The organism is Cypionkella sinensis, from assembly GCF_042646385.1.
GTDB classification, from domain to species: domain Bacteria; phylum Pseudomonadota; class Alphaproteobacteria; order Rhodobacterales; family Rhodobacteraceae; genus Cypionkella; species Cypionkella sinensis.
This window is the reverse complement of the sequence record NZ_JBHRTO010000001.1, coordinates 1,179,315-1,235,384: the sequence shown is the minus strand read 5'-3', so window position 1 is coordinate 1,235,384 and position 56,070 is coordinate 1,179,315. Positions and strand designations below refer to the sequence as shown.

Sequence of the window (56,070 nt, the reverse complement as noted above, 5' to 3'; positions counted from 1 at the left end):
GCTTCAATCCGCCGAACAGCTCATACAGCGGCTTGCCCGCGACCTTGCCGCGAATATCCCACAACGCCATGTCGATGCCCGAGATCGCGAGTGAGGCAATCCCGCCCTCGCCATACCACCAGACATGGCGGCGCATCTTGATCCAAAGCGCATCAATATCAATGGCTTCGCCCAGCAGGATCGGCGTCAGTCCTTCGCGGATCACCAGCGCGGTGGCGCGGCAAGCCTCTGGCCACATCGCGATGCTTTCGCCCCAGCCCACCACGCCATCATTGGTTTCCACCCGCACCAGCACCGTGCGCCGGATCGTGCCGAAATCATTCGGGTCGGGGTATTCAATCGGGATCGGCTCAATCCGCGCGATTTTCGTCATCTTCTCCCCCCAAACCCGCGTTTGACTTTTGCCGTCAGTTCGCGATACTTCGATAATTGGTAAGGCCAATTAACAACGCTTAGAAAGCAGAGGTCAAGAAAAATGTTCAACCTAGCCCCTGTTCCCGTGCCAGATCTGACCGGTCGCACCGTTCTTGTGACCGGGGCGGGCAAGGGCATTGGTGCCGAATTGGTCAGGATTCTGGTGGCAAACGGCGCGCGCACCTATGCGGGCGTGTTCGCCGGCGAAGCTGCCGAGGCGTTGCCTGATGCCGCCACGGTGCTGGCGCTAGATGTAACCAAACAAGCCGATGTCGATGCCGCCATCGCGCGGATCACGGACGAATCGGGGCGGTTGGATGTGCTGGTGAACAACGCGGGCATGATCACGCCGATCGGGCCGCTGGCGGAACTGGCGTCGGATGCGCTGGCCCCGGCCTTTGCCGTTAACGTCATCGGCGTGCATCGCATGGCGCTTGCGGCGCTGCCACTGCTGCGCGCGGCCAAGGGCGTGATCGTCAATGCGGGGACGGGGGCCGCGACGACGCCAATGGAGGGTTGGACGGTTTATTGTTCCACCAAAGCTGCGATGCGGATGCTGACGCAGATGATGGCGATGGAACTGGCGCCAGATGTGAAATGCTTTTTCGTCGGCATCCCGCCCACCGACACCGCAATGCAGGGCGAGATCCGCGCGGCGGGCTTCAACCCGATCAGCAAGATCCCGCAGGAAAAACTGGTGCGCCCCGAGGTTCCGGCCAGCGTCATGGCTTGGATGTGCGGGCCGCAGGCGCGCGATGTGGCCGAGGTTTTGCTCGACGTGCGGCAAGAAATCTTTACCAATTTGATGGACCTGCCCGCGTAACCGGGGCATGTTCTCGCCAAATCAGGAGGGTTTGATGGGCAGACTTCAAGGCAAACGCGCGCTGATCACGGCGGCGGGGCAGGGCATCGGGCGGGCCTCGGCGCTGATGATGGCACGCGAGGGTGCGCAGGTGCTGGCGACGGACGTGAACGCAGCAACGCTGGCGGAACTGGCGGCAGAGGGCATCGAGACGCGGGTGCTGAACGTGCGTGACCCGGCGGCGATTGCCGAAGCCGCCGCTTTGGGGCCGTTTGATGTGCTGTTCAACTGCGCAGGCTTTGTCGCCGCAGGCACGATACTGGACTGTGACGAAGACCAGTGGGCGTTCAGCCTTGATTTGAACATGACGGCTATGTATCGGATGTGTAGGGCCTTTCTGCCCGGTATGATCGCCAACGGCGGCGGCTCGATCATCAACATGGCCTCGGTCGCCTCAAGCGTCATCGCAGCGCCCAACCGCTTTGTCTATGGCGCGACCAAAGCGGGGGTGATTGGTCTCACAAAATCCATCGCGGTGGACTTCATCTCCAAAGGCATCCGCTGCAACGCGATCTGCCCCGGTACGGTTGAAAGCCCCAGCCTTGAACAACGCCTGCGCGACACTGGCGATTACGAGGCCGCACGCGCCGCCTTCATCGCCCGCCAACCGATTGGCCGTATCGGCAAGCCCGAGGAAATCGCGGCGCTTGTCACCTATCTTGCTTCCGACGAATCCACCTACACCACCGGCGTCGCACATGTGATCGACGGCGGCTGGGCCAACGCATAAGGAATTTTACGATGAAACTGCTTCGTCATGGGCCTGTGGGCGCTGAGAAACCGGGGATTTTGCACAGCGACGGCACCGTGCGCGACCTGTCCGCCATCGTCTCGGACATCGGCGGTGATGTGTTGTCGGATGCAGGCTTGGCGAAAATCCGCGCCGCCGATCCGGCCCGACTGCCCATCGTGCAGGGCGGGCGTCTGGGGCCTTGCGTTGCGGGCACCGGCAAATTCATCTGCATTGGCCTGAACTATTCCGACCATGCTGCCGAGACCGGCGCGACCGTGCCGCCCGAGCCGATCATCTTCATGAAAGCCACCTCGGCCATCTGCGGCCCGAATGATCCGATCATCATTCCACGCACCTCGGAAAAGACCGATTGGGAGGTGGAACTGGCGGTGATCATCGGCAAAAAGGCGAAATACGTCAGCGAATCCGAAGCGATGGACTACGTGGCAGGCTATGCCGTGACCAATGACGTCTCCGAGCGCGCCTTTCAGACCGAGCGTTCGGGCCAGTGGACCAAGGGCAAATCCTGCGACAACTTCGGCCAGATCGGCCCTTGGCTGGTGACGCGGGATGAGGTCGCCGATCCGCAAAACCTGTCGATGTGGCTGACGGTGAACGGCACCAAGATGCAGAACGGCAGCACAAAGACCATGGTTTACGGTGTGAAATATCTGGTCAGCTACCTCAGCCAGTTCATGACGCTGCATCCAGGCGATGTGATTTCCACAGGCACGCCTCCGGGTGTGGGGTTGGGAATGAAGCCACCGAAATATCTGAAGGCGGGCGATGTGGTGGAACTGGGCATCGAAGGTCTGGGCCAGCAGCGCCAAGATGTGATCGCAGATTAAGACAAAGGCCCGGTGGCAGCACCGGGCCTTCCGCTTTCGGAGGGGCACATGGATCTGATCGACACCCATCAACACCTGATCTTGCGTGATCATCTGGGCTATGCCTGGACCGATACGCTGCCCGCCTTGCAAGGCGATTTCACCCCCGCCGACTACGCCCGCCTGTCACACGGCAAGGGCGTGATCGGCACGGTGTTCATGGAAACCGGCGTCGATGATGCCGATTATCAGGCCGAGGCACGGCTGATCGCGGGGCTGGTCGGCAAGGGCGGCATGCTGGGCCAGATCGCCTCGTGCCGCCCCGAGCTGGACGCGGGTTTTGACGATTGGCTGGCCGAATGTAAAATCTTGTCGGTGGCAGGCTTCCGCCGCTTGCTGCATGTGGTGCCGGATGAGATGAGCCAGCCCGAAGGCTTTCGCCGCAACATCCGCAAGATCGGCGCGGCGGGCTATACCTATGACATGGTGTTTCACGCCCGCCAACTGGGCTTAGCCGAGGCACTGGCGCGCGCCTGCCCGGATCAGCCGCTGGTGCTGGATCATTGCGGCAACCCCGATGTAGCGGGGCAGGGTTTCGACGCCTGGTATCGCGGCATGCAGGCGATGGCGGCGCTGCCGCATGTCTGGCTGAAGTTTTCCGGCATCACGGTGAACTGCGCGCCTGGCACCGCCTCGGTCGCGCTGCTGCAACCCTATGCCGATGCGATGCTGGCGCTGTTCGGGCCAGAGCGGATGATCTGGGGTGGCGATTGGCCGGTGGTCAATCTGGGCGTCGGCCTGCCGGACTGGATCGACATGAGCCGCGCCCTGCTGGCAGGCCTTTCGGCGGATGAGCAGGCTTTGATCGGCCATCAGAACGCCCGCAAGGTCTATCGGCTGCCTGCGTAGGGGGGCTTCGCGCCCCCCACGGCCTTGGCTGGCGCCAAAGCCTCCCCCCGTGGGATATTTGTGCACAGAGGATGACCAAAAGCGTTGCCAGCGTCAGCGCGGCATTGCAAAAGGGATTTGAAAACGCTTTGGGACGCCAATAGCAGGGGGGCGATTTGGAATATCTGGAGCAAAGCCTGAGCGATCTGTTCACAGACCTGCATATGTCGGGACTTTGGCCGGATGAAAAGGCAATCTCCGATTCCATCCTGCTGTTTCCCGCTGCTGATATCCTGAGCGCTTACCATACAGCCAAGGTGCGCGGCCCGGTGGATTTGAAAGCGTTTTATGCCGCTCATTTTCGCCCGGTGGCAGCACATGAAACCGCCTATCACACCAATCCCGACCACAGCCCGAAACAGCATCTTGCGGCGATCTGGCCGCATCTGATCCGCCCCGCCGATGATCCCGCCGAACGCTCCAGCCGGTTCGCGCTGCCGCATCCCTATGTGGTGGTCGGCGGGCGGTTTCAGGAGGCGTATTATTGGGACAGCTATTTCACCCAACTCGGCCTGCTGAAATCCGGGCAAATCGCGCAGGTGCGCGACATGCTGGAGAATTTCGCCTATGCGATCCGCGAGATCGGCCATATCCCCAACGGCTTTCGCAGCTATTTCCTGACCCGCGCACAGCCGCCGTTCTTCGCGCAGATGGTGCAGGATTATGGCCGCACTACGGGCGATCTGGCCGGGGCTTACGCGCGCTATCTGCCGGAAATGCAGCGCGAATACCGCTATTTCATCGACACGCCGCACAACCACAATGGCCTCGCGCGCTATTGGGATGCCGCCAGCGGCCCGCGCATTGAGATGTATGGCACCGATCTCGAGGCTGCGCATAAAGGCGTGCCCGACGGCTATTTCCGCCACCTGCGCGCCGCCTGCGAAAGCGGATGGGATTTCTCGGCGCGTTGGCTGACCGATCCGATGGATCTGACGACGATCCGCACCTGTGATCTGTGGGCGGTGGATCTGAACTGCCTGCTGTTGCGCTATGAGGAGATTCTGGCCGAAGCCTCGGGCGACCCCAGCTATAGCGCGGCAGCAAGCCAGCGCCGCGCGGCGATCTCGCATCGGTTTTACAGCACTGAGACCGGGTATTTCCACGATGTTCTGATCGCGGATGGCAAGCCCAATCTGCTGACCACCGCCGCAGGCATGTTCCCGCTTTTCGCAGGGGCGGCGACGCAGGCGCAAGCCGAAACCGCCGCTCGCTGGATGGAAAAGCATCTGCTGGCCTCCGGCGGTTTGCTGACCACCGACATCACCTCGGGTCAGCAATGGGATAGCCCGAACGGCTGGGCCCCGTTGCAATGGATCGCGGTGCAGGGCCTGAGGCGCTATGGCCTGCACGATCTGGCCGAAACCCTGCGCCTGCGCTGGCTGGCCACCTGTGATGCGGTGTTCGCGGCCTCGGGCAAGTTTGTCGAGAAATACAACGTCCTCAATCCGCTTGCCCCCAGTTCTGGCGGCGAATACGCGCTGCAAGATGGCTTTGGCTGGTCAAACGGCGTCTATCTCGACCTCGCCGACTAAGCGCCTAAGCCGACCGAAATGCCTTCATCTTGGCGAAAATACTCCACAGGGGTCCGGGGGTGTGAAACCCCCGGCTTGGCCGATGCAGCAAAGCTGCGCCACATCACTGCCCCCGGATCAGCGCCGAGAAATCCTGCCCCGGAGCCCAAGTCTGCGCCTTTGCACTGATCGCGGCCAGTTTGCGGCGTTGATCCATCGGCATATCGCCCGGCAATCCGCCCAGTTCGTCGATGTATTCCGGCAGCATCCCAGAGAACAACAGCCGGTAATCCAGCGGCATGTCGGGTTTGATCACTTGCACCAGATGATAGACGGTCGAGGCGCAATTCGCCGTCACTGTGTTGTAAAACTGCGGGGTTGCGGCCAGTTCATTGCCAAACGCGATATAGCGCAGGAACAGCGCCCGGCGCTGTGCGGCATCCAGCTTGACGGGGAACAGATGCACATCCTCGCCGCGGAAATTGGTGCGCACCTTGACGATGTCGGCCTCATCCGCCGCGATCAGCGACAGTTCAAACTGCCGGAAAAAGCCGCCGATCGAGGAAAAACTCTCGCCCTTTTCCTTGCGGATCTCGACCGAGAACGCCACATGGTCGCCGCCCTGAAAGCCAAAGCTGACGATCAGATGCGCGATGTTCGGATCACCCCAGGTCGAGGTGAACATATCGACGGTGTCCAGTTTGGTCAGATCATAGCTGCGGATTTCCCAATGCGGGATACCTTCAAGGTCGCTGGTCCAGTCGAAATTGCGCACATTGTTCAGCGTCACCTGATCGCCCGCGACGCTGCCCGTCACGCCATGCGCCACATCCGGCGCCCAATCGCGGTCTTGGCGCGGGTGGATGGTGCTATACCAGCCCGCGACCGCGAGGGCGACAACAGCAAGGCCAAGCCAGCCCAAGCGGCGTTTGCCAAAGCGCAGGATCAACACGGCCAGCAAGGCAAAACCCAGGCCGACCCATGCGGCGATCTGCACCCAACCGTGCAACTGGAACGCCATGGCTGTCGCCGTCCATGCGGCACCCAGCGCCAGCACGATCAGAAAGGCTGCATGGCCAAGCGCGCGGCCAAAGCGGCGCAGGGGGGAAGCGGGGGGAAGGGGCATTCTCGTCTCCGACTTTGCGCCGGATCGCACGCGGCGACCCGGCAAAATCACGTTTGATCTTGAACGCCCAGCCTTAACCGCGGGGCGTGTTGACTTCCATCAGCAAACGCTCGGTGCGGGCTTCGTCGATCTTGTTGTGCAGGCGCTGCGATTCCTCGGCGTCGCGGATGGATTTGGTGATCGCGGCTGTCGAGCTGACCAGCATCAGCGCGGCCATCGCGTAAAAGCCCTTGGCGGCAAAGGTGGCCTCCATAAAGAAGATACCTCCCCCCATCATCACCGCAGCGACGACGAAGTTCAGATAGGTGAACATGGTCCAGGCGGACGAGGGTTTGGCGGCGAGAAGATCGTTCATATCGGTGTTCCTTTGATGGGTTTGGTGGATTGGGATACGGGGAAAGCGGCGCGGTGACGCGGCAGGATTTTTTGGCCTGCTGTTTCCCAGATGGGAATGACTTGTGTTCTCGGGCTGTCGTGGCGGCAAAAAACACAATATGTTGTGGTTTTTCGCGCCCGGTCGGAAAACTGCTTACGCGGCGCGGGCCTTCAGGCGTTGCAACACCGAGGCCGCATCGGGGCGCAGGGGGGCGCCGCAACCCAGCGCGGCTAGCCTGTTCTGCATCGCTTCGGCATTGGTCGAGGCGGACAGTTCCAGCATCGCGGCGCGGGTCGCATCGAGGTTGGATTGCCGGGTTTGCAGGCGGGCAAGGGTGGCTTCGGCCTCGTCCAGCGTGGCGACGGTTGCCGCACCATGCAGCCGCTGGCTGTGATCGGTGGCGATGGCAAGGCGTTGGCCGCGTTGCAGATCGCGCAGGCGGGTTTCGGCATCCGACAGCACGCTGCGCAGATGTGCGATTTCGGCGTCATAGGTGGCAAGGGCGCTGGCGGTGGTGGCGGCTTCGGCCTCTAGCTGCGCAATCGCGCCGGCGGCTTCGGTTGCCAGATCTTCGCGGCCTTGGGCCAAGGCGGCCAGTGCGCGGGTTTCCAGATCGGCCAGTTGCGCGCTGATCCGGGCGCTCGCTTTGCGTTCGCGCTCGGCATAGGTCATCACCATGGCGACAGCGCGGCGAGCGGTTTCGACCCCGGCGGCGCAATCGCGCAACTGCTGGCGCAGGATCGGCAGCGCCGCAGCATCGGTCAGGCTTTCCGCGGCATCGGCGTTGCGACCACGCAGCAGGGTGACAAACAGTTTGAACATTTCAATCTCCCTTGTTATGAACGGTGTTCATGAAGATTGTATGACAGAGGTGTGAACGTCGTTCAAGAAAATAATGAACGCTGTTCAGGAAATAATCGAGGGCGAAATGCGTAACAATCGCGAAGAGCAGCGCGAGGGGCTGAAGATGCGGCTGATCGACGCCGCCGAAGCGCGAATCGCGGCGGGTGGCCTGAACGGGCTGAAGGCGCGCGATGTGACGGCGGATGCGGGCTGTGCTTTGGGCGCGCTCTATACCGCGTTTGAAGATCTGGATCGGCTGATCCTGCATGTCAACTCGCGCACCTTAGCGCGGCTGGGGGCGGCGTTGCAGGCGGCGGTGGTGCCGGGGCAGGGGCCAAAGGCGGTGATGGCGGCACTGGCGCAGGGCTATGTCGGCTTTGCGCTGGCGAATTTCCGGCTGTGGGCGGCGTTGTTCACCCATCGTCTGCCCGAGGGGATTGAGGCCCCGGATTGGCACCGCGCCGAACATGCCGTCTTGATCGCGCAGATTATCACTCCGTTGGGAAAGCTGCGCCCCGAGTTGGCGGGTGATGCTTTGCGTCAGCGCGCGCTGACCGTATTTGCCGCCGTGCATGGCGTGGTGATGCTGGCGCTGACGGCGCGGTTTGTGGCCACGCCGCGCGATCAGGTGTCGGGTGAGGTTGCGGCCTTGGTCACGGCCCTGACGCGGGGGCTGGCGGAGTGATTGGTGTGGCAGGTGCTTTGCATCTGCCAAGGGCGACATCTCGGCTGAACCCCCCGGAGGCCCAAAGCCTCCGGGCAGCGCCTGCCCTGCCCATGGCAGGCGCTTCTCGCCCGCCAGGTCAGGCGCTGCCCTCTGCCATCGCTGCTTGAAGCGGTTTACCGATACGTTCCCAAATGACCGGGGCAAACTCTCTCCCAGAGAGTTTGCTAGTCCCGGCCAATTTGACCGTTCTACCCGCGCAGCATCTGCCGCGCGGTGCGGATCGCCAAAGCCGCCACCGTCAAAGACGGGTTCGCCGCAGCCGAGGTCGGCAGCACCGAGGCATCGCAGATGTAGAGGTTCTCGATATCATGGCTGCGGCAATCCGGGTTCACTACACTCGTCGCCGGGTCCAGTCCCATCCGTGCCGTGCCGCATTGATGGCTGGGCGTGCGCTTTTCAAACGTCTTGGTCAGCACCAGCGGCCAGCCCGCCTTTTTCAGCGTGGCCTTCAGCTTGGCATTCAGCGCGTCATGCGCCTCCCAGTTCGAGCGATGCCATTGCAGCACGATCTGGCCATCGCGCAAGGTGACACGGCTTTCCGGGTTCGGCAGGTCTTCCGACATCGTCATCAGATGCACCGAATGATCCGCCAGCCAGCGCGATACGAACAGCGGCAAGCCCGATTCCGCCGCCATGATCTCACCCGTGATCCGCCCCAGCATCTGCACATTGCCCAAAGGCTCGCCATTCGGCCCACCCGTTAGATACCAGTCATTCATCTGGATGGTCTTTTCATAAACCGAGCGGTTGCGGCGGAACGGGCTGACGCCCAGAACGGCGGTGATGTTGTGGTTCATGAAGTTGCGGCCGACCTGATCGGAGCGGTTCGCAAGGCCCGTGGGGTTCGCTGCATCGGCGGAGGCCAGCAGCAGGCAGGCCGATTTCACCGCCCCCGCGCAAAGGCAGACCGTGCCCGCTGAAATCTGCTTGGGCTGGCCATCGTGTTCGTATTCCACCGCCGTGATGCGGCCCGCGTCGGCCACCAAGCGCGTGACCTTGGCCTTGGTGATCAGGGTGACATTCGGATGTTTCAGCGCGGCGGCAAGGCCGATGGTTTCGGCATCACTTTTGCCGCCACGGGTGTTCGGGAAGCCGTCAAAGGTCAGTGGGCCGCCTTTCAGCCACAGATCAATATCCACGCCAAGCGGCAGCGCGCCGGGGTGCAGGCCCTGTGCCTTCAGCCGGTTGCACAGATCGACCATATCCGGCTCGTGTGGCACCGGCGGGAAGGGGTAGGGGCGCGAGTGGTGCGGCTCGGTCGGGTCTTCGCCCAAAGCGCCGCGCACCTGATACATCTCCTCGGCGGCCTGATAATCCGGCTCGAATTCATCGTAAGACATCGGCCAGCCGGGGGCAGTGCCACCCATATGCTTGAGCGGGCGAAAATCTTCGGCCCGATAGCGCATTAGCACCGCGCCATAGAATTTCGAATTGCCGCCGGGGTGATAGTAGTTGTTCGGCGTGAAGGTGCCACCTGCCGCGTCATACCAGGTCTCACCGGGGCTGAAATGCCCGCCGAACACCGCCGCCGGATCGCGCGCCGCAACACTGTCGCGCAACCAATCGCCACGCTCCAGTATGACGATGGTTTTCCCCGAAGGCGCCAAAGCCGCCGCCAACGTTGCCCCACCCATGCCAGAGCCGATGATGAGAATATCAGGAGTCGTCATGCGCGCGGCCTTTGTGAAAGCATCAGGAAAAGGGATCGTCCGGAATTTGGCAGAGCAGCGCCAAGCCGTCACCCCTTAAACCGCGCAGATCACGCGAAAATCGGCAGTTTTCACCGGAAAACGCACGATGTTAACGCAAACAATGGGCATTTTCAGTGGAATTTGGGCGATTTGTAACAGCGGTCATTTTGGCATTGGCGTCGGGTGCAAGGCTGTGCCGCGCGAATGCACAAATATCCCCCGAAAGGGCTAAACTTTTGCCATATCAATCGCTTGGGAAAGATTGGCTCCGGCGGTAGGGCGTGGAGCCAAATTCGGTCATTCTGCAAGTTATTGATTTGTAATGAAAATTACTGCGGCGAAGGTCGTCTGTGATACAGTCATGTGCTACAGTTGTCACACAGGCTTAAAAGTAGCGCTTGGTGCCGTAGGCTGCAAGATACAGTCTATATGTTTTGTGCTGTGAACGCGTCACTGGCGCCCTTAACCGTGGCACCGTGGGGTCTATTGTCGGCCGAGATCAAAGAACACCGTGGCCCTTCACGCCGTATGTCTGATGCGGACAACAAGAGGTGATGCGATAAAATCAAGATCGCGATCCGTATTTGTGCTACCTGACCGACATGCCAGAGACCAGGTTTGCAAGATTAGTCCCGGCTTGGATTTTACCATCGCGAGTGTATCCGGGCCCATCTGGATGCACCAAGCCTGACGGCAAACTTGGGACGATCAGACATTGACGTCGCTTCAAGCCTCTTTGGCAGCCGAGCGTGGCGATCATAGCCTCTTGATCGCAGCCAGCACTGCCTGTGGCGTGATCGGGATGTGTGTGACCCGCGCGCCTGTTGCGCTGAAGATTGCGTTGGCGATGGCGGGGGCGATGACGGTGGTCGCAGGCTCGCCCAGGCCGACGGGCACTTCGGTGCTGGCGACAAAGCTGATGTCCAGCGCAGACATGTCGCTGATGCGCAGCGGCGTGTAGGTGTTCAGGTTGGTATCGCGCACCTGGCCCACCACAAATTCGGTGCCCTCGTAAAGCGCCATGCTGAGGCCCCAAAGGGCCGCGCCTTGGGTTTGGGCAAGGGCTGAATCGGGGTCGATGATGGTGCCTGCGTCGGTGACAATCGTCAGTTTTTGCACCCGAACCGCACCGGTGGTTTTGTCCACCGTCACGTCGGCCACGCAAGCGACCCATGTGGGCATGCCGCGTTCTTGGCCAAAGCTGGTGGCGATGCCGCGGCCTGCGCCTGCGGGCAGGGCCGTGCCCCATCCGGCCTTGCTGGCCGCCTGTTGCAACACCGCCGCCTGCCGCAGCGCGCCGCCTTTGTCGCTGGGCGTGATGCCTGCGTTGCGACCCGCACCTGTCAGCAGGCTAAGCCGGAAGGCAAGCGGATCAGTCTTCACATGGGCTGCCGCCTGATCCATGAAGCTTTCCAGCGCCCAGTTTGTCCAGCCCGGCCCGACAGATCGCAGCCAGCCGGGGCGGAAGGTGGCGAGTGCCAAATCGTTTGAAAGGGCGCGGACTTTCAGGGCACCGACCTCATACCAATGGTCCGCGCCAGAAATCGCAAACGGATCGTAGGGCTGGTTGTTGGTGCCCATCGGCATAAAGAACGCGGCCATCGCCTGAGTGGGCCAGCCTGCGGCGGCGTGGTGTTCCATGCCGATGACAGTGCCCTTGGTATCGAACGCCATGCGCAAGGTCTGCACCGAAGGCGACCGGGGGGAGTCGAAGCGCGCGTCGTCTTCACGGGTCAGAATCATCTTGACCGGGCGTTTCAGCGCTTGCGCGGCCAAGGCGGCGGGGATCGCGTAATCGCCGTTCAGCCTGCGCCCAAAGCCGCCGCCGATGGGATAGGTGCGCATCACGATCTTGCTGGCGTCGCGCCCCAAGGCTGTCGCCAGTTGCGGCAGGATCAGGCTTTGCCATTGGTTGCCGGTGTGAATTTCCATCACGCCATTTACCTCTACAGCGAGGGTATTCAGCGGTTCCATCTGAAAGTGCAGGACTGTGGCGGTGGTGAAGGTCGCCTCAACTGTCGATGTGGCGGCGGCAAAAGCCGCGTCGGTGTCGCCCCCGCCCGTGTCCAGCAGCGCGCCGCCCCTGGGATCGGCGATCAGCGCGCGGGCGCGGTCCTGGATTTGCTGTTCGCCCACGGCAGCGGTCGGCCCTGGCGTCCATGTCACCTTGACCAGGGCCGAGGCTTTCAGCGCTGCGGCATAGCTATCGGCCATGACCATCACCCAGCCGGGAACTGTGCCGGAGGGATCATTCAGGATCAGGCTGGAGACATAGCCCTTGACCACCTTGGCGGCGGAATCGTCAACTGTGGTCACAACCGAGCCGTAGCGGGTGGGCGGCAGCAGCGGGCGGGCGTACAGCATGCCATCCACCCTTGCGTCGATGCCATAAACGGTGGAGCCGTCGATTTTACAGGCGATATCAAGGGCTGAGACGGGTTTGCCAATCAGGCGGCGCTCGGCGGCGGCTTTGATCGGCATGGCGGCCAGATCGTCGGCGGTAAAGCTGCGGGTCAGGCCGTGGGCCACGATTTCGGCGTATGTTATGGATTTACCGCCGCCCGAGACGACACCCGCCGCAGCCGTGCAATCGGCTGCATTGGTGCCCATCATCGCAGCCCCGGCCTCAATCAGCGCGATGCGCCCGGCGGCACCTGCTTGCGCGTAGATCGGGAAGCTTTGCCAGACCGACCAGCTGCCGCCAGTGACCATAGTGCCCCATTTCGGATCGGTATCGACATGGGTGATGCGGACTTGGGCCCAGTCAACCTCGAGTTCATCGGCCAGAATGCGGGCGATGGCGGTGCCGATGTGCTGACCCAACTCGGCGCGGATGATGTTGACCGTGACAAGGCCTGTGGCCTCGATGGCATACCACAGGGTGGGGTCAAAGGTGGGTGCTGTTGTGGGCGCGGTCGTTACAAGAGGGCTCCATGTCGCGAGGGCGGGGGTGGTGAAGCCGCAGACAAGGCCGCTGGCGCCAGCGCAGATCAGAAAGCCGCGGCGCGTCAGGGGGAAGGCGTTCAGCTTGGTCATCTCAGGGCTCCATTTCCAGCGCGGCTTGCTTGATGGCTTCCCGAATGCGCGCATAGGTCATGCAACGGCACAAATTGCCCGCCATGATGGCGTCGATCACGGCATCCGTGGGGCTGCTGTATTGGTCGATCAGCGCCACCGCCTGCATGATCTGGCCCGACTGGCAGTAGCCGCATTGCGGGACCTGCAAAGCTAGCCATGCCTTTTGCACCGGGTGGGCGTGGGCGGGGTCCAACCCTTCAATGGTGGTGACACTTGCGCCGGCGGCATCTGCCAGCATCGTGATGCAGGACCGGATTGCCTGACCGTCGATATGCACGGTGCAGGCGCCGCACATGCCAATACCGCAGCCGAATTTGGTGCCGGTCAGCCCCAGATCGTCACGGATCGCCCACAGCAGCGGGGTGTCGGGATCGGCGGCAACTGACACAGATTTGCCGTTGAGTGTGAATTCGATCATGGTCTGCCGCTCCTGTAGGTGTGCAATGCTTCAATCTTCACGCTGGCCGCTGACGCGCATTTTGGCCACGCTGGCCGGAACGTCTGCCCAAGGCGCATCTGGTTTGGCGATGGCGCGCAGCCAGTTGGCCAGCCGGGTCACATCCGCATCGGTCAGCGCGGCGGCAAATCCGGGCATCTGGCCTTCGCCGAATTCGGGGGCCTTGCCGAACAGGATAAACTGCACCAGATCGTCCGGGCTTGCATCCGCCGCCGGGCCCCGCGTGCCGAAGGGCGTTTTGCCCTCACCCCGGTAATGGCACGCGCCACAGGCGGCGGCGAAGGTGCGCGCGGGCAGATCGGGGTGCAGCGGTGTTATGCCCGCGTCCTGCGCGAGTGCGGGCAGCGCGAGCGATAAAAGCGCGCTTGTGGCAAACATGATGCGATGGCGCACAAGACACCTCTTTAGCGTTGGGGGAATGCGTCAGGGCTGCGGTGATTGCGGCCCTGACAGGGTCATCAAGAGGCGAAGGTGTAGTTTGGCAGGGCCTTGAGCGACTCTTTGGTGGCACCGTGCAGGGTAAGTTTCTTGCCGACCAATTCCAGCGCGGATGCGGCTACGACGACATGGTGGGCATCCATGCCCAGAAAGCCGCCGACCGAGACCACGGCGTAGGGGACGGTGCCGCTGGCGGTGATGATCATGTCTTCCAGCTTGCCGATTTCGGTGCCCGCGTCGTCATAGACCGCAGCACCGATGATGGCAGTTGCGCGCCAGCCTGTGGCCAGCACAACCGGATCGACTTGGGTCAGCACGATGGTTTGCTTGGCAGCGTCTGCAAAAGCAGGGGCGACCATTGCAACACCGGCGATCAGCGCGGCGGTCGTCAGCAACTTTGTGAAGTTCTTCATTTCTGGATTTCCTTTAGGCCAAATCCGGCCATTGGTGCCAAGACAACCCTGACACCTTGGTGGTGACGGAAGACACGGGGCGGTCAGTCGTACATCGGCTCGTAGTAGTAGGGATAAAGGTAGCTGTTGTAGTAGTTGGGGCCGAAGGCGGCGTCGGTTCCGGCGGTATTCAGGCGCCGGTAGATCGTGCCGCCCAGTGGCCGCATCGCCTCGTCGAGGGTTGAAGCCCAGGTTTCCGAGACTTCTGCCACCACGGCTGACTGGCCATGTTTCAGGGTGAAGAAACCTTCATTTGCCGCAAGTTCGCGGCGGGTCTCGGTGACGGCATCTGCTGTCGCGCCGATGGCGGCACCAGCCAACGCGCCCACGACCAAGCCGGGAGGCCCGGCAAAAACACCCATCAGCGCGCCGATACCGACACCGATGGCGGTGCGCGTGCCCAGATCGCTGTTGCGGTCGGCGACGCGGATGTGGCCCATGTCATCACGGCGCACGACGGCGGCGCCGTGCACGGTCAAGGCCCCTTCATCGTCCAACTGCCAAAGTTTGCGCAAACCGGCATGGGCCTTGTCGCCCGAGGAGAAGATGACGGCGATGTAGGTATTCATGCGACCACCTTTTTCGGTTCAATGGCGTGGGCCAAGTTGGTGCGGGCGGCGGCGACGGCGGCGCTGAGGCTTTGGGCGGCCTTGTGGGCGCTGTCCAGCATCGCGGTATTGGCGTGCTTGACGCCATCCTTGGCAGCGACGGCCTTGTCCTCGACCAACCGGCCTGCGGCTTCGAGTTTGCTGATTGCGGCTTTGATGCCGGCTTTCACGTCATCGGCCTGATCGGTGCCGAGCGTCTTCATCTTGAGCCCGAGCGCGTTGATGTCGCTTTGAACGGCCTTCACATCTGCCCAGGTGGCATGTTCGGCCTTGGCCATGTTGGCGCTGATCTTCTTGTGCAGGTTCTGCGCGTCGATCCGGGTCATCTCAAGCACGGTATGTGGTTTTGTCATGGGGCACCTTTTTCAGTTGGGGAGATTTCCAGCGACGCAGCAAAAGCGACTGCGCCGTGTCAGGGTGGGTCAGTTGGCGATGGCGTCAGGGGCACCCGGCGCATCACGCAGCGCATCACGCAGGGCATCGCGGGCAAGCTGCAGTTGCTTGGGCACCGAGGTATGCGTCAGGTCGGCGACCATGACGCGTGCGATGCGGTCGTGCACGCTGGGGTGATGCTTTGCCATGTAGTCCATCAAATGCGCGCCTTCGTTGCTTTGGCCCGTGCCGTGACTGACGACGATGATGCGGGCGTCTGCCGGAACGCCTTTGGCGATGGCGTCAAAGAAGCGATGATCGGCAGGAAAGTCTTCTTCGCGGTCGGCATCGTGTTGCCTGCGCGCGATGGCATGGTGCAGGTGATGGGTTTCGTTTGGCGCGTGATGCCCCTCATCCAGCGGCAGTTCGTAAATCCGCGCTCCGGCATGGTCGATGACGATGGCAATGGCGGCTTCGGCTGCGGGTACTGCCGGGATCGGCGCAGCGTGCCACCCGGCCTGCGTTAGCAAGTGGCGCAGCGACATCACGTCATCCGCCGCCAGATCCTTGGCCTGCGCCGTTGCGAAGGTCAGATGGTGTCCGCCCAGCTTGAACACCAGATGGCCGTTATGGGCCAGTTCAACGGCGCCCACGGATTTGAACAATGCAGTGACCTCGCGCCAATGCAGATTGTGCGAGATCGGATGCTGGAAAATGCGGTCCAGCACACGCCGTTCAACGACGGTCAGGTCAGCATGGAGTGAGAGGCTAGCGGCATCAGGCGGCATGATCGGGTCTTTCGTGCAAGGCGACCGGGCCAGACATCTGGCAGGTCTCTTGCCCCTGAACCTAGACCGCAGCGCCATGCCGCGGCAGCTTCGGAAACTACTCAGACGACCACAGGCGTTGGACTGGGTAGTTTCCGAACCTGCCGCGGATGGTGCGAAGGGGCGTAGGATCAACGCGCATCCGTCCTTTGCAAGAAAGCCCAAGTGATGAGCATTGAAGAGCCGAAATTCGCCCTTGCGTTGAAGGATGGCGCGTTCGAAATCCGCGACTATGCCGCCTGCATCGTGGCCGAAGTCACCGTGACCGGCGATCAGAACGAGGCCAGCAGCACCGGGTTTCGTTTGCTGGCGGGCTATATCTTTGGCGGCAATGCAACGCGCCAAAAGATTGCGATGACGGCACCTGTGACCAAGACAGCCAGCAGCGAAAAGATTGCAATGACTGCGCCAGTGACGCTGATTGCCGGGGTCAGCGACTGGCTGGTGCGCTTTACCATGCCCGCGCGTTACACGCTGGCCGATCTGCCGGTGCCGAACAACAAGGCGGTTCGCATCATAGCCGTTCCGGCTGCGCGCTTTGCTGCCTTGCGGTTTTCCGGCCTTGCCGGTGAGGCAAAGGTCGCCGCAGAGACCGAGCGGCTGATGGCGTTCGTGGCGTCACGCAACCTTGTTGCGATGGGCCCGTGTTCCATCGCGCGCTACAATCCGCCGTGGACGCCGTGGTTCCTGCGCCGCAACGAGGTGATGTTGCCCGTCGCAGTCAGTGCGTGACGTTGATGCCGCGCGTGCAGATCGAAACGCATCTTGTTTCACGCATCGGTTGGCTGCGGGCCGGGGTGCTGGGTGCGAATGATGGGATACTTTCGACCGCCAGCCTGATTGTCGGCGTGGCCTCGGCCTCGGGGGACAAAAGCGCTGTGATGGTGGCGGGGCTTGCCGGGCTGGTGGCGGGGGCGATGTCGATGGCGGCGGGAGAGTATGTCTCGGTTAGCAGTCAGGCCGATACCGAGGCCGCCGATATCGCCAAGGAGGCCGCCGAGTTGAAAGCGGACCCGGCAGGTGAGATGCAGGAACTGGCGCGGCTTTATCAGGGGCGGGGCCTGTCCGCCGGGCTGGCGCTTCAGGTGGCGCAGGAGATGACGGCGGGCGGGGCGCTGGCCGCGCACACGCGTGATGAGTTGGGCATCACGCCCGCGCTGGCCGCAAACCCGGTGCAGGCGGGCCTGGTCTCGGCTGCGACATTTGCGTCAGGGGCAGCCTTGCCGCTGTTGGTGGCGGCCGCGGTGCCAGAGGCGCGGGTTCTGCTGGGTGTAACGATTGCGACGTTGCTGGCGTTGGTGGCCCTTGGAGCGATGGGCGCGCGGGTTGGCGGGGCAGGCATGGTGCGCGGGGCGGCAAGGGTGACGATCTGGGGCGCGCTTGCGATGCTGGCCACGGCGCTTGTCGGCTGGGCGTTTGGCACAGTGGTTTAAGATCAACGCTTGGCGGCAGACAAGCCGCGGCCAGCAGGAAAGCAACCTGACATGCCACATCTGACCAAAGCGGCGCGCGATGCCCTGCCAGACCGCGCCTTTGGCCTGCCTGAGGCCCGGTCTTATCCGATGCCCGACGCAGCCCACGCCCGCAATGCCAAGGCGCGCGCTGCCGAGGAGTTCAATCGCGGGCTGTTGTCAGCACGCGACCGCGCCCGCATTGACGCCAAAGCGGATGGCATTCTAGGCCTGCCAGTCACGTCAGCAGCCGTCGGCCATTGCCCGCCTTGAGTAGTTTCCGACCCTGCCAGCCCCAAGACAGGCGGTGGTAGTTTGGTTCGATCGCGAAGGTTCAGAACCATCAAGACCGACGCGGTTCTTAGCCATTCACCCTGAAGGAGACAGCAATGTCTGATGACAAGCAACTCAAGCAATCCGTGCTCGACGAACTGAAATGGGAGCCGAGTGTGAACGCTGCCCATATCGGTGTGACCACGAAAGACGGGGTCGTCACGCTGATGGGCTCGGTTGAAACCTATGCCGAAAAGCATGGCGCCGAAACCGCAGCGCTGCGGGTCAAGGACGTCAAGGCCGTGGCCGAAGAGATCGAGGTTAAGCTGCCGTTCAGCGTCAAGCACGGCGATTCCGAGATTGCCGAAGCGGCGGTAAACCGGCTGGCGTGGAATTCGTCGGTTCCGAAAGATGCTGTGAAAGTGGCGGTCACGAAAGGTTGGGTCACGCTGACCGGCGATGTGCATTGGCACTACCAGCACGACGCTGCCGCCGAAGCGGTGCGCACGTTGTGGGGCGTGACGGGGGTCTCGAACCAGATCGCCATCAAACCGCAAGCCAATGCTGGCGATATCAAATCTGATATCATGGTGGCGTTGAACCGTTCGTGGTTCACCCCTGAAAACATCGACGTGACGGCCTATGACGGCAAGGTCACGCTGACCGGAACCGTGGAATACTGGGACGAACGCGCGCTGGCAGGCACCACGGCGTGGGCGGCACCGGGGGTGACCTCGGTTACCAACGACATCCGCGTGCATTGATCGCAGGGCGCGCCGGGCAACCGGCGTGCCGCCTTCGCGCGCGCGCAGCGATAGCATTGCGCCAAGACACGCGGCCTGCGTTTTGTGCCACGCTATTGCTGAAAACGCTGGTTGCCGCTGCCGCTTAAAGGGGCAATGGCTGCATGGAAATGCAGCGCTGAAATTGGCGGCGCGGACATTCATCCTCTCACCAATGCAAATCGCTGTTGGCACAGGGTTTCGGTTGCCGTTGCGGGATGGGAAAGTCGGTTGCCAAAGCGCGGATGCTTGCCGCGATTTCGGTTTTCAGTTGACCTTTGCATGTTCCGATCCTGCAAGGTTTTTGCCCAAGCCACATGCACAGCGTCAAAGCGCAATCACGCTTGGAACCCAGTGCAGATCCGGAAGTTATACAACCAAGCAAGACAGCGCGCGCAGGCAAGACAGCCCCCGCGTGCCGTTTTTGATTTCGGCTACTTTTTCAGGAGGCTTTCATGCCGCAAACCCAGACTCAGAACCGCCGCTTCGTGCTGGCTGAACGCCCCAAAGGAGAGCCTACATCGGAAACGCTGCGGCTTGAGACAGCAGCTATTCCCGAACCCGGTCCGGGTCAGATGCTGTTGCGCACCGAATATCTGTCGCTTGATCCTTACATGCGGGGCCGGATGAGCGATGCGCCCTCTTATGCCGCCCCCGTCGCCGTGGATGCGGTGATGGAGGGGGGGACGGTCGCGCAAGTGGTGGCCTCACATCTGGCAGGCTTCAAGCCGGGTGATTGGGTACTTTCCTTCAACGGCTGGCAGGATTACGCGGTGTCGGATGGCGCCGGGGTTACGCTGCTGGACGCGGGTATGCCGCATCTGTCTTGGGCGCTGGGCATTCTTGGCATGCCGGGTTTCACCGCTTGGGCGGGTCTGACGCAGATTGGTGCGCCGAAACCGGGTGAGACTGTCTGCGTTGCCGCCGCCACCGGGCCCGTCGGCGCGACGGTCGGCCAGATCGCGAAGTTGATGGGGTGTCATGTAATCGGCATCGCCGGAGGTGCCGACAAATGTGCGCATGCGGTGAATGCTTTGGGGTTTGACGTCTGCCTTGATCACAAGTCGGCATCGTTCGCCAAAGACCTTCAAGCCGCTGCATCCAAAGGCATCGACGTCTATTTTGAGAATGTCGGCGGCGTGGTGTTTGATGCGGTGCTGCCAATTCTGAATACCGGCGCGCGGGTGCCCGTCTGCGGCTTGATCTCCCAATACAACGCAACAGGCGCGCCCGATGGACCAGATCGGATGTCAATGCTGATGGGCCAAATTCTGCGCAAGCGGCTGACGATGCGCGGTTTCATCATCTTTCAGGACTTTGGCCATCTTTACCCTGAGTTCGCCAAGGCGATGGGCGACTGGCTCGACTCCGGCGTGATGCAGTATCGCGAGGAAGTTATCCAAGGCCTGGAGGCGGCACCAGAGGCCTTCATTGGGCTGTTGCGCGGCGACAATTTCGGCAAGCGGGTGATCCATGTGGGTGCCGAAAAGATGATCGAAAACAAAGGAATGCAAAAATGAATGTTTTGATGGTGCTGACGTCGCATGACACGCTTGGCAAGACAGGCAAAAAGACCGGCTTCTGGCTGGAGGAATTTGCGGCGCCCTACTATGTTCTGAAAGACGCAGGCGCGGCTATCACGCTTGCTTCGCCCAAGGGCGGGCAGCCGCCTCTTGACCCCAAAAGCGATGCGCCCGACGCCCAGACAGATGACACTCGCCGCTTCAAGGGCGATGCCACGGCACGTGCAGCGCTGGCATCCACGCATAAACTTGCCGATCTCGACCTGAACAGCTTTGATGCCGTGTTTTTTCCCGGTGGTCACGGGCCGCTGTGGGATCTCGCCGAAGACGCGCAAAGCATCGCGTTGATCGAATATTTCGCAAATGGCGGCAAACCGATCGCGGCTGTGTGCCACGCTCCGGCAATCTTTCGCCATACCAAGCGCGCAGACGGCAAACCGTTGGTGTCGGGCCGCAATGTGACCGGCTTTACCAACACGGAAGAGGCCGCGCAGGGATTGACCGATGTGGTGCCGTTCCTTGTCGAGGATATGTTGGTCGCGAACGGGGCTTTCTACTCCAAGGGGGCCGACTGGTCTTCGCATGTTGTCGTGGATGGCAAGTTGGTGACAGGGCAGAACCCGGCCTCGTCCAAAGCGGCGGCCGAGGCTTTGGTCAAGCTGATCGCATAGCCCGCAGGATGCCGCCCCCCCTGTGCCAAAATCGGGCACAGGGGGGCGGCCTTCCGGATCACCCCGCTGCGCGACGCGTCAGGGCCGGTTTGCAATCGCCGCCAACATCGGCACCGATGGCGAGGCGCGCCAGCGCGGGAAGTGACGTCGCCCCGGTGCGGGCCATAATGGCGGCGCGATGGTTTTCGACGGTGCGTTGGCTGATGCCAAGATCTGCGGCGATGTTTTTGCTGGGATGACCCGCCAGCACATGACCCAGCACCTGATGCTGTCTGTGCGTCAGACCAAAGCCAAGGCCCGGATAGCCCGCCGCAAGGCCACCGTCATCGGCGGTTGTTTCCGGAGGCCGGATGACTTCCGCTGGCAGAATCGATGCCACATCAGCCGGGGCGGGATTGATCGGCGCAAACGTTAAGACCACGCCATCAACTGTCGGATCGGCCGCTTCAAAGGCCCGCAGCGGCAGCAACCTGCATAAAAGGTTTGGACCAGAAGCCAGCGGCAATAAGTGGCTTTCCGCGATGCCGTTGCCCAATACTGCCCTGATGCGATCCAACAAGAACGCGCCAATCGGAGGATGCGCCTCAAGGGCGAATATGGTGCCGATCTGTTCAGCGCAGATGCCAAGCAGACGACCCGCTGCGGTCGTGAAAAGGCGCAGTTTCAGGTCTCGGCTGACGGAAACTGTTGCCAAGCCCAAGCTGCACAAGATGCTGCGCAGGTCTGCGGCTTTTACTAGCTGCTCTGAAAGCGCCGATTGCAAAACGGCATTGCGGGCAAGCAACGCGGTGCTGCCCGAGGGCCGGTCCGTGGGCATGAACGCTTTGCAGTTAAGGTCAAACTGCGGTTTTTTCGGAAGGCCCGCGCTGTGGATTGGGGCGGCTTTTATGCGTGATAATAAATGTGTCTGACCACTCGGCATGATTGAACTCTCCATGGTTGGGTCTGGCAGGATGCGCAACCAATTTTGCTCTAAGCTGCCCTTAGAAATGCTGCGCTATCACAGATCAGCAGGCCGCGTGATATTGGGGCAAACAGCCTTGGGTTGTCCGTCGCAAGGGGTGGCTTAGGGCAACAGTTGCGCTGGCCACGCATCATCACTGGCGACACGATGGGCATTGCGCATAGACGGAATGTCGCGACAAGTGCCGATGGCGAGCGGCAGATGCTATGCTAAGGTGGGGATGTCAAAGCTGACGGTATCACGTCCATGCAAGACCGCAGGTTTGCAACTCCCCGTGTTTGTCTTGCAAACCTTCTAGCTGCATTGAATTGATCGCAGCACGCGAGGATTAGGGCCTGTCCCACTGATCCAGATCAACGCGCGCGTGTGTCGCAGCGCGGATGATGCCAGCAGGCGATTACGTCGCGTTTTGCGGGATATTCAGATGAAACAAGCGAAGTCATTGCTCGTGTGTGGGCCGCGCGCGCGCATCCTTGGCGCTGGCCTGCACTGGCCTGCGGTATTGGCACGGTCTGTGGATGGCTGAAACCAAATCACCCGATGCCCCGGCACCACACAAGCCCTCTGATCCCGAGACAGCCAACAAGGCCGCGCAGCTTCCTGTCGCGTTTCAACCAGTTGCACAAGCCAGCGTGAAATCCGCCCAACGCCGATGGATTATGTGGGCTGGATTGGGTGCATCAGTGATGATCGCGGCCGCATTATGGTTCTTTCAGCCTTGGGGAGCCAGTGGGCTGGCTGTTGCGGTCGAGACCGTAGCGCCTGCGCCGCTCGTCTTGGTTTTGGCCGTGAATGGTCGGCTGGCCCCGCAACATCTGGTCGAGGTAAAGCCGCTGGTTGGCGGCGCCGTGGTGTCGATCCTTGTCGATGAGGGCGCGGTCGTCACGCAGGGCGAGGTTTTGGCGTTGATTGATCCGTCAGGCCAGCTGGCGCAGGTGCGTCAGGCCAAAGCAGCCTTGGACGCAGGGCTTGTGACGCAGGCTCAGGCGCAGGCAAATCTGGCGCGGGCCAAGGCTTTGGGCGCGAACATCGCCCGCACGACACTGGCGGATGCACAGACCGCGCAGCAAACCGCAACACAAGAGGTGGCCCGCCTGACTGCATTGCTGGACCAAGCGCAGATCGGGCTTAAGAAATACACGATTGCGGCGCCGGTCGCGGGCACTGTTCTAAGCCGGAATGTCGAAGTGGGGCAGGTGGTTGATGTTGCTACTCCATTGTTTTCGATAGCTGATATTGCACATCTTGTGGTTGAGACCGATGTCGATGAAGGCTATGCGGCGCGCATCACGCTGGGTTTGCCCGCCATGTTGCAACTGAAGGGGGACAGTGCCAAGCGCGCGGGCAAAGTCAGCTTCGTTGCCGCTCAGGTTGATGCGGCAACTGGCGGTCTGGCGGTAAAAATCGGCTTTGACACGGCGGTCAAAGCACCAGTCGGGCTGACAGTGACGGCGAATATCATCGTGGAAAGACAAGCGGCGGCCATCGCTGTGCCTCGAGCGGCGGTGATCACGGATGCGGTCGGTGCGGCGGTGTTCGTCGCGGTGTCGGGCCACGCTGTGCGCAGGGGCGTCAGGGTGGTCGATTGGCCCGCAGACCGGGTGCAAGTGACCGCTGGGCTGTCAGCGGGTGATGTTGTTATCACCGATGCGACGGGGTTGTCGGACGGGCTGGCTATCAGCGTGCCTGTCACCGCCAAGGCCGATCCCTGATGCTTTACGCGCTGAAAATCGCCTCGCGTTATCTGCTCTCCAGCAAAGCACAGTCAGCTCTTCTGGTGCTGGGTGTGGCTTTGGGCGTGTTCATCTTTATCTTCATGAGCGCGCTTATCGGCGGATTGGCGAACTACATCCTTGCAAGCATCGCCGGTGATCTAAGCCATGTCAGCATCATTGCCGAAGTTGAAGATCCGGCACTTTTGCTGGACCAGAACTCGGGCCACATCCTGCTTGCGCAGGAAAAATCGGCGTTGCGGCAAGCGTTTCTGCGGGACGCGGCGATCTATGTGCCGATGATTGCGGCCTTGCCGGGTGTGGTTGCGGTATCACCGCAGATCACGGGCAGCGGTTTCATCACGCGGGGCGGCCAGGTGGCGCAAGTCGCGATCAACGGGGTCGAGCCGGGCAAGGAATCGGCGATCGTGCAGCTTAAAAGCTACATCGTCGCGGGCTCTGTCGGCTTGGGCACCGGACTTACCTTGATCGGGCAGACTCTGGCGGACGATCTTGATCTGAAGGTCGGCGATACGATCCGGCTGGATTCAGCCCAAGGTGTCAGTGCCTTACTGACCGTATCGGGCATCTACAAGATCGGGCAGGGCGGCTTTGACCGAGCGACGGCCTATGTCAGCCTTGATACCGCCCGCACGCTGATGGCTCTGCCGCAGGGGGTGACGCGCATAGACATCAAGCTGGCTGACCTGATGGCAGCGGATGCGGCCGCGTTGCGGGTCAGCGCAATCACCGGCTTGAAGGCCAAATCCTGGACCGAGCAAGGCGCGCAAGTGATGTCGGCGCTGGCCGCGCAGCGGCAAACCGGGCTTTTGCTGAAATCGTTTGCCATGGTGTCTATCGTGATCGGCATTGCTTCTTCGCTGTTGCTGTCCACCTATCGGCGCAAGGCCGAAATCGGCATCATGCGCGCGATGGGGGCAAGTCGGCGGTTTGTGGTGTTCGTTTTCGTCAGTCAGGGCGCGTTGGTGGGCTTGGTGGGCGGGGTGATGGGGGCAGGGCTGGGCTATCTGGTGCTGCAAGCCTTCCCGCCGCGCGATGCGGCCCATCCCTCTGTGATGCCGATTGATATTCACGAAGGCGCGTTCGGGCTGGCTATTTTGCTGACCATTACCATCGCCACTCTGGCCGCGATCCTTCCTGCCAGGTCGGCGGCGCGGGTCGATCCTGTTACGGCAATTGGCCAATGACAGATGCTTTGTTGCAGGTGAATGACCTTGTGAAAACCTTCGGATCGGGGGATGCAGAGACCCGCGTGCTGCGCGGGCTTTCGCTGCGCATGGACAAGGGCGAGTTGTCGGCGCTGCTCGGGCCATCGGGGTCGGGCAAAAGCACGCTGCTGACCATTCTGGGCACCTTGATGCAACCTACATCCGGCGGCCATGTGATGCTGGGTGTCGATCTGACCACAGCCAACGACCGCGCGTTGACCGAGTTTCGCAACCGCCACATCGGCTTTGTGTTTCAGTTTCACAACCTGCTGCCCGACTTTACCGCGCTTGAAAACGTGATCTTCCCGACTGCCGTGCGCGAGGGTCGCGAAACCGCGGCGGCGCGGGCGCGCGGGCGCGATCTGCTTGGGCGGATGGGGCTGGCTGACCGGGTGGATTTTCCGTCAACCAATCTGTCAGGTGGCCAGAAACAGCGCGTGGCCGTCGCCCGCGCGTTGATGAACAGCCCCGAACTGGTTCTGGCCGATGAGCCCACTGGCAACCTTGACCGCGCGTCGGCCATTCAGGTGATGGAGTTGATCGGCCAGATCAACCGCGATGAGGGCACGACCTTTCTGATCTCGACCCATGACGAGAAAATAGCTGCGACCTGCCGACGTCAGATCGTGGTGGGCGATGGGGTGGTGACGGGGTAGGGGTGTTGGCCTTCCACGTCGCGCGCGTGCATCAAGCTGTTTTCGCGCGCGTGGATCACGACCCAAAGCCATAGGCCAGCCGCGTCATCCTGCCGCGAAAATAGGGTTTTTCGCCCTGTGCGGTCTGCCAGATCACCTCACCCACAAACGGCACCAGCATGCCATCTTGCCTGCGATAGTCCGACATCCGGCAATCCCACGGCATCAGCACCACGGTTTTGCCCACCATGCCCCCGCGCGCGTCCGCGTGCACTTCGGCCACCAGACCATCGGGGCCGAACCGAAACAACAGGGTCAGGCAGACTGCACCATCGGTCATTGTGGCGCGGGCGGATGTGTCATCGACCGCCTGCCAGACCACGCCCTGACTGGGCAAAAGTGCAGTCGGATACCAGACGGCCTCGGCGAAATACCGCATCAACTCGCCGCGCGCGATCTCGCCTTTGCCCTGCACTTCCCCCAACGAGAACAGGCCGAGGATAGCGGGGCGCAGACGGCCCGTTTCTGCGATATAGGCATCCACCACCCGCACCGGCACGCCGGGAAACATCTGGATCACGGCATCCCAGACAAAGCCGGGGCCGGCGGTGGTGATGTGCTGCCGGGCGGTGAACGGCCTCCATTGTGCGGTGGCAAGGCTAAGGTTGAAGGTGCCGCTTTGGGTCAGATCAACCGTTCGGATGATCGGCTGGCCGTGTGTCAGTGCCTGTTTGAAATAGCGCTGCACCGGGGCGGGCAAGCCTGCAATCTCGCCCGCGTCAAAGCGCGCCGCACAGCCACCCACCTGCCCGTCGTCCAGCACTGCCACAAGGTTGCGGGTTGCGACCTTCCAGCGCCATGCGCCAACTGCGGCCAGGCCTGCGTAGATCAGAGCAAGCACGGCAAGGCATCCGGCGCACCATTTCAGCATATCCATGCGATGTTCCCTTGTTTGAAGCCAGATGGCGGCAGGCCCGTCACACCATCACCGCAGAAACCGGCCTGCGCGCGGCATAGGGCATCGCAGCCCCCCGCCCAAAGCGCATCACCAGATCGGGTCTGCGCCCCGGCAGGCCGATCAAAGACGCAAGCGCGGGCCGCAATGCGGCCACCTCGACCGGTTGGTTCAGGAAGGCATGTTTCAAACCCATCGCCGTCGCCTGCAATGCAAAGCGCTGACACGCCCGCCCGACTTTCACCCAGTGTTCGGCATCTTGCTTGGCTGCCACAAACACGGCCAGTCCGGCAGATGATGCGATTTTGGCGGCGTTGCTGGTGTTCTCGGACTTCGACGTATAGGCCCAATCCAGCATCATCTGCCCCAGCCAGTCTGGCATCACCGGGTTGCCTGTCGTGGCGCTGAACAACCCGTCGCCCGCGTTGATTGCATCGCGCGGATTGAACCGCATCCAGTGTTTCAACTCGGCCATGAAGGCGGGGTCGGCGATCTGTGCCGTGTTTGCCGCAGCGATCAGATCGGCGAGTTTGGCCATCTGGCCGTGGTCTGTCATCAGGATCAGATCGACGCCCGGCAGGCGGGCGGCCATTGCCAGACGGTCAAGCTCGGCGGATGTCAGTGTTGATCCGTCATACATCCCGCGCGTTGATTGCCGCAGCGCGATCACATCCGACAAGTCGGTATCAACTGCGGCACCATCCGCGTAGGAAAAGCGCACAACACCGCCACCCCGGGCATAAAACTGCAAGCGGCCCGGCAGCCCGCGTGACGCAGCAGCGATGGACAGGTTCTCCGCCGCGCAGCCCAGACTGACGAACAGGTGGTGATCGTCAGGGTCCACCACCGGCGTTGCGCGGGTTCGGTCTGGTGCAAGCGTGATGCTGCGGGCTTCGGCGTGGAACGTCCACGCTTGGGTGTTGTGGCTGTTGGCGGCCAGAGTGGCAAAGCGGATCAGATCTGCCGCTTTGGGACGTGCGGGAAGTGCCGCGCGCAAAGCGGTCACGGCGGCGGTATAATCCTGCATCGACCCCATGTCGCGCAGACCCAACCATGTTGCAGCCGCCCCGGCCAGCAGCAGCCCGCCGCCACCGATCATCAGATTGCGCCGCGTTCGCATGGACGAGACTCCTATTGTGTTATGCGGGCACGCCGATCAGCCTGAACTGACGTCTGGGCGATCTGTGCAGGTGCCCCGACAGACAAACGCCTGATTGGCGCTTTGGCCGCCATCAGGTGACCGGGTGTTGCGCTAAATCAGACGTGGCGCTGTGCTGTGTATCGCCGGGCGGCAGCAGCAAACGCCAGATTGGTTTCAAGACCTCCAGGATCACCAACACCGCTACGCCGGCCCCAAGTGGGATCACCAGCCAATGCGGTGCCAGCGTGCCAAAGCCGAACAAATCGCGGGCAGGGGCCCAGAATACCGTTACCGCCAGCAATACGGACACGATGGGCAAAGCCACCGCCAGTGCACGGTTGGGGCGGGTGATGGCGGTCAGGATCGAGGCCGAGAACGAGCGGTTGACGAATATCAGCGCCACCACGCACAGCACCAGCGCGTGAAAGGTCAGGGCGCGCAGCTGATCGGTGTCAAAGCCGTAGCCGGGGCCAAGAAAAAGGATAGAGGTGACAACCGCCAGCACCAGAGCGCCTTGCATCAGCCCCCACAGGATCGTCGGCGGCGAAAACAGCGGCTCGGCCACCGGGCGCGGCGGGCGAGCCATCACGCCGTCTTCTTCCGCCTCGGCCTCGAATACCAAGGAACATACCGGGTCGATGACCATTTCCAGAAAGGCGATATGCACCGGGCCGAACAGCAGCGGCATCCCGAATGCCAGCGGTATCAGGGCAAGCCCCGCAATCGGCACATGCACGGCCAGAATGAACGACATCGCTTTGCGCAAGTTGTCATAAATGCGCCGCCCCAGACGCACGGTGGTGACGATCGCGCCGAAATCATCCTCGAGCAGCACGATTGCAGCCGCCTCGCGTGCCACATCTGTGCCGCGCCCGCCCATTGCCACGCCAATATCGGCAGCTTTCAGCGAGGGCGCGTCATTCACCCCGTCGCCTGTCATTGCCACAATCGCGCCACTTGCCTGCAAGGCCCGCACGATGCGCAGTTTTTGCTGAGGCTGGATGCGGGCGAAAACGGTGGCGGTCTGCACGGCTGTGGCCAGATCGCTGTCGTTCATCGCAGCAAGTGCGGTGCCGTCGATCACCTTATCCCCGCCGATCCCGGCATCCTTGGCAATCGCAAGGGCGGTGGCAGGATAATCCCCGGTAATCATGATCACCTTGATCCCTGCGGATTTGCACTGGGCGACGGCTGCGGGAACCGATGCGCGCAGAGGGTCGGCCAGCCCCACCAGCCCCAGAAAGCGAAATTTGAACTCATGCTGATCAGCGGGCAGGTCTGGGCCTGTAAAGGCCGCTTCGGCCACGCCGAGAATACGCAAGCCCTTGGCGGCCATCCTATCGACAGCCTGCATCATCGCTTGCCGGGCGGAGGGCGACAAATGGCACAGGCCCGCCACCGCCTCGGGCGCGCCCTTGCAGGCCACCATATCGCCGCCGTTGCCGTCAGCTCGCGTCCACACCTGTGACATCGCCAGAAGTTTGGGGGAAAGCGGATAGGATCGGATCAGCTTGCGCCCATCGGCGGGCAAACTCTCACCCTTGCGCAAATCATTGGCTGCCAAGGTGTGAAAGGCTTTTTCCATCGGATCATGCGGTTCGGCCGCCGAGGCCATCACGCCCGCGGCTGCCAATTCGCGAAAGGCAGCGGGTACAGGATCACTGCTGATCTGAAACGCTTGGCCATCCGGCAGGTGTAGTGCCGCAATCATCATGCGGTTTTCGGTCAGCGTGCCGGTTTTGTCAGTGCACAGCACGGACGCTGCCCCAAGCGATTCAATCGCCGAGGCCCTGCGCGTCAGCACCTGCGCCTTGGAGATGCGCCAAGCCCCCATCGCCATGAACACGGCCAGCACCATAGGAAATTCCTCTGGCAACATCGCCATGCCAACCGCAATCCCCGCCAGCACCCCGTCCAGCCAGTCGCCACGCTGCCAGCCGTAAAGCCCCACCACGATCAGCGCCACAGCACCACCGACCAGTGCAAAGGTCAGCACCAGATTGCGCATCTGGCGCTGCAAATGCGGCGTGCCGGTTTCCAATTGGTTCAGCGAAGCACCGATCTTGCCAATTTCGCTGTGCGCTCCGGTGGCTGTCACAGTTGCCAAGGCTGTGCCGCGCACGATCAGTGTGCCCGAAAATACCAGCGTATTGTCCTCTTCCCCAGGTCGCGCAGTGGCACCTGCGGCAGCCACGGCCTTGCGCACTGGCACTGCCTCGCCCGTCAGCAGGGATTCATCAGCCGACAGATCCGACGCCTGCAACAATCGCGCATCGGCAGGAACGCGGTCGCCCTCGGCCAGCACGATCACATCGCCGCGCACCACATCGGTGCCCGCGATGCGCAGCCTTGCGCCAGCGCGGATCACCAGCGCACGCGGGCTGGTCAGGTCGCGCAGCGCTTCCAGCACGCGTTCGGTGCGCGCCTCTTGCACGGCGGTAATGATGATGGACATGCAGGCAAAGGCCAGCAGGATCAGCGCCTCGGCGCGGCTGCCCAGCAGCAGATAGACCATGCCGCCGCCCAGCAGCAGCGCCAGCATCGGCTCGCGCAGCACATTCAGGATCACCCGCAACAGCGAGCGACGCTTGGCGCGTTGCAGCGCATTCGGGCCATCAGCGGTCAGGCGGGTTGCAGCCTCGGTTGACGATAGTCCTGTGATTGCGGCGGGGTCTGGCTGTGGGATGTCCATGCGGTTCTCCGGTGGGCTTGCGCCGATGGGCGAGGGCACAGGCGGCTATGTCTGATCCATGCGCGTTTTATGCAGGCCGGGCATTGATCTGCATCAGCACAGGTTGGGTCGTGTCGCTCTATGGCTGGATGAAGCCCATCACAGTTCTTTTTCGGTGCGGTGCGGCAACCAAAACAGGGGCGACACCATGGCAACACCACCTGATCCTACCCAGCCTGAGACTGTTGGGTTTCGGTTTCCTTCCGCCTTCACCATCCTGTTTGCGCTGATCATTCTGGTGGCTGCGCTGACTTGGATCATCCCGGCGGGCCAATACGCCCGTGTCGCGTCCGAGGCATTGGGCAAGGATGTGCCGGTGGCTGGCACCTATGCGCTGACCGCTGCAAATCCGCAGGGCATATTCGATGTGATCTTGGCCCCGATCGCCGGCTTCTACGACCCCGACAGCTATGCGGCCAATGCCATCGACGTGTCGCTGTTCGTGCTGATCATCGGCGGATTTATCGGCGTGGTCACCGCGACCGGCGCGATTGATGCAGGCATTGCGCGCGCCATGGTCCGCCTGAAGGGGCGGGAAAACTGGATGATCCCGTTCCTGATGGCGCTGTTTGCGCTGGGCGGCACCACTTACGGCATGGCCGAGGAAACGCTGGCGTTCTACATGCTGCTGATCCCGGTGATGATCGCGGCGGGGTATGATGCCGTGGTGGCGGTGGCGGTGATCCTGCTGGGGGCAGGCGTTGGCGTGCTTGGCTCGACCATCAACGCGTTTTCCACGGTGATTGCATCGGATGCGGCGGGCGTCACGTTTGCCGATGGGCTGATGCTGCGGCTGATCATTCTGGGGCTATGCTGGCTTGTGACCGTGGCGTTCGTGATGCGCTATGCGGCACGGGTCAAGGCGGACCCGTCCAAGTCGCTGGTCTTTGACAAGAAAGCCGCGAACGAGGCGCATTTCATCGGTGGCACGACCTTGCCCGGAACAGCGTTTACCGGGCTGCAACAGATCGTCCTGATCCTCTTCGCGCTGACCTTTGCGGTGATGATCTGGGGCGTCTCAAGCCAGGGCTGGTGGATGGCGCAGATGTCCGGGCTGTTTCTGATCGCAGCCATCCTGATCGGCATGATCGCGCGTCTGGGCGAAGCCCGGCTGGTCGAGGCATTCCTGAACGGCGCGCGCGACCTGTTGGGCGTGGCACTGATCATCGGCCTTGCCCGCGGCATCGTGGTGGTGATGGACGCAGGCCATATCACCGACACCATCCTGCATGCAGCGGAAATGTCTGTCGCAGGGCTGCCAGAGGTCGCCTTTATCAACGTGATCTACTGGATCGAGGTGGGCATGTCGTTTCTTGTGCCCTCAACCTCGGGGCTTGCGGTGCTGTCAATGCCGATCCTTGCCCCGGTTGCCGACTTCGCCGGGGTGCAGCGCGAACTGGTCGTCACCGCCTTTGCCACGGGCAGCGGCATCGTCAACCTGATCACCCCCACGTCAGCCGTAGTGATGGGCGGCCTTGCCATCGGGCGGGTGCCGTATGAGCGGTGGTTGCGCTTTATCTGGCCGCTGCTGGTGGCCCTCACAGCCGTTATCATGGCGGCGCTCAGCGCAGCCGTTTTTTTCGCATAGGACATCACATGACACTCACTTACGGCGTTCATTCCGAAGCGGGCTTGTTGCGCCGTGTCATGGTGCATCGACCCGGCACCGAGATGGCCCGGCTGACACCGGAAAACCGCGAGGAATTGCTGTTTGACGATGTGATCTGGGTGAAACAGGCGCGGGTCGAGCATATGACCTTCTGCGATGTGCTGCGCGAGCGCGGTATAGCGGTGGTATTCCTGCGCGATCTGCTGACCGAAACCCTGCGCGATCCCGAAGCCCGCAAATGGCTGCTGTCAGCGCGGATCAATGACAATACCGTGGGCGTGGGCCTGTCGGATGACCTGTTCGCCTGCCTGATGGAAATGGACGCCGACCCGTTGTCCACCATCCTGATCGGCGGCATGAACCGGGCAGAACTGCCGATCCCGCGCGCAGGTGTGCTGATCCCGATGCTGCGGCCGCAGGATTTCGTGCTGCCGCCCTTGCCGAACCACATCTTCACCCGTGACACCACTTGCTGGATTTACGGCGGCGTCACGCTGAACCCGATGCACTGGTCGGCGCGCCGACTTGAAACGCTGAACCTTGCAGCAATCTACAAATTCCACCCCGATTTTCGCGATGCCGGATTTCCGATCTGGTGGGGTGATCCTCTGGTGGATCACGGCCCTGCCACGATGGAAGGCGGCGATGTGATGCCGATTGGCAATGGTGCTGTGCTGATCGGCATGGGCGAACGCACCACGCCGCAAGCGGTGGGGCAGGTGGCGCGGGCGCTGTTTGCCCAAGATGCGGCGACGCGGGTGATCGCCTGCCAATTCCCGCGCAGCCGCTCGGCCATGCATTTGGACACGGTATTTACCTTCTGTGACCGCGACCTGGTGACGGTGTTTGCCGAAGTTACCGACGCCATCCAGACCTATTCCCTGCGCCCCGGCAAGGCAGGCAAGATCGACGTGACCGAAGAAACCCAGCCGTTTCTGGCCGTGGTGGCCGAGGCATTGGATTTGAAAGCCCTGCGTACCGTGCCCACAGGCGGCGATGATTACGAATCGCAGCGCGAACAATGGGATGATGCCAACAATCTGCTCTGCCTCAGCCCCGGTGTGGTGATTGGCTATGAACGCAACACGCATTCCAACACCCTTCTGCGCAAAGCCGGGGTCGAGGTGATCACCATTCCGGGTGCCGAGTTGGGCCGGGGCCGCGGCGGGTCGCACTGCATGACCTGTCCGCTGATCCGCGATGCGATATAGGAGGACAAGATGCCCGAAAACCTGCACGGCCGCAGCTTTCTAAAGCTGCTCGACTTCACCCCCGGCGAAATTCGCCATCTGTTGCAGCTTGCCGCCAGTCTTAAACAAGCGAAGGCCGCGGGCACCGAACAGCCACAGCTTTGCGGCAAAAACATCGCGTTGATCTTCGAGAAAGACAGCACCCGCACCCGGTCCGGCTTTGAAGTGGCGGCCTATGATCAGGGTGCGCATGTCACCTATATCGGCCCCTCGGGCAGCCATATCGGCCACAAGGAAAGCATGAAAGACACCGCCCGCGTGTTGGGGCGGTTCTATGATGGCATCGAATATCGCGGCTTCGCGCAGAAGGATGCCGAGACGCTGGCCGCATTTTCTGGCGTGCCGGTGTTCAATGGGCTGACCGATGATTTCCACCCAACGCAAGTGCTCGCCGATCTGATGACGATGCACGAATTCACCCACAAGCATCTGTCGGATATCGCGTTTTGCTTCATGGGCGATGTAAGCGGCAACATGGCAGCCTCGCTGATGGTGGGTGCCGCGCTGATTGGCATGGATATCCGGCTTTGCGGCCCGCAAAGCCTGTTGCCCGATCAGGTGTTGCTGACACATTGTGAAGATATCGCCAAAACCAACGGCGGGCAGATCACCTTGACTGAAGATGTGGCACAGGCAGTCAAGGATTGCGATTTCATCTACACCGATGTCTGGGTCTCGATGGGAGAGCCGGATGCGGTCTGGGCCGAACGGATCGAACTGCTAACCCCCTACCGCGTAACTTCAGCGGTGATGGTCGCCACAGACAACCCGCATACCAAATTCATGCACTGCCTGCCCGCCTTCCACAACCGCGATACCGAGGTGGGCGAGGCGACGTTCCAGACCCATGGCATTGACTGCATGGAGGTGACGGACGAAGTGTTCGAATCCCCCGCCTCGGTCGTGTTTGATCAGGCGGAAAACCGCATGCACACCATCAAGGCGGTGCTTGTTGCCACGTTGGGAGCCTGAACATGCGCATCGTCATAGCCCTTGGCGGCAACGCCCTTTTGAAACACGGCGAGCCGATGACCTATCAGGCGCAGCGCACCAATGTCCGCATTGCCGCCCGCGCGCTGGCTGACTTGGCCAAGGATCATCAGATCATCGTGGCGCATGGCAATGGGCCACAAGTGGGCCTGATGGCGTTGCAGGCAGCGTCATACGCGCCGCAAGCCCTGTGGCCGCTGGATGTGCTGGGGGCCGAAACCGAAGGCATGATTGGCTATCTGATCGAGCAGGAACTGATGAACGTTCTGCCCGCCGGGGTGAATTGCGCCACCTTGCTGACGCGGGTCGAGGTGGACCCGAACGACACTGCCTTTGACCAACCCACCAAACCCATCGGCCCGACGTACACGGCGGAAGAGGGCAAGTTGGTCAGGGCCGAGCATCTTTGGTCGATGGTCGCAGACCAGAAAGGGGGCTTGCGTCGCGTGGTGCCTTCACCACAGCCGCAGCGGATTCTGGGGCTTGCGGCGATCAAGCTGCTCGTAGAAGCGGGCGTCTGCGTCATTTGCGCGGGCGGCGGCGGTATACCGGTTGTGCGCACGGGGAAGGGCGGGATGGAAGGTGTCGAAGCGGTGATCGACAAAGACCGCACCGCCGCCTTGCTTGCGCAAGAGTTGAAAGCGGATGTGCTGCTGATGCTGACCGATGTGGTGTCAGTGATGCGCGATTGGGGTACCGCAACCGAGGCCGCGATAAGCGCGATCACGCCTGATGAACTGGATGGTCTCAATTTTGCGCCGGGCTCGATGGGGCCAAAGATAGAGGCAGCAAGCGCGTTTGTGCGATCGGGGGGAAGCATGGCTGGCATCGGCGCCCTACACCATGCCCGCGCCATTCTTGACGGGCATGCCGGAACTCAGGTCAGGATGTAAAGCCTCTACGACTGTGATGCAGCAGATACCGGCCAAGATGAACGAATAAACGGTCTCTGACCAACCTCGATCAGTGCTTTCCACTCCAACACAGCGCAGATATTGCGTGTGGCTTTACCGTTCCCCGGGGCCATTGTTGCGTACCAAGTGCGGGTGAAGCCCGTTTGCTGTCGTATCGGTCCTCGTTGCGTGCAGTCAAAGGGCTTCACCCAGTCTTGCCTGAAAACAAGCGGAACACCCCGACTCAAAGGAATTTTCGATGAAAGCGCTTGTGTATACCAGCGTCGGCCAGATGGCGTTGCAAGACCGGCCAAAACCGGAAATCACCGCGCCTACCGATGCCATCGTGCGGGTCACAAAGACGACGATTTGCGGCACCGATCTGCATATCATCAAGGGCGATGTGCCCACCTGTGCGCCCGGGCGTATTCTGGGGCATGAAGGTGTGGGCGTGATCGACGAAGTCGGCCCCGCCGTCACATCCTTCAAGAAGGGCGATCATGTGCTGATTTCCTGCGTCAGCGCTTGCGGTAAATGCGATTATTGCCGTCGCCAGATGTATTCGCACTGCACCACTGGCGGCTGGATTCTTGGCAACAAGATTGACGGCACACAGGCCGAATTCGTGCGCACCCCCCATGCCGATCTCAGCCTTTACCACATCCCCAAAGGCGCCGATGAAGAGGCATTGGTGATGCTGAGTGACATCCTTCCCACCGGTTTTGAATGTGGCGTGCTTAACGGCAAGGTTGCACCAGGGGCTTCGGTGGCCATCGTCGGCGCTGGGCCGATAGGTCTGGCCGCACTTCTGACCGCGCAATTCTATTCACCCGGTCAGATCATCATGATTGATCTGGATGACAACCGTTTGGCTATCGCCAAAAAGTTTGGCGCGACAGCGACGATCAACAGCGCAGATGGTAAGGGTGTGGCGGCCGTGATGGCGCTGACCGAGGGGCGTGGTGCGGATACCGTCATCGAGGCCGTGGGTATCCCGGCCACATTCGAGCTGTGTCAGGAACTGATTGCACCGGGCGGCATCGTGGCCAATATCGGAGTGCACGGCAAAAAGGTCGATCTGCATCTGGAAAGCCTTTGGGACCGCAACATCGCCGTCACCACACGGCTTGTGGACACCGCGACCATCCCGATGCTGTTCAAGACGGTGGCGGCTAAAAAGATCGACCCGACCTTGCTGATCACGCACCATTTCAAACTTGCCGATATTCTTGAGGCCTATGCCACCTTCGGCAATGCCGCCAAAACCAAGGCGTTGAAGGTGATCATCACAAACTGATCCGATCAACTCTGACGGACCGTTGCACTAGCGCAGCAGCGGTCCGTCATGGTCAAGATAGGCCTTGTCGAAATCGGCCAGCGCCACCAGCCCTTCAAAATCGTCAAAGGTCACGCGGCCATTATGAAACGTCAAAAGGCCCATCTCGCGCAATTGTCGCAAGACACGGTTCACATGCACCGCACTCAACCCCAGCGCATCAGCAAGCAGATATTGCGACAGCGGGCACGCATAGCTCATTTTCGTCCCTAACCCCACGAGTTTCAGCCGCGCGCCAAACTCCAGCAAGTAATGTGCCGTGCGTTCCAGCGCATTGCGCCGTCCGATGCCCACAAGATGCTCGACCACCATAGCCTCATCGCGCGAGGCAGCCCACAAGACGGCGGTGGCAAGACGTGGGGTGTCGGCGAAGGCGCTCAGCAAGTCCGAAATGATGACTTCTGATGCTTCAACTGGCGTGACCGGCTCGATGTTATGATCTGCGGTGCGAAACAACACGGACCTTAGCCCAAGAAAATCGCCAGGTATCTGAAAATCGACGATCTGACGCCCGCCGTTCGCCAAAAGCTTGTAAGAACAGACCCAGCCCTTGGCCAAAATGTAGGCGGTCTGATTTGACTGCCCCTGATGGACCAAATCGACTCCCGGCACAAACTTACGACGGCGTTGATGTAACCGGTCAAGCATGGAGAGGTCTTCGTCGGACAGCGCGACGAAGGCCGCAAGTTTGCGTGCAAGGGGGCTGGCTTCTGTCACTAATCAACTCTCATAAGACGGCTGGAGCACATTATCACGCCTTGGGCAAAGCGGTCCCGCTCTTTTGACAAATCAAGTGGTGTCAAAAGCTGATCTCGATCAGTCCGCCGCAAATAAACGCTGTCAGACTGTCTTAAGTGCAGGCATCCGATGCGTTATTGGTTCGGCCTGCCGAAATATTTGAAAGACAGTTCACTATGGCCCAACTGAATGATGTTTCAGGCACCGCAGCGCTCGCCATATGCGAGTCGCTTTTGCTGGCATTGAATGACCGTAACATTCTGCCCGAGGCCGAGATCATCGGCATCCTGAAAGACGCAGCGGCGGCACATCACCACGCCCCAAAGGGAGAAGATGGCACCTCCGAGCTGCACACGGCGGTTGCCAAGCTGATCAACAGCATCCTTGCGGGCGGAAATTCGGTGCGCAGACGATAAGCACGAGTATTGCGTTTTTTGATTCAAGGCCCGATCCAATTTTTAGAATTCCGTAAATCGCCTTAGAATTGCAAATTCCGCAATATTTGCCCAGCAGCATGAATTATACGGAGAATCGGATCAAAACCGATTTGCGCATTTCTTGCGATTTGCGCGGCTGCCATGGCTTTCCCAAACAGCGCCCCGGGGAAGGTCCCCGGGGGCTTTCTCCTTTAGACGGTGAATTCGGAAGGGTCGCTCGCTTCTTTTTGTGAGGTAGGTTCCAGCGAGAAGGTTCTCGCCACCTCCCCTGTATCCTCCGCCACATCCGGCAAGAACGGCAGGATTTCTTCTTCCTGCAGATGGCGGGTGGCGCAGAGGGCTTCGGCGAGGTCGAGCAGGCTTTCTTTGTGCTGGATCAGAACTGCCTTGGCGCGGGCTTCGGCGGCGTTCAGGCGTTTGGCCACCAGCGCACGTTCGTCATTGCTGAGCGCGCGGCCAAGCTGGCTTGGGCTCTGTTCCCAGATCAGGCCGTTTTGGCCCAAACCCAAACTCCGCTCGATGCTGATCGCAAGCTCAGTGGCCATGGCAAGATCGGAGACTACATTGCCGCCCGCGCCCGCCGTCACGCGGCTGGTTTGGATGATTTCGGCGGCGCGGCCCGCCAAAAAATAAGCCATCTTATTCTCCACGGTCTCAAGGCGGCCCGTGCTGGTGTTCAGCCTCATCCGGGTTTCGCCGCCATTATTGTCAATGCGCAACTCGGTCGGGCGACCGACCCCCAGAAGATGGCCCACCATCGCATGACCCGCCTCATGCAGTGCCACGATCCATTCCCGTTCGATACTCAAAGGCGCGGGCCGCAAATGCTCCAGAACATCTTGCGTTGAAAGCTTGGTTCGGGCCTGACGCGCCTGGGCGCGGGCAAGCCGCAGGGCGGCTGCAAGTTCGGCAGGGGTTTTGCCACGCGTAAGGCGCATCACTGCAGGCAGATCGATGTGAGCCGCATCTGCCCCAAGGTGGCGAAGCATTTGTGCCTCAATTGCAAGCCGTCCCGGCAGCGGCACCGCGATATGGCGATCCAGGCGGCCGGGGCGTTGAATGGCAGGGTCGATGGCATGGGGGTCGTTGGTGGCGCCGATCAGGATGACACCTTCCAGCCCCGCAATGCCGCCCATTTGCGCCAGCATCTCATTGATGACCTGCGTGCGGTAATTGCTGTTTTTGTCTTTCGACTGAAGGCTGCCGAGGCTGTCCAACTCATCGATGAACAGAACGCAGGGGGCATTGCTGCGCGCCTCATCAAAACTGGCTTTCATGGCTTTCAGCATATCGCCCAGATGACCCGCGGATTGCCATCCGCCAACGGTAGCCGCGATCAGCGGGACGTTGGCCGCGCGCGCGATGCAGCCGACGGCATAGGTTTTGCCAGTGCCGGGGCCGCCATAGAGCAAAATTCCACGCGGCAGATCAGACCACGCCAGCTGGCCCGCTTTGTAATCGGCAAGGTCGGCCACAAGCGTGGCGGCAACGCTGGAGAGTTCGCCCATGCCAGCAAGTGCATCCAAACCCGCGCCGCCCGTCTCTTTTTTGCGGGCAACCAAGGTGTTCAAGGCCGCCGCGATCGCCAAGGCGGATTGGCCGCGAAACGCCAGATCGAGGGCCTCGGGCGTCAGGGCGTTCAGGTCGGCATCCGCTGGCAGCGCCTGATATAGCTCTGCTTCTTCGACCGTATTAAAAGCCCCAAAAGCCAGTTCCAAAGCAAACATGAGCATTGCCTGGCTGCGTTCGGCGCAAGCCAAGGGTTTTGGCAAGGCCAGTTGCAGCGGATGGCGCAGTGCGGTGGCATCGCAAAGCAAAATCACAATTGGTGCATTGTAAGAAAGGGCCTTGGTAAAGTCCTGCGCCACTTTGGATTTGGATTTGACGTGATCTTCAGGTTCCAAGATGAATTGCACATGGTTGGCGAGGGAGATCTTCCCGCAACGGCTCGGGTCAGCATCGCGGATGTCTTCAAACTGTTGCGACAGGATCTTTTTGGCTTTGTCCAAAAGGCGGTGTTCGGACAAGACCAAAGTGGTGATGGCGCCCGGTGCCATCACCGCCTCCATTGCAGGCAGGTCGGGCAGCAGTTGCGCGATCTGCGCGCAGGCGAAAGCCAGCGGCAGATCGGTGTAGAGCGACCGCTGCGGCGTGGTTTGGGATTTTTGCGGTTCTGGGTCATCGGCTGTTGCTTCATTGGTAGCCGGCCGCACGTCATTGTAGCCATCCCAGAAGTCGGGCGTCTCGACCTGCGCTTCGGTATCTTGCGGGTTTGACGGAGACGCGGCAGGCACCTGTGGCAAGGGCTTGTCTACCATCAAATCGTGCAGAGCGTGGGCAAAGGTCATCCAAGCGGGCCGGGCGCTGGCGGCGATAGGCTGGGGCAGAGTGTTCATAGGGATCTTTCTATTTTGGCAAACTACGTTCAGAGATTTTCGCGATGATCCGAGGCAGCGGGCTTCAGCGGCCGCGACGATCCTGCGGCCGTGGCAGGGTGATGGGGCGGTGCGCCTGCTGTGTGATCAGCCGATCAAAATAGGCGGCGCAAAGTGCATCGCGGCGGGCGAGGCTGCTGGGGCAGGCCGTGGGATTTGCGGAGAAGTCAGTGTGGAGAGGGGAAATTGCATACATTTTGCTGTCTTTCAGATGCGGGGTGCCGATCCCCGGAACAGGTCCGAAGGCGGGCAGGCTGGGGGGGGCGGGGCATTGGCAGGGGTGCCGTTTTGCGGAATTCAGCAGAATTCCCGTTGCACGGTGAGTTTTGTGTATTTTGCGGACTATGGGTTCGGCGGATGCGGCCCTAAGATTTATGCAGTCAGGCAAAAACTCCCGGCATCAGTCGGATCAGCAGGGGGTGCCAAAGCTCAAGGCGGCGCTGGTATTCTTCGGCGTCTGCCAAGGCTTTGGCGCGTTCGATCATAGTGGCTGTCTTTGGGCCAAGGCTGGCTGTGTGGGTCATTTGCATCGCCCGCTCGATCAAAGGCAGCCAAAGATGGCGTCGATCTGCGGCGGTGGTGATCAAGGCGTTATGAACAGCCGAAGACATGGCGCGGCGTTGCCATCCGCCCCCCATCGCGCACAGTGCCGCACGCCAAGGTGGAGACAGCCCCACAAAGCAGCCCATCATGGCGAAACGATTGCCAGCCAAGCCCGAAGACCGGCTCCAGCACCGCGCTATACCAAGCTTCAAGCAAGCCCCGATCCCCCGAGGCCAAGTGATCGAAGAACGCGGTCGCCGCAAAGTCCTTGGCCAGCAGCGTAGTTTTATCGCCAAGTCCGGCAAGATCATGGACCTCGGCCCGTCCAACCCACCGCAAATCATGGCCGATGTGGTCGCCTTGATCCGATACGGTGACCAGCTTCATCGTCACTTCGCCTCGCAGTTCCGATTGCTCTGCGGCCTCTTCATCAAAGGCCAAAATTTGGCCGCTCTGCCGCCAGATGAGGTCCTGAAACCCCTGCAAGTCGCAGTCCTGCAGCCGCGCACCGTCCAAAACCCAAAGATGCGCAAGACCGCCGCCGCCGTAGAAAGTCCAGCGGCCGTTAATCGTTTCGCGGTCGGGTGGCACCAGCTGAATATCGATATTCAAGCTGCCCATTGCCGTCGTGGCTTGAACATCCGGACGGCGACAGCTGCCATCTTTGGCAAGATGCACCTCCAACCCGATATCGAAGTAGCTGGCATCGCTTTGCAACGTGGTGGCCAACAGATCCTTCAAAAACCGATGCCGCGCCCCCTCCTGACGCCCCGCGAAAAACAGCGCGTTCTTCTGCGCAACCGTCAGCGCGTCGCCCGTCACCGCAGGACAATCCCGCCGCACTCCAGGCGCATGCGCGAAATACCCGCGCTCCCCTCCGGTAACCCCGACAACCCGGCTCGACATGACCCGCAGGTTCACACGACCACCGCAGTGGCCGCAGTGAAACCGCTGGTGGCGGGCGAGTGCCAGTTGTTCTGCCGACATCGCGTCGAGAAAGCCCGCTGTCGCGAATTGTGCCGACGCACCATTGGCGTCCCAGCTACGCACCGATGAGATTGCTCGTTGGATGGGTTTCGGCATGAGCTGTGTTTGCGGGGGCGATCGGAAATGATGTCGAGTTTGCATGTCAGACCTTGATAATGTGGCTGCATTAGTAATATAGGATTGTCGACTTTGGGTGTCAATATAAATAATTGTAGTCGCATTAGTATTTGTGAGTGTCATTTTGCGGGGGTGCGGGTCCAGCCAAGCGCCTTCCGGTAATGCGGACGCATTATTTGTTGAGAAGGGCGGACACACATATTACTGACTAACAAACATCGAAGAGGGAATCGCATGTCTGACAATGAAATTCGAATGGTTGAAGCGATTCCAGAGGCGGGGCGGCTGGTCACAAAAGCCTTGGGAGAAGTCCTGAGGCCCTTTCAGCTGACAGTAGCCCAGCTTGAGGTTTTGGAACTTCTTTGGCGACAAGGCGAGGTCTCGCAAAAGGCAATAATTGAGACCCGTGGCGTAGAGGCGGCAACAGTCGGCACAACCTTGACGCGGCTCGAGCGCGACGGTTGGATCGTTCGCCACGCCGATCCAGTTGATGGCCGGGGCCGCATCGCAAAACCGTCCGAAAAAGCGATTGCTGCCAAAGATGGCATACGGGCGGCTGTTGAGCAGCTGGAGATGAAGCTTCGGTTTGCAGATATTTCAGAAGAAAGCCTCAGTGCGATGGTGAAGAATCTCAGACAGCTTTAGACATCCAAAGGCGCAAAGGGCGAACTTCTGCCATTGTCACCACCCGCGCTTTGTCACGAGACGATCAGCCTCCTAGCGGTCTTTCAGGCTTCCCGATTTGTAAGGTGAGACCTCACGAAACTGTAAGTTTTCGGTCATGGGGTTGGGGAAAGCTTGGGTCAAAAGGGTCTCATGCGGCGCCAAGCCGTGCCAATTCCGAGGAGCCCATGCGCAACCTGATCCTGTCCAACGCACTCATAGCCTTGCCCGTCCTCGCCTTCGTGCTGATCGAGATGAACCTTTTCACTCCCGCCGCCGCCACGACTGAAGCCAGTGTGGCAGGGCCTGGCGACCTTTCGGCCTATGCGGCCATTGCCTCCGACGTCCAGGCCATCGCGGCCAAGGGGGACCTGGTGGCTGCCGAAAAGCGCGCCACCGACCCGGAAGCCCAGTGGGACCAGAACGCCGCAGCGCTGCAATCCAAGGACGGCGGGGCCTGGGGCGTGATCGACAGGGCGTATGATACGCTGTTCCACGCGGTGCGGGCGGGCAGCCCCGATGCTGTGGCGGTCGAAACCATCACCGGCCTGAGTAGTTTCCGACCCTACCGCCTGCTGCCGCCGATGTTATGGTCGAGGCTGATAAAATTGCCCGGAGCAGAGTCCGGTCAGCTGGTCGAACGCCACGACCCTACCATCAACGTCAGGGATGCTTTGCCATGAACACGTTCGCTCGCTCTCCTTCAGCCAGCACGCTTTTTGACCCTATGACGGCAGGCGCGCTGAGGCTGGCCAATCGCATCGTCATGGCTCCGCTGACCCGAAACCGGGCTGGGCAAGGCCTAGTCCCGGGCCCCTTTGCTGCAGAGTATTATGCCCAACGCGCCACGGCTGGGTTGATCATTGCTGAGGCGACACAAATCTCCGCGCAAGCCCAAGGCTACGCCGATACGCCGGGTTGCTACACAGATGATCAGGTCGCTGGTTGGAAGAAAGTGACTGCCGCCGTCCATGCCAAGGGCGGAACGATGGTCGTGCAGCTTTGGCACACGGGTCGCGTTTCGCACACCAGTTTTCAGCAGGATGGCGGGGCACCAGTCGCGCCGTCTGCTATTCGCGCCCATACCAAGACCTTTGTTGCGGTGCAGGGGTTTGTGGATTGCTCGATGCCGCGCGCGCTCGATCTGGAAGAGATCCCGGGCATCATCGCGGACTTCCGCAATGCCGCCAAACGGGCCATCGAGGCTGGCTTTGACGGCGTAGAGATCCACGGGGCACACGGATATCTGCTGGATGCGTTCCTGCGCGATGGCACAAACCACCGGACGGACCGTTACGGCGGGTCGGTCGAAAATCGCGCACGCCTTTTGAATGAGGTGTCCGAGGCCTGTGCCGCGGAAATCGGGGCCGATCGTCTGGGTGTTCGCATTTCGCCCGTATCGACTGCCGGAGATTCAAAGGACAGTCACCCACAGGCGCTGTTCAATCGCGTTGTGGACGATCTCAATCACATTGGCTTGGCGTATCTGCATGTTGTTGAAGGCGATACGGGCGGTGCAAGGGACAACATTGCCTTTGACTACGTCGCGCTGCATGACAGGTTTGACGGTGTGTGGATGGTGAACAATGGCTATAATCGCCAGATGGCGATGGATGCTGTGTCACAGGGAAGTGCCGATTTGGTCTCGTTTGGACGTTTGTTCATGGCCAACCCCGATCTTGTCCGCAGACTGTTCGAAAACGCTCCGCTGAACGCCCTGATGGCCCCGGAGACCTTCTATGGCGGCGGCGCGCACGGCTATACCGACTACCCCTTTCTGGACCCCAAAAGCGCAAATGCGGTGATGGTCGAGCCGATGGCGGTCTGAACACCATTCGCGCATCCCCGTTCGGTCATGCCGAAGGGCGATGCCATTGCAAGGAAATCGGCTTTGGCGAATTTGGACGACCCCTACAAGACACTGGGTGTGGCACGCTCTGCCACGCCGGATGACATTCGCCGCGCCTATCGCAAGCTGGCCAAGCAGCACCACCCTGACCTCAACCCAGGCAACGTCAAGTCCGAGGAGGCGTTCAAGAAGGTCTCGGCCGCAAACGAGCTGTTGTCTGATCCGGAAAAGCGGGTCCGGTTTGATCGCGGCGAGATTGATGCCACCGGGCAGGAGCAGGCGCAGGGGCCATCCTATCGCGACTATGCCGATAACGAGGCGGGCCGACGCTATAGTCGTGGCGGGCCGGAGGCGTCGGACTGGAGTGCCGAGGATCTTGACGGCATGTTCGGCTCGATCTTCGGGAAGGGCCGTCCGCGCGGTGATGGCCGTATGCGCGGTCAGGATGAGCACTACAGCCTGACGACGGATTTTCTGGATGCCATAAACGGCGCTGTCCGGCGGTTGACTTTGCCCGATGGACGAACGCTTGATGTCAAGATTCCAGTGGGCACGACAGGGGGCCAGGTGTTGCGCCTGCGCGGCCAAGGGGGCGCGGGGTTTGGCGGGGGCGAAGCGGGCGACGCGCTGATCACTGTTCAGGTCAATCTGCACAGCCATTTTGAACGGAGTGGCAACGACGTTCGGTTGATCCTGCCGATCACCATTTCCGAGGCCGTGCTGGGCGGACCCATTCAGGTGCCTACGCCGCAGGGGCCTGTGAAGATGCAGATTCCACCGCATTCAGACAGCGGAACGGAACTGCGGCTGCGCGGGCGAGGGGTTCCCGCGCATGGCGGGCAGGCTGCGGGCAATCTCTATGCGAAGCTCAGGGTTGTCATCGGCACCCCCGATGCCGCGCTGGAAGAGTTTCTGGCGCAGTGGAAACCGCAAGCGCCCTCCAATCCCAGACACGCCATGGAGGAGCGGCAATGATAAGCATCGAAATTCTGATCGCGCAAAACTCCGGTCTGGACCGGCAGGATCTGGAACGTTGGATTTTGAATGATTGGGTCAAGCCCGAGCGGCAATCCGGCGGGTTCGTCTTTCAGGAGATTGATGTGGCGCGCGTCAAATTGATCCGGGAGCTGCGTCAGGATCTGGATATCGACGAGGAGGCACTGCCGGTCATTCTGTCTTTGGTTGATCAGCTTTACGAATTGCGGCGCCGGTTTCAGGCGCTTGGCGATGCGATCGCCGAGACAGCGCCGGATGAGTTTCAGCGCAAGCTTGGGGCACATCTGGTGATGCGCGCGCGCGGCGGATTGCACTGAAACCGGGCAAAATTTGGCCGGGTCCATCAACACATTTCAGCTTGGACGTAGGTAGTTTCCGTCCCTACCCCAGATGCACCCACCCCAATACGCTGCGGTTGAACGTGGACTGCAAGAGCAGCCACCGACTTGCAACTTCGCCAGCCAGCAGCCCAGCGCGCAAAGATGAGTCTCCATCCCAGAGGACCGCCCAATCCCATGACGAGCAAAACCAATCACGAGGCGCACAATACCAACGGCCATGCCGAAGAGAAACAGGACGCTACGCCGGATGTGGGGGAGGGTTCCTCCGATGCGCCATCACAGATCGCTGCATTGAAGGCGGAGCTCGCCGCAATGGAAGACCGTTGGATGCGATCCGAGGCCGAGATCGCCAATGTGCGGACCCGTGCAAAGCGAGACGTAGAAGAGGCGCGCCAGTTCGCCGTGCAGAAGTTTGCCGGTGACGTGGTCGAGGCCGCCGAGAATCTCCGTCGGGGGCTGGGAAGTTTGCCACCTGCTGCCGAAGGGGAGCCAAAGAGCATTGCAGGTCTGCGCGCAGGTCTGGCCGAGATCGAACGCGGCTTCATCGACACACTTGCAAAGAACGGTGTGACCGCAATCGACCCGACGGGCACTGTATTCGCTTCCGATCAACACCAGGCCGTCGGTCAGCGCGAGGCACCTGGGCAGGTTGCGGGCACGGTGCTGCAATCCTTGGGCCCGGTGTGGTTGCTGAACGGTCGGCTGCTTCGGCCCGCGATGGTGATCGTGGCCAAGGCGTCTGATGCGCAAAGCGCCTGGCAGTCCTGAACCACTTTTAGAATTGCTTCACGCTTGGCCGAGGTTTGACCGGTCTGGCCCCCTCCAATGGAAAAGGACGCTGACAATGGGCAAAGTTATCGGGATCGACCTCGGCACAACGAATTCTTGCATCGCCATCATGGAAGGCAAGGAGGTTCGGGTGATCGAAAACAGCGAAGGCGCACGCACCACCCCCAGCATCGTGGCGTTTCCCGAGAATGGTGAGCGTCTGGTCGGGCAGTCCGCCAAGCGGCAGTCGATCACGAACCCCGCAAACACCGTCTATGCCGTCAAACGCCTGATCGGTCGTCGCTTCGACGATCCTATGGTCGCCAAGGACAAGGGTCTGGTGCCCTATGACATCGTGCAGGGTGACAATGGCGATGCTTGGGTGGCGGCACGCGGAACGAAATATCCGCCCTCGCAGATCAGCGCCTTCATCCTTGGGAAAATGAAGGAAACGGCGGAGACCTTTCTGGGCGAAAAGGTGACGCAGGCGGTGATTACAGTGCCCGCTTATTTCAACGACGCCCAACGTCAGGCTACCAAGGATGCGGGCAAAATTGCCGGGCTTGAGGTTTTGCGTATCATTAACGAACCCACCGCCGCCGCTCTGGCCTACGGGCTGGACAAAAAGAAAAGCGGCAGGGTGGCGGTTTATGACCTTGGCGGCGGCACCTTTGATGTATCGGTGCTTGAGATTGGCGACGGCATATTCGAGGTCAAAAGCACAAATGGCGATACCTTCTTAGGAGGTGAAGATTTCGACGCCCGGGTGATTGATTTTCTGGCGACAGAGTTCAAACGCGATCAGGGCGTTGACCTGCGCGCCGACAAGCTTTCGCTCCAGCGACTGAAGGATGCAGCCGAGAAGGCCAAGATCGAACTGTCCTCGGCCAAGGAGACAGAGATCAACCTGCCGTTCATCACGGCGGATGCGACGGGGCCGAAACACCTTGTGGTCAAGCTGACCCGGGCCAAGCTGGAAAGCCTTGTCGAAGATCTGATCACCCGCACGATCGAACCCTGCAAGGCCGCATTGAAAGACGCGGGCGTCACAGCGGCCGAAATCGACGAGGTGATCCTTGTCGGCGGCATGACCCGGATGCCAAAGGTGATCGAGGTGGTGAAGGCCTTCTTCGGCCGCGAACCCGCCCGCAACGTCAACCCTGATGAGGTCGTGGCGATGGGTGCCGCGATCCAGGGGGCCGTGCTGAAAGGCGACGTCAAGGATGTGCTCTTGCTTGACGTCACACCGCTGAGCCTTGGGATCGAGACTTTGGGCGGCGTCTTCACCCGCCTCATTGACCGCAACACCACCATCCCGGCCAAGAAAAGCCAGACGTTTTCGACCGCCGACGACAACCAAGGTTCGGTGACAATCAGGGTCTTTCAGGGTGAGCGTGAGATGGCCGCTGACAACAAGGTGCTTGGCAACTTTGATCTTTCAGGCATCGCCCCTGCGCCGCGCGGGTTGCCGCAGATCGAAGTGACGTTTGACATTGATGCCAATGGTATCGTCGCGGTGATGGCCAAGGACAAGGCGACCGGCAAGGAACAGCAGATCAAGATTCAGGCGAACGGCGGGCTGGACGATGCCGATATCAAGCGCATGGTGCACGAAGCCGAGACGAATGCGGTCGCTGACAAGGCCCTGCGTGCCTTTGTGGAAGCCAAGAACCAAGCCCATGCGATGATCCACGACGTCGAAAAGTCGATGGCCGAAGATGGCGCGAATCTGTCTGCTGCCGATACCGATGCGGCCAAGGCTGCGATATCGGCCGCGCGAACCGCTGCCGATGGGACGTCGCAGGATGTGTTGGCCAAGGCAATGGAGGGCCTGACTGTGGTGGCAAAGCGCATTGAGGACGCGGGCCTGAAGGCCGCGGCTGCGCAAGCGCCTCAGGGCGGGAAGTCAGCCGCTGAGAAAACGGATGCGGATGTGGTCGACGCCGAGTTCGAGGATGTGAGCGGCAACAAAGGCTAGACGCGTGGCCTGTCCGCGTTGAACCGACACGATGTGCAGGCGCCCATCCGAAATCGGCGCGCGCACGGCCTGTTCGCGTCACTCCAGCAGCAACCTAGCCGTCACGGGCAGATGATCGGAGGCACGGCGCGCAAGGGGTGTGTCATGCTCTGCGCCTTCGCGCAGTCGCGCAGGACCGCTGGGGTTACTGCAGCCTTTCCAGATTGGGTGGAGGAAGATTTCCATGACCTCATGGGATTCGAACGGACGGCGCTTGTCTCTTGCGCGTTGCTTTTCAGGCACGCGCAGCAGCCCGATGTCGATGGTCGGGTGAACTGAAAGGCCTTCGGATTTCGCCGTTCGGATCATCAGGTTCAGGCGGTCAAGGTGCCCGTTGATAGTGCGGGGAGACAGACCGATCTTGTCATCTGGCAGATCTTCGCCGCGTTGCAGAATCTCTTCGATGGTTCTTTCCGCGTCTTTGGAGCTTTTGCCGTAAGAGGTGGGCAAGTTTTCGAGCGTGTTTTTGAAGAAGCTAAGGTGCATCTGCTCGATGCCGGTGATATCGCCCACCGCTGTGACCTTCGTGAACAGCGCCGCTGTTGACAGGATCTGCTTCTGGGTCTCGATTGTGCAATCCTCACGGCTCTTGTTTGCGTTGACGCGCTCGGCGACGGCCAGAATGCTTGGATCAGTGGCAAATCTGCTGGCGGCCACTGGCTGTAGGCTTTCTGGCACGTCGTGCACAGCCACCGGCTTCGCAATGACGGGCGGCGCAGGATCGTTGTCTGCGGTCGAAATGTGGAACGGAATTTCCATGGCTTTGTCAGCAGAATCAAAGTCCTCGGACTGAGCCGCTTGCCAAGCCGCCGACTTTGCGGACGTCGTCAGCTGACGAAGCATCAACACCACAAGGGCTGAAACCGGGCCATTCAGGGAATGGCCGGTCCCAAGTTGACCATTCAGAACATCCTTCGCACGCCTTAGCATTTTGGCTGTCCCCGCGTCTGAGTTCAAATTCATCACTTGCAGATCGAGGGCGACGAGCAACGTGGAGATGTCATTGTCAGTGGCGCCTGCCGTCTGCAGCTTCGAGATGTCCTCGGACGTCAGCTTGACGTTTAGACCGCGCCTTGCGATCGTTTTCCATGCCTCGGCCGTCGCCCAGTCATGGCGGCGATCAATCTCGTCGTCACCGACGACTGGATCCATGCGGGTGACCAGGCGCTGGCGCGAGATGCGCAGCAATTCGTCACGACACACAGCGTCGAGATAGAGTTTTCCTTCTTGCGGTGTCAGCCCGCCCGTCGCCAATGCCTGCATCATCCTGTCGCTTTCGTAGTTCAGCCTGTTGGCTAACATACGGGCGACGGTCAGGTTTTTCGACCTGAGTGAGATCTGGAGATGTGTGATTTCTGTGGAGAGAGAAGAGATTCTTCGCCGCCAGGTCCAGATCGTCCCGCGCAGGAAGAGGTTGTGCGTTCGTGCCATCTATGTCGCCTTCAAAAAGGACGACAGCCGCGCAGGTTGGATTTCCTGTGATACAGTGCTGTGATACACTGCAGTGTGGGAAAACCTAGTTTTCCATCCAAATCAACAACTTGCGTGGTGATTTGGCTCCGGCGGTAGGGATCGAACCTACGGCCAAGCGATTAACAGTCGCTTGCTCTACCGCTGAGCTACGCCGGAACACGAGGCGGTCTATAGCAAGGGTGTTTGGGGGCGGCAAGGGGGGCAGTGCAGAAAAATGCAGCTAAGCGGGCATGATTTTGAAAATCGCCTCCGCGCCGAGCGGATCTTGGGTGGTCACGATATTTCTGCCATGCAGATCAATAAGATGCGCAAGAATGTTGCGGGCGGCTGCGGGCAGCAGGGCGGGGGCTGTGTCGGTGTAAAGTTGTGCGGCCAGTTCGGCGGGGCGGGCGGGGGCGTGGCGCAGGGCGCCCACAATCGCGGCTTCGCGGGCGCGGCGGTGGGCGGCCAGTTCGGCCAGACGTGCGGCGGGGTCGGCGATGGCCTCGCCATGCCCCGGCAGGAATTGCTGCCAGCGCCGCGCCGCCAGTTTCGCCAACGAGGCCATATACTGCGCCATATCGCCGTCGGGCGGTGAGATCAGCGTGCTGGCCCAACCCATCACATGATCACCGCTGAACAGCACATCCCCCAGCGCAAAGCACAGATGCGCGCCCATATGGCCGGGGGTGTGGATCGCGCCGATCTGCAAACCCGCGAGGTGCAGCATCTCGCCATCGCCGACAGTGGCATCGGGCGCAAAGGCGGTATCCACGCCTTCGCCACCCCCACGCAGGCCCGCATCGGCCAACCGCGTCATCACCGCCGAGCGCCCTGCTTGCGCTGTGCCGAATCCATATACCTGCGCCCCGGTCTCGGCCTTTAGCGCCGGCACCAGTGATGAATGATCCAGATGCGGATGCGTCAGCAGCACGGCCCGCACGGGGGACGCACCCAAGGCGGCGCGCAAAGCCGCGAGATGCGCGGGCAGGGCAGGGCCGGGGTCAATCACCACCGCACCCTCTGGCCCGATCAGCACATAGCTGTTGGTGCCGCTGCCGGTCATCGGGCTGGGGTTATCCGCCCTGATCCGCCACACGCCTGCTGCAACCTGCATCCCGGCTTCCCATCCTGCCCCGTCGCCGCTAACCTTGCCGCTATGTCGAGCCGCCTCAAGCCCTTTTTGCCCCGCAGCCTTTTTGGCCGTGCCGCCCTTATTCTGGTGCTGCCGGTGGTGGTGGTGCAGTTGATCGTGTCGATCGCCTTCATCCAGCGGCATTTCGATGGGGTGACGCGGCAGATGACCGGCGGCGTCAGTATTGAAATCCGCTATATTCGCGACCGGGTCGAGGCGGTGGCGACTGTGGCGCAGGCCAAAGCGGCGGCGCTGGATCTGACGCGGGGTCTTGATCTGGGGCTGACATTCCCGCTGGATCCGGCAGAGGTGCCGCAGGCCGACAGCCGTGCCTGGTTTGATTACGCGGGCCGTTCCGTGACCTTCACCCTCTATGATCGGTTGTCGGGCGTGCGCGCGGTGGATCTGACCAGCAATCCGCTGGCGGCACGGGTTTATCTGGATACCAACAAAGGCCCGCTGCTGATCGAGATCAAACGCTCACGCATTTCCGCCAGCAATCCGCATCAGTTGCTGGTGTGGATGGTGTTCACCTCGGCCTTGATGACCTTCATCGCCTATATCTTCCTGCGCAATCAGCTTAGCCCGATCACCAGACTGGCCCGCGCTGCCGAGGCTTTCGGCAAGGGCCAGACGCTGAAATACACCCCGCGCGGGGCGACCGAGGTGCGGGCGGCGGGCAATGCGTTTCTGAACATGCGCGCCCGGATCGAGCGCCAGATCGAATCGCGCACGCAGATGTTGTCGGGCGTCAGCCATGATCTGCGCACGCCGTTGACGCGGTTGAAGCTGGGCCTGTCGTTCCTGCCCGAGGATGACGAGACCCGCGCGCTGCAACAGGATGTTGCGGATATGGAGCGGTTGGTGGATGAATTCCTGTCCTTCGCGCGTGGCGATGCGATGGAAGAAGCCGAGAACGTCGATCCCACGGCCTTGCTGCAGCATGTCGTCGAGAACGCCCGCCGACTGGGCCAGAACGTCACGCTCGCGGCCAGCGATCCGCTGGATAGTGCCAAGCTGCGCCCGCAGGCGATCACCCGTGCGCTGGAGAACCTGATCGGCAATGCCGTGCGCCATGCCGAGCATGTCGAGGTCAGCCTGCAAGTGTCCGAACGCGCGTTGCGTTTTGTGGTGGAGGATGACGGCCCCGGCATTGCCAAGGATCGCCGCGATGAGGCGCTAGAGCCGTTCAAGCGGCTGGATGCTGCGCGCAACCCCAACAAAGGCGGCGGCGTTGGTCTGGGCCTGTCGATCGCGTCCGACATTGCGCGCAGTCACGGCGGCGCCTTGCGTCTGGGCGAAAGCGAGCGTTTGGGCGGTTTGCGCGCCGAGATTTCGGTGGCGCGGTAGGGGTGTTCTTCTTGCCCGATTTGTTCCCAAACAAAACTGCCCGGCCCTGCCCGCCCAGTCGGGCGCGCCCCGATTTTCAAAGCGATGGCTTGCTGCCCCACACTCCTTTGCGCGACGGCTTCCAGCCTTACGCGCAACTCACCGAAAAACTCTGCTCCGCAGAATTTTTGCTCGGTTCGGTCATAACGACCTGGCCTTTGGTGCGTTGAAATCGTGCCCGCCTCACCCTACTTGCCTGTGGCTGATCATATAGCTTCGTCCAAATCTTCAGCACACCCCCAACGCAACCCTTCGCCCGATGTGCCAATCCGCCCCAGGTGCCCTTGCACCCCCCGGCGCGCAACACTAAGACTCTGGAAAGCATCCGGCGATTACAACAGTTCCACGGACCAACAGGCAGGTTTCCATGCGCGATCCAGTTGACCACTATATGAATACCCTCGTGCCGATGGTGGTCGAACAGACCAGCCGCGGCGAACGCGCCTATGACATTTTCAGCCGTATGCTGAAAGAGCGCATCATTTTCCTGGCAGGGCCAGTGCATGACGGCATGTCGTCGCTGATCTGCGCCCAGCTTCTGTTCCTTGAGGCCGAGAATCCCTCAAAGGAAATCTCGATGTATATCAACAGCCCCGGCGGCGTTGTGACCAGCGGGCTGTCGATCTACGACACCATGCAATACATCCGCCCCAAGGTCTCGACCCTGGTGATCGGGCAGGCGGCCTCGATGGGCTCGCTGTTGCTGCAAGCTGGTGAAAAGGGCATGCGGTTCAGCCTGCCGAACAGCCGCGTCATGGTCCACCAGCCCTCGGGCGGCTATCAGGGCCAAGCCACCGACATCATGATTCACGCGCGCGAAACCGAAAAGCTGAAGCGCCGCCTGAATGAAATCTATGTCAAGCACACCGGCAATGACTACGAAACGGTTGAGGCAGCGCTGGAGCGTGACAACTTCATGTCCGCCGAAGATGCCAAGGCTTGGGGCCTGATTGACGAAATCCTCGAAAGCCGTGGCAAGGTTGACGAAGTGAAATAAGCAAACCGCCGCCGGGGGCGCGACCCTCGGCGGCAGTTTCGGCCCACACCCCCAAGGTTGGGCACTTTCGGATTGTGGAGGTTTGGGCCTTGGCCTACACTTCCTTCAAACGCCCACTCGGGGCGCAGGGCTAGAGGATACCCATGGCGAACAATTCCGGCAGCGACAGCAAGAATACGCTCTACTGTTCCTTCTGCGGCAAAAGCCAGCATGAGGTCCGCAAGCTGATCGCCGGCCCGACCGTTTTCATCTGCGATGAATGTGTCGAGCTGTGCATGGACATCATCCGCGAAGAAACCAAGACCACCGGGCTGAAAACCACCGATGGCGTGCCGACGCCGCGCGATATCTGCAAGGTGCTGGATGATTATGTCATCGGTCAGATCCACGCCAAGCGCGTGTTGTCGGTGGCGGTGCACAACCACTACAAACGCCTGAACCACGCCAGCAAGACCGATATCGAGCTGTCGAAATCCAACATCCTGTTGATCGGCCCCACCGGCTGCGGCAAGACCCTGCTGGCGCAGACCTTGGCGCGCATTCTCGACGTGCCCTTCACCATGGCCGATGCCACGACGCTGACAGAAGCGGGCTATGTCGGCGAAGATGTGGAAAACATCATCCTGAAACTGCTGCAAGCCAGCGAATACAACGTCGAGCGGGCGCAGCGCGGCATCGTCTATATCGACGAGGTCGACAAGATCACCCGCAAGTCGGACAACCCCTCGATCACCCGTGACGTGTCGGGCGAGGGCGTGCAGCAGGCACTGCTCAAGATCATGGAAGGCACCGTCGCTTCGGTGCCGCCGCAAGGTGGGCGCAAGCATCCGCAGCAGGAATTCCTGCAAGTGGATACCACCAACATCCTGTTCATCTGTGGCGGGGCGTTCTCGGGGCTTGAGAAGATCATCGCGCAACGCGGCAAAGGCTCGGCCATCGGCTTTGGCGCGGCGGTGAAAGACCCGGAAGAGCGCGGCGCGGGCGAATTGTTCCAAGAGTTGGAGCCGGAAGATCTGTTGAAATTCGGCCTGATCCCGGAATTTGTTGGCCGTCTGCCGGTGATTGCCACCCTGACCGATCTGGACGAGGCCGCGCTGATCACCATTCTGACCGAGCCGAAGAATGCTCTGGTCAAGCAATACCAGCGCCTGTTCGACATCGAAGGCACCAAACTGACCTTCACGCCCGACGCGCTCTCGGCCATCGCCAACCGCGCCATCAAACGCAAAACCGGCGCGCGTGGCCTGCGGTCGATCATGGAAGGCATCCTGCTGAACACCATGTTCGAACTGCCGGGCATGGATGATGTGGAAGAAGTTGTGGTGAACGAAGAAGCCGTGACCAATGGCGCCGCACCCTTGCTGGTGCATGCCGAAGCGAAGAAGAAAGAGCCTGCGACGGCGGGTTGATCACCGCCGCTTGCATCGTATTGTGTTAGAAAGCCTCGGCGAAAGCGCCGGGGCTTTCGCTATTTCACTCGATGAACAGGCGCAACGGTGATCGTTTTTGCCCGATTTGTCCCGCGACAAATCGGGCCGCGCCTGCCTGCCCCCGGCAGGCACGTTTCCGCGCCCGCCAGTCAGGCGCGCCCCGATTTCCCAAATGTCGGCTGGCTGCCCAACTCCCCTTGCTCAAACGGCCTCCGGCCTAATGAGCAACTCACCGAAAAACTCTGCCCCGCAGAGTTTTTTGTCGGTTAGGTCTTCACCTCAACAGCCTGCACCGATGGCATCAGAGCATTTCAGCGTTGCGCCGCCTCGGATCAATCCCTTGGTGGCGTGGCGAAAAACCCAATCCTTCCCCATTGCAAGCCCCGCCGATCTGCCCAATCATCCCGCCATGCAACGCAGCGACCTTCTCCCCGAACCCGATCTGCCGAAAGGCGCAGACCTTCTCGCCGACGGCCGCAAACTCGGCCAAACATGGCAAACTGGCCCCTCGGCCTTCCTGACGCATTACGACACGCCCTCAGAACTCGACTACAAACGCGCGGCAATTGCGCAGGGCCGCGTGATGCAGCATGCCCAGATCGGCTTTCGCGACCCCGCCAAAAGCATCCGCGCCTATCACGAGATCTGGGCCGCCTGCGATGCCCAAGGCACGCGGGTGGATCGCTACGGCCTGTGTCTGGATTGGTCGATGGCGTTGCCCCGCGCCATCCGCGCCCGCGCCCAACGCGGCACGGGGATGATTCTGCCCACCCCGGAAGATTTCGCAGCCCTCGCTAACGCCGCCCCCGTCGCCGCCCATTTCGGCGATTTCGTCCTCGGCTTCCCCGCCGCCTTGGAAAACACCCAAGCCGCCCTCGCCGCAGGTGCCACCGCCATCGGCAACCTTGGCCAATACTTCACCTTCCGTGTCCCCGGCCATGACGACGATATCGAAGCCACCACGGCCACCGTCACAGCCCTTGGCCTGATCGCCGCACAAAGCCGCCCGGTGATGGTGCATTCCAACATCGACGACGGTTTTGCCGCGCAATTCACCGATCTTGCCAACGCTTTGGGGATGATCCTGGTGGAGCGTGACATCGCCGCCCTGATCGGTGCGCCCATCGGCCATGCCTTTGGCCACCACTTCAGCGATCCACTCGCGCGCCTCGCCTTCCAGCACGCCCTGCATGCCGAAGGTGCCAGCCCCGGCACGATGATCTACGGCAACACCACTTCCTATCGCGGCACCCCGGCGCAGAACTGGGCGGCACTTTCGGCTTACCTGATGGTCGATGCCCTCGGCCAGCGCCTGCACCCCACCGGCCACGCCATCAA

General features: G+C 61.2%; 54 protein-coding genes and 1 tRNA gene (2 of these 55 running past the window's edge). 32 read left to right on the top strand and 23 right to left on the bottom strand.

Translation table 11 applies throughout. The features are described from left to right. Positions 1-373: the start of a mandelate racemase/muconate lactonizing enzyme family protein gene (locus ACFOGH_RS06180; RefSeq protein WP_380072193.1), read on the bottom strand. It extends 755 nt beyond the left edge of the window; only the first 373 of its 1,128 coding nucleotides appear in the window; it begins with the start codon at positions 371-373; its stop codon lies beyond the left edge, outside the window. 126 nt (positions 374-499) lie between these two features. Here ACFOGH_RS06180 and ACFOGH_RS06175 point away from each other — a divergent pair, with 126 nt between their 5' ends. The 5 genes from ACFOGH_RS06175 to ACFOGH_RS06155 all read left to right on the top strand — a co-directional run bounded on the left by ACFOGH_RS06175 (position 500) and on the right by ACFOGH_RS06155 (position 5,319). Beyond that, entirely contained in the window at positions 500-1,237 is a 738-nt protein-coding gene (locus ACFOGH_RS06175) for an SDR family NAD(P)-dependent oxidoreductase (protein WP_380072192.1), read from the top strand. Between the two features lie 31 nt (positions 1,238-1,268). Further along, positions 1,269-2,006 (top strand): SDR family oxidoreductase, encoded by a 738-nt coding sequence (locus tag ACFOGH_RS06170; protein ID WP_380072191.1) that lies wholly within the window; start codon positions 1,269-1,271, stop codon positions 2,004-2,006. A gap of 11 nt (positions 2,007-2,017) precedes the next feature. Next, positions 2,018-2,857 (top strand): fumarylacetoacetate hydrolase family protein, encoded by an 840-nt coding sequence (locus ACFOGH_RS06165; RefSeq protein WP_380072190.1) that lies wholly within the window; start codon positions 2,018-2,020, stop codon positions 2,855-2,857. A gap of 48 nt (positions 2,858-2,905) precedes the next feature. Then, positions 2,906-3,745 (top strand): amidohydrolase family protein, encoded by an 840-nt coding sequence (locus tag ACFOGH_RS06160; RefSeq protein WP_380072189.1) that lies wholly within the window; start codon positions 2,906-2,908, stop codon positions 3,743-3,745. 155 nt (positions 3,746-3,900) lie between these two features. Then, a complete protein-coding gene (locus ACFOGH_RS06155) occupies positions 3,901-5,319 on the top strand; it encodes a trehalase family glycosidase (protein WP_380072188.1) in 1,419 nt (472 codons plus the stop codon). A 103-nt stretch (positions 5,320-5,422) separates the two neighbouring features. On the opposite strand, the gene ACFOGH_RS06150 is transcribed toward ACFOGH_RS06155, so the two are convergent. From ACFOGH_RS06150 to ACFOGH_RS06140, 3 genes are all read right to left on the bottom strand, one after another. After that, positions 5,423-6,424, bottom strand: a complete 1,002-nt coding sequence (locus tag ACFOGH_RS06150; RefSeq protein ID WP_380072187.1) for an Lnb N-terminal periplasmic domain-containing protein — start codon at positions 6,422-6,424, stop codon at positions 5,423-5,425. Positions 6,425-6,497: 73 nt separating this feature from the next. Beyond that, on the bottom strand, positions 6,498-6,779 hold the full coding sequence (locus ACFOGH_RS06145; RefSeq protein WP_380072186.1) for a YiaA/YiaB family inner membrane protein: 282 nt from the start codon (positions 6,777-6,779) through the stop codon (positions 6,498-6,500). 174 nt (positions 6,780-6,953) lie between these two features. After that, positions 6,954-7,622: a PspA/IM30 family protein gene (locus ACFOGH_RS06140; RefSeq protein ID WP_380072185.1), complete on the bottom strand. Its 669-nt coding sequence runs from the start codon at positions 7,620-7,622 to the stop codon at positions 6,954-6,956. A gap of 106 nt (positions 7,623-7,728) precedes the next feature. Between ACFOGH_RS06140 and ACFOGH_RS06135 the strand changes: the two genes are divergently transcribed. Further along, positions 7,729-8,328, top strand: coding sequence for a TetR/AcrR family transcriptional regulator (locus tag ACFOGH_RS06135; RefSeq protein ID WP_380072184.1), 600 nt, complete (start codon positions 7,729-7,731; stop codon positions 8,326-8,328). 230 nt (positions 8,329-8,558) lie between these two features. Here ACFOGH_RS06135 and ACFOGH_RS06130 read toward each other — a convergent pair whose 3' ends face one another. The 8 genes from ACFOGH_RS06130 to ACFOGH_RS06095 form a co-directional block, all read right to left on the bottom strand. After that, positions 8,559-10,040 carry a GMC oxidoreductase gene (locus ACFOGH_RS06130; RefSeq protein WP_380072183.1) on the bottom strand — a complete coding sequence of 494 codons (1,482 nt, stop codon included), beginning with the start codon at positions 10,038-10,040 and terminating at the stop codon, positions 8,559-8,561. 777 nt (positions 10,041-10,817) lie between these two features. Then, positions 10,818-13,097 (bottom strand): xanthine dehydrogenase family protein molybdopterin-binding subunit, encoded by a 2,280-nt coding sequence (locus tag ACFOGH_RS06125; protein WP_380072182.1) that lies wholly within the window; start codon positions 13,095-13,097, stop codon positions 10,818-10,820. A gap of 1 nt (position 13,098) precedes the next feature. Next, the gene (locus tag ACFOGH_RS06120; protein ID WP_380072181.1) at positions 13,099-13,557 is read right to left on the bottom strand and encodes a (2Fe-2S)-binding protein; all 459 of its coding nucleotides are present in this window, start codon (positions 13,555-13,557) and stop codon (positions 13,099-13,101) included. Positions 13,558-13,587: 30 nt separating this feature from the next. Continuing rightward, positions 13,588-13,974 (bottom strand): c-type cytochrome, encoded by a 387-nt coding sequence (locus tag ACFOGH_RS06115; protein WP_380072180.1) that lies wholly within the window; start codon positions 13,972-13,974, stop codon positions 13,588-13,590. Positions 13,975-14,054: 80 nt separating this feature from the next. Further along, positions 14,055-14,447: a PRC-barrel domain-containing protein gene (locus ACFOGH_RS06110; protein WP_380072179.1), complete on the bottom strand. Its 393-nt coding sequence runs from the start codon at positions 14,445-14,447 to the stop codon at positions 14,055-14,057. Positions 14,448-14,530: 83 nt separating this feature from the next. Continuing rightward, positions 14,531-15,055, bottom strand: coding sequence for a hypothetical protein (locus tag ACFOGH_RS06105; RefSeq protein WP_380072178.1), 525 nt, complete (start codon positions 15,053-15,055; stop codon positions 14,531-14,533). Continuing rightward, the gene (locus tag ACFOGH_RS06100) at positions 15,052-15,447 is read right to left on the bottom strand and encodes a hypothetical protein (RefSeq protein WP_380072177.1); all 396 of its coding nucleotides are present in this window, start codon (positions 15,445-15,447) and stop codon (positions 15,052-15,054) included. The genes ACFOGH_RS06105 and ACFOGH_RS06100 overlap by 4 nt, the downstream gene beginning before the upstream one ends. Before the next feature lie 69 nt (positions 15,448-15,516). Then, positions 15,517-16,254 (bottom strand): hypothetical protein, encoded by a 738-nt coding sequence (locus ACFOGH_RS06095; RefSeq protein ID WP_380072176.1) that lies wholly within the window; start codon positions 16,252-16,254, stop codon positions 15,517-15,519. A 207-nt stretch (positions 16,255-16,461) separates the two neighbouring features. Between ACFOGH_RS06095 and ACFOGH_RS06090 the strand changes: the two genes are divergently transcribed. The 6 genes from ACFOGH_RS06090 (at position 16,462) to ACFOGH_RS06065 (ending at position 20,993) form a co-directional block, all read left to right on the top strand. Continuing rightward, complete coding sequence (locus ACFOGH_RS06090) at positions 16,462-17,025, top strand: SOUL family heme-binding protein (RefSeq protein ID WP_380072175.1); 564 nt, start codon at positions 16,462-16,464, stop codon at positions 17,023-17,025. A gap of 5 nt (positions 17,026-17,030) precedes the next feature. Continuing rightward, on the top strand, positions 17,031-17,726 hold the full coding sequence (locus tag ACFOGH_RS06085) for a VIT1/CCC1 transporter family protein (protein WP_380072174.1): 696 nt from the start codon (positions 17,031-17,033) through the stop codon (positions 17,724-17,726). Between the two features lie 51 nt (positions 17,727-17,777). Continuing rightward, the gene (locus ACFOGH_RS06080; protein WP_380072173.1) at positions 17,778-18,017 is read left to right on the top strand and encodes a hypothetical protein; all 240 of its coding nucleotides are present in this window, start codon (positions 17,778-17,780) and stop codon (positions 18,015-18,017) included. A 116-nt stretch (positions 18,018-18,133) separates the two neighbouring features. Continuing rightward, positions 18,134-18,781, top strand: coding sequence for a BON domain-containing protein (locus ACFOGH_RS06075; protein ID WP_380072172.1), 648 nt, complete (start codon positions 18,134-18,136; stop codon positions 18,779-18,781). Between the two features lie 473 nt (positions 18,782-19,254). Then, on the top strand, positions 19,255-20,319 hold the full coding sequence (locus ACFOGH_RS06070) for an NADP-dependent oxidoreductase (RefSeq protein ID WP_380072171.1): 1,065 nt from the start codon (positions 19,255-19,257) through the stop codon (positions 20,317-20,319). Continuing rightward, on the top strand, positions 20,316-20,993 hold the full coding sequence (locus ACFOGH_RS06065; RefSeq protein ID WP_380072170.1) for a type 1 glutamine amidotransferase domain-containing protein: 678 nt from the start codon (positions 20,316-20,318) through the stop codon (positions 20,991-20,993). Before ACFOGH_RS06070 ends, ACFOGH_RS06065 begins: the two co-directional genes overlap by 4 nt. A 58-nt stretch (positions 20,994-21,051) precedes the next feature. Here ACFOGH_RS06065 and ACFOGH_RS06060 read toward each other — a convergent pair whose 3' ends face one another. Beyond that, the gene (locus ACFOGH_RS06060; protein ID WP_380072169.1) at positions 21,052-21,810 is read right to left on the bottom strand and encodes a LuxR C-terminal-related transcriptional regulator; all 759 of its coding nucleotides are present in this window, start codon (positions 21,808-21,810) and stop codon (positions 21,052-21,054) included. A gap of 833 nt (positions 21,811-22,643) precedes the next feature. On the opposite strand from ACFOGH_RS06060, the gene ACFOGH_RS06055 reads away from it, so the two are divergent. Genes ACFOGH_RS06055 through ACFOGH_RS06045 form a run of 3 tightly spaced genes read left to right on the top strand, consistent with a single transcriptional unit; the run spans position 22,644 to position 25,554 of the window. Next, positions 22,644-23,669, top strand: coding sequence for an efflux RND transporter periplasmic adaptor subunit (locus tag ACFOGH_RS06055; RefSeq protein ID WP_380072168.1), 1,026 nt, complete (start codon positions 22,644-22,646; stop codon positions 23,667-23,669). After that, positions 23,669-24,877: an ABC transporter permease gene (locus tag ACFOGH_RS06050; protein WP_380072167.1), complete on the top strand. Its 1,209-nt coding sequence runs from the start codon at positions 23,669-23,671 to the stop codon at positions 24,875-24,877. The genes ACFOGH_RS06055 and ACFOGH_RS06050 overlap by 1 nt, the downstream gene beginning before the upstream one ends. Continuing rightward, on the top strand, positions 24,874-25,554 hold the full coding sequence (locus ACFOGH_RS06045; RefSeq protein ID WP_380072166.1) for an ABC transporter ATP-binding protein: 681 nt from the start codon (positions 24,874-24,876) through the stop codon (positions 25,552-25,554). The genes ACFOGH_RS06050 and ACFOGH_RS06045 overlap by 4 nt, the downstream gene beginning before the upstream one ends. A gap of 55 nt (positions 25,555-25,609) precedes the next feature. On the opposite strand, the gene ACFOGH_RS06040 is transcribed toward ACFOGH_RS06045, so the two are convergent. From ACFOGH_RS06040 to ACFOGH_RS06030, 3 genes are all read right to left on the bottom strand, one after another. Then, positions 25,610-26,470, bottom strand: coding sequence for a DUF6920 family protein (locus ACFOGH_RS06040; RefSeq protein WP_380072165.1), 861 nt, complete (start codon positions 26,468-26,470; stop codon positions 25,610-25,612). A 40-nt stretch (positions 26,471-26,510) separates the two neighbouring features. Further along, on the bottom strand, positions 26,511-27,608 hold the full coding sequence (locus tag ACFOGH_RS06035; protein WP_380072164.1) for an Acg family FMN-binding oxidoreductase: 1,098 nt from the start codon (positions 27,606-27,608) through the stop codon (positions 26,511-26,513). Between the two features lie 112 nt (positions 27,609-27,720). After that, positions 27,721-30,321 (bottom strand): cation-translocating P-type ATPase, encoded by a 2,601-nt coding sequence (locus tag ACFOGH_RS06030; protein WP_380072163.1) that lies wholly within the window; start codon positions 30,319-30,321, stop codon positions 27,721-27,723. 187 nt (positions 30,322-30,508) lie between these two features. Between ACFOGH_RS06030 and ACFOGH_RS06025 the strand changes: the two genes are divergently transcribed. The 5 genes from ACFOGH_RS06025 to ACFOGH_RS06005 all read left to right on the top strand — a co-directional run bounded on the left by ACFOGH_RS06025 (position 30,509) and on the right by ACFOGH_RS06005 (position 36,399). Then, positions 30,509-31,948, top strand: coding sequence for a YfcC family protein (locus ACFOGH_RS06025; RefSeq protein ID WP_380072162.1), 1,440 nt, complete (start codon positions 30,509-30,511; stop codon positions 31,946-31,948). 8 nt (positions 31,949-31,956) lie between these two features. Continuing rightward, entirely contained in the window at positions 31,957-33,180 is a 1,224-nt protein-coding gene (locus tag ACFOGH_RS06020; protein WP_380072161.1) for an arginine deiminase, read from the top strand. A 9-nt stretch (positions 33,181-33,189) separates the two neighbouring features. Then, entirely contained in the window at positions 33,190-34,191 is a 1,002-nt protein-coding gene (argF, locus tag ACFOGH_RS06015) for an ornithine carbamoyltransferase (protein WP_380072160.1), read from the top strand. A 2-nt stretch (positions 34,192-34,193) separates the two neighbouring features. After that, on the top strand, positions 34,194-35,102 hold the full coding sequence (arcC, locus tag ACFOGH_RS06010; protein ID WP_380072159.1) for a carbamate kinase: 909 nt from the start codon (positions 34,194-34,196) through the stop codon (positions 35,100-35,102). 259 nt (positions 35,103-35,361) lie between these two features. After that, positions 35,362-36,399: a zinc-dependent alcohol dehydrogenase family protein gene (locus tag ACFOGH_RS06005; RefSeq protein ID WP_380072158.1), complete on the top strand. Its 1,038-nt coding sequence runs from the start codon at positions 35,362-35,364 to the stop codon at positions 36,397-36,399. A 27-nt stretch (positions 36,400-36,426) separates the two neighbouring features. Here the strand turns inward: ACFOGH_RS06005 and ACFOGH_RS06000 are convergent, their stop codons facing one another. Further along, positions 36,427-37,155 (bottom strand): Crp/Fnr family transcriptional regulator, encoded by a 729-nt coding sequence (locus ACFOGH_RS06000; protein ID WP_380072157.1) that lies wholly within the window; start codon positions 37,153-37,155, stop codon positions 36,427-36,429. A gap of 197 nt (positions 37,156-37,352) precedes the next feature. Here ACFOGH_RS06000 and ACFOGH_RS05995 point away from each other — a divergent pair, with 197 nt between their 5' ends. Then, the gene (locus tag ACFOGH_RS05995) at positions 37,353-37,592 is read left to right on the top strand and encodes a hypothetical protein (protein WP_380072156.1); all 240 of its coding nucleotides are present in this window, start codon (positions 37,353-37,355) and stop codon (positions 37,590-37,592) included. Positions 37,593-37,804: 212 nt separating this feature from the next. On the opposite strand, the gene ACFOGH_RS05990 is transcribed toward ACFOGH_RS05995, so the two are convergent. The 3 genes from ACFOGH_RS05990 to ACFOGH_RS05980 all read right to left on the bottom strand — a co-directional run bounded on the left by ACFOGH_RS05990 (position 37,805) and on the right by ACFOGH_RS05980 (position 41,674). Beyond that, positions 37,805-40,009, bottom strand: a complete 2,205-nt coding sequence (locus tag ACFOGH_RS05990; protein WP_380072155.1) for an AAA family ATPase — start codon at positions 40,007-40,009, stop codon at positions 37,805-37,807. A gap of 419 nt (positions 40,010-40,428) precedes the next feature. Further along, positions 40,429-40,572, bottom strand: a complete 144-nt coding sequence (locus ACFOGH_RS05985) for a hypothetical protein (protein WP_380072154.1) — start codon at positions 40,570-40,572, stop codon at positions 40,429-40,431. A gap of 67 nt (positions 40,573-40,639) precedes the next feature. Continuing rightward, a complete protein-coding gene (locus ACFOGH_RS05980) occupies positions 40,640-41,674 on the bottom strand; it encodes a hypothetical protein (RefSeq protein ID WP_380072153.1) in 1,035 nt (344 codons plus the stop codon). 255 nt (positions 41,675-41,929) lie between these two features. Between ACFOGH_RS05980 and ACFOGH_RS05975 the strand changes: the two genes are divergently transcribed. The 7 genes from ACFOGH_RS05975 (at position 41,930) to dnaK (ending at position 48,290) form a co-directional block, all read left to right on the top strand. Continuing rightward, positions 41,930-42,340, top strand: a complete 411-nt coding sequence (locus tag ACFOGH_RS05975; protein WP_380072152.1) for a MarR family winged helix-turn-helix transcriptional regulator — start codon at positions 41,930-41,932, stop codon at positions 42,338-42,340. A gap of 206 nt (positions 42,341-42,546) precedes the next feature. Further along, positions 42,547-43,041, top strand: coding sequence for a hypothetical protein (locus tag ACFOGH_RS05970; protein WP_380072151.1), 495 nt, complete (start codon positions 42,547-42,549; stop codon positions 43,039-43,041). Then, positions 43,038-44,186, top strand: coding sequence for an alkene reductase (locus tag ACFOGH_RS05965; RefSeq protein ID WP_380072150.1), 1,149 nt, complete (start codon positions 43,038-43,040; stop codon positions 44,184-44,186). The genes ACFOGH_RS05970 and ACFOGH_RS05965 overlap by 4 nt, the downstream gene beginning before the upstream one ends. Before the next feature lie 72 nt (positions 44,187-44,258). Continuing rightward, the gene (locus ACFOGH_RS05960) at positions 44,259-45,182 is read left to right on the top strand and encodes a DnaJ C-terminal domain-containing protein (RefSeq protein ID WP_380072149.1); all 924 of its coding nucleotides are present in this window, start codon (positions 44,259-44,261) and stop codon (positions 45,180-45,182) included. Then, entirely contained in the window at positions 45,179-45,520 is a 342-nt protein-coding gene (locus tag ACFOGH_RS05955; RefSeq protein WP_380072148.1) for a chaperone modulator CbpM, read from the top strand. Before ACFOGH_RS05960 ends, ACFOGH_RS05955 begins: the two co-directional genes overlap by 4 nt. A gap of 198 nt (positions 45,521-45,718) precedes the next feature. After that, complete coding sequence (locus ACFOGH_RS05950) at positions 45,719-46,312, top strand: nucleotide exchange factor GrpE (protein ID WP_380072147.1); 594 nt, start codon at positions 45,719-45,721, stop codon at positions 46,310-46,312. A gap of 76 nt (positions 46,313-46,388) precedes the next feature. Continuing rightward, the gene (gene dnaK, locus ACFOGH_RS05945; protein ID WP_380072146.1) at positions 46,389-48,290 is read left to right on the top strand and encodes a molecular chaperone DnaK; all 1,902 of its coding nucleotides are present in this window, start codon (positions 46,389-46,391) and stop codon (positions 48,288-48,290) included. Between the two features lie 78 nt (positions 48,291-48,368). Here dnaK and ACFOGH_RS05940 read toward each other — a convergent pair whose 3' ends face one another. The 3 genes from ACFOGH_RS05940 to ACFOGH_RS05930 all read right to left on the bottom strand — a co-directional run bounded on the left by ACFOGH_RS05940 (position 48,369) and on the right by ACFOGH_RS05930 (position 50,898). Then, positions 48,369-49,760 (bottom strand): hypothetical protein, encoded by a 1,392-nt coding sequence (locus ACFOGH_RS05940; RefSeq protein ID WP_380072145.1) that lies wholly within the window; start codon positions 49,758-49,760, stop codon positions 48,369-48,371. A 123-nt stretch (positions 49,761-49,883) separates the two neighbouring features. Next, a tRNA-Asn gene (locus ACFOGH_RS05935) sits at positions 49,884-49,958 on the bottom strand. A gap of 64 nt (positions 49,959-50,022) precedes the next feature. Continuing rightward, entirely contained in the window at positions 50,023-50,898 is an 876-nt protein-coding gene (locus tag ACFOGH_RS05930; protein WP_380072144.1) for an MBL fold metallo-hydrolase, read from the bottom strand. Between the two features lie 42 nt (positions 50,899-50,940). On the opposite strand from ACFOGH_RS05930, the gene ACFOGH_RS05925 reads away from it, so the two are divergent. From ACFOGH_RS05925 to ACFOGH_RS05910, 4 genes are all read left to right on the top strand, one after another. Beyond that, the gene (locus ACFOGH_RS05925) at positions 50,941-52,266 is read left to right on the top strand and encodes an ATP-binding protein (protein WP_380072143.1); all 1,326 of its coding nucleotides are present in this window, start codon (positions 50,941-50,943) and stop codon (positions 52,264-52,266) included. A 406-nt stretch (positions 52,267-52,672) separates the two neighbouring features. After that, positions 52,673-53,302, top strand: a complete 630-nt coding sequence (locus tag ACFOGH_RS05920) for an ATP-dependent Clp protease proteolytic subunit (protein WP_380072142.1) — start codon at positions 52,673-52,675, stop codon at positions 53,300-53,302. A gap of 143 nt (positions 53,303-53,445) precedes the next feature. Next, positions 53,446-54,711 carry an ATP-dependent Clp protease ATP-binding subunit ClpX gene (gene clpX, locus ACFOGH_RS05915; protein ID WP_380072141.1) on the top strand — a complete coding sequence of 422 codons (1,266 nt, stop codon included), beginning with the start codon at positions 53,446-53,448 and terminating at the stop codon, positions 54,709-54,711. 430 nt (positions 54,712-55,141) lie between these two features. Next, positions 55,142-56,070: the 5' portion of a hypothetical protein gene (locus ACFOGH_RS05910; protein WP_380072140.1), read on the top strand. 814 nt of this gene lie beyond the right edge of the window; the window shows 929 of its 1,743 coding nt (coding positions 1-929); it begins with the start codon at positions 55,142-55,144; its stop codon lies beyond the right edge, outside the window.

Bases quoted from the DNA above. Each gene is read 5' to 3' on its own strand.
- ACFOGH_RS06110 (WP_380072179.1), bottom strand. From the start codon at position 14,447: ATGAAGAACTTCACAAAGTTGCTGACGACCGCCGCGCTGATCGCCGGT.
- ACFOGH_RS05920 (WP_380072142.1), top strand. From the start codon at position 52,673: ATGCGCGATCCAGTTGACCACTATATGAATACCCTCGTGCCGATGGTG.
- ACFOGH_RS06165 (WP_380072190.1), top strand. From the start codon at position 2,018: ATGAAACTGCTTCGTCATGGGCCTGTGGGCGCTGAGAAACCGGGGATT.
- ACFOGH_RS06070 (WP_380072171.1), top strand. From the start codon at position 19,255: ATGCCGCAAACCCAGACTCAGAACCGCCGCTTCGTGCTGGCTGAACGC.
- dnaK (WP_380072146.1), top strand. From the start codon at position 46,389: ATGGGCAAAGTTATCGGGATCGACCTCGGCACAACGAATTCTTGCATC.
- ACFOGH_RS06095 (WP_380072176.1), bottom strand. From the start codon at position 16,254: ATGCCGCCTGATGCCGCTAGCCTCTCACTCCATGCTGACCTGACCGTC.
- ACFOGH_RS05940 (WP_380072145.1), bottom strand. From the start codon at position 49,760: ATGGCACGAACGCACAACCTCTTCCTGCGCGGGACGATCTGGACCTGG.
- ACFOGH_RS05975 (WP_380072152.1), top strand. From the start codon at position 41,930: ATGTCTGACAATGAAATTCGAATGGTTGAAGCGATTCCAGAGGCGGGG.
- ACFOGH_RS06150 (WP_380072187.1), bottom strand. From the start codon at position 6,424: ATGCCCCTTCCCCCCGCTTCCCCCCTGCGCCGCTTTGGCCGCGCGCTT.
- ACFOGH_RS05965 (WP_380072150.1), top strand. From the start codon at position 43,038: ATGAACACGTTCGCTCGCTCTCCTTCAGCCAGCACGCTTTTTGACCCT.
- ACFOGH_RS06135 (WP_380072184.1), top strand. From the start codon at position 7,729: ATGCGTAACAATCGCGAAGAGCAGCGCGAGGGGCTGAAGATGCGGCTG.
- ACFOGH_RS05950 (WP_380072147.1), top strand. From the start codon at position 45,719: ATGACGAGCAAAACCAATCACGAGGCGCACAATACCAACGGCCATGCC.
- ACFOGH_RS06140 (WP_380072185.1), bottom strand. From the start codon at position 7,622: ATGTTCAAACTGTTTGTCACCCTGCTGCGTGGTCGCAACGCCGATGCC.
- ACFOGH_RS06005 (WP_380072158.1), top strand. From the start codon at position 35,362: ATGAAAGCGCTTGTGTATACCAGCGTCGGCCAGATGGCGTTGCAAGAC.
- ACFOGH_RS06120 (WP_380072181.1), bottom strand. From the start codon at position 13,557: ATGATCGAATTCACACTCAACGGCAAATCTGTGTCAGTTGCCGCCGAT.
- ACFOGH_RS05955 (WP_380072148.1), top strand. From the start codon at position 45,179: ATGATAAGCATCGAAATTCTGATCGCGCAAAACTCCGGTCTGGACCGG.
- ACFOGH_RS06090 (WP_380072175.1), top strand. From the start codon at position 16,462: ATGAGCATTGAAGAGCCGAAATTCGCCCTTGCGTTGAAGGATGGCGCG.
- ACFOGH_RS06075 (WP_380072172.1), top strand. From the start codon at position 18,134: ATGTCTGATGACAAGCAACTCAAGCAATCCGTGCTCGACGAACTGAAA.
- ACFOGH_RS06080 (WP_380072173.1), top strand. From the start codon at position 17,778: ATGCCACATCTGACCAAAGCGGCGCGCGATGCCCTGCCAGACCGCGCC.
- argF (WP_380072160.1), top strand. From the start codon at position 33,190: ATGCCCGAAAACCTGCACGGCCGCAGCTTTCTAAAGCTGCTCGACTTC.
- ACFOGH_RS05930 (WP_380072144.1), bottom strand. From the start codon at position 50,898: ATGCAGGTTGCAGCAGGCGTGTGGCGGATCAGGGCGGATAACCCCAGC.
- ACFOGH_RS06130 (WP_380072183.1), bottom strand. From the start codon at position 10,040: ATGACGACTCCTGATATTCTCATCATCGGCTCTGGCATGGGTGGGGCA.
- ACFOGH_RS05985 (WP_380072154.1), bottom strand. From the start codon at position 40,572: ATGACCCACACAGCCAGCCTTGGCCCAAAGACAGCCACTATGATCGAA.
- ACFOGH_RS06050 (WP_380072167.1), top strand. From the start codon at position 23,669: ATGCTTTACGCGCTGAAAATCGCCTCGCGTTATCTGCTCTCCAGCAAA.
- ACFOGH_RS05970 (WP_380072151.1), top strand. From the start codon at position 42,547: ATGCGCAACCTGATCCTGTCCAACGCACTCATAGCCTTGCCCGTCCTC.
- ACFOGH_RS06160 (WP_380072189.1), top strand. From the start codon at position 2,906: ATGGATCTGATCGACACCCATCAACACCTGATCTTGCGTGATCATCTG.
- ACFOGH_RS05990 (WP_380072155.1), bottom strand. From the start codon at position 40,009: ATGAACACTCTGCCCCAGCCTATCGCCGCCAGCGCCCGGCCCGCTTGG.
- ACFOGH_RS06125 (WP_380072182.1), bottom strand. From the start codon at position 13,097: ATGACCAAGCTGAACGCCTTCCCCCTGACGCGCCGCGGCTTTCTGATC.
- clpX (WP_380072141.1), top strand. From the start codon at position 53,446: ATGGCGAACAATTCCGGCAGCGACAGCAAGAATACGCTCTACTGTTCC.
- ACFOGH_RS06145 (WP_380072186.1), bottom strand. From the start codon at position 6,779: ATGAACGATCTTCTCGCCGCCAAACCCTCGTCCGCCTGGACCATGTTC.
- ACFOGH_RS06035 (WP_380072164.1), bottom strand. From the start codon at position 27,608: ATGCGAACGCGGCGCAATCTGATGATCGGTGGCGGCGGGCTGCTGCTG.
- ACFOGH_RS06060 (WP_380072169.1), bottom strand. From the start codon at position 21,810: ATGCCCACGGACCGGCCCTCGGGCAGCACCGCGTTGCTTGCCCGCAAT.
- ACFOGH_RS06025 (WP_380072162.1), top strand. From the start codon at position 30,509: ATGGCAACACCACCTGATCCTACCCAGCCTGAGACTGTTGGGTTTCGG.
- arcC (WP_380072159.1), top strand. From the start codon at position 34,194: ATGCGCATCGTCATAGCCCTTGGCGGCAACGCCCTTTTGAAACACGGC.
- ACFOGH_RS06045 (WP_380072166.1), top strand. From the start codon at position 24,874: ATGACAGATGCTTTGTTGCAGGTGAATGACCTTGTGAAAACCTTCGGA.
- ACFOGH_RS05995 (WP_380072156.1), top strand. From the start codon at position 37,353: ATGGCCCAACTGAATGATGTTTCAGGCACCGCAGCGCTCGCCATATGC.
- ACFOGH_RS06105 (WP_380072178.1), bottom strand. From the start codon at position 15,055: ATGAATACCTACATCGCCGTCATCTTCTCCTCGGGCGACAAGGCCCAT.
- ACFOGH_RS06085 (WP_380072174.1), top strand. From the start codon at position 17,031: ATGCCGCGCGTGCAGATCGAAACGCATCTTGTTTCACGCATCGGTTGG.
- ACFOGH_RS06115 (WP_380072180.1), bottom strand. From the start codon at position 13,974: ATGTTTGCCACAAGCGCGCTTTTATCGCTCGCGCTGCCCGCACTCGCG.
- ACFOGH_RS06020 (WP_380072161.1), top strand. From the start codon at position 31,957: ATGACACTCACTTACGGCGTTCATTCCGAAGCGGGCTTGTTGCGCCGT.
- ACFOGH_RS05925 (WP_380072143.1), top strand. From the start codon at position 50,941: ATGTCGAGCCGCCTCAAGCCCTTTTTGCCCCGCAGCCTTTTTGGCCGT.
- ACFOGH_RS06040 (WP_380072165.1), bottom strand. From the start codon at position 26,470: ATGGATATGCTGAAATGGTGCGCCGGATGCCTTGCCGTGCTTGCTCTG.
- ACFOGH_RS06100 (WP_380072177.1), bottom strand. From the start codon at position 15,447: ATGACAAAACCACATACCGTGCTTGAGATGACCCGGATCGACGCGCAG.
- ACFOGH_RS06065 (WP_380072170.1), top strand. From the start codon at position 20,316: ATGAATGTTTTGATGGTGCTGACGTCGCATGACACGCTTGGCAAGACA.
- ACFOGH_RS05980 (WP_380072153.1), bottom strand. From the start codon at position 41,674: ATGCCGAAACCCATCCAACGAGCAATCTCATCGGTGCGTAGCTGGGAC.
- ACFOGH_RS06030 (WP_380072163.1), bottom strand. From the start codon at position 30,321: ATGGACATCCCACAGCCAGACCCCGCCGCAATCACAGGACTATCGTCA.
- ACFOGH_RS06055 (WP_380072168.1), top strand. From the start codon at position 22,644: ATGATCGCGGCCGCATTATGGTTCTTTCAGCCTTGGGGAGCCAGTGGG.